This window comes from Nocardiopsis metallicus (genome assembly GCF_014201115.1).
Classification (GTDB): Bacteria; Actinomycetota; Actinomycetes; order Streptosporangiales; family Streptosporangiaceae; genus Nocardiopsis; species Nocardiopsis metallicus.
In genome coordinates this window covers 1-57671 of sequence record NZ_JACHDO010000001.1, presented here as the reverse complement: position 1 = coordinate 57671, position 57671 = coordinate 1, and the positions used below count along the sequence as shown (strand labels likewise).

Here is a 57671-nt window from a genome sequence, read left to right as displayed (position 1 = left end):
CCGCGCCCACCCATGGGCGGCGGCCCCGGCGGTCCCCCCGGTGGACCTGGCCGCCCCGGTGGACCTCCTCCCGGCGGTCCCGGCGGCCCGCGCCAGGGCCCCATGGGCGGCCCTCCCGGCGGCCCGGGTGGTCACGGTGGTCCGCCGCCCGGCGGCTCCCCCTGGGGTCCGCGCCCCGGTGGACCCCAGGGCGGTCCTCCCGGAGGCCCCCAGGGCGACCCGTTCGGCAGCCCGTACGGCCAGCCGCCCCAGCAGCCCCAGCCGCCCCAGCCGCCCGCGAAGAAGAAGCGCGGCTGCGGTTGCGGCTGCTTCGCCCTGATCGCGATCACCCTGGTCGTACTGGTGCTGGCCTACCTCCAGTTCTGGGACGTGTGGGACTGGCTGTACATCGTCTTCGACGTCGGCGAACCGCCGGGTGTCTCGGACCCCTTCGTCTGGGACTGACCCAGTGGTGACGGGGGCGGTGGGTCATGGACCCACCGCCCCTTCGCCATCTCCGCACTGCTCCGCAAAACCCCTAAGCTGACCGGTATGAACGACAGTTTGGTGTGGATCGACTGCGAGATGACAGGCCTCGACTTCGAGAACGACGCACTGATCGAGGTTGCCTGTCTGATCACCGACGGAGAACTGAACATCCTCGACGAGGGTGTGGACGTCGTGATCAAGCCCCCGCAGGAGGCCCTGGACCGGATGGGCGAATTCGTCCGGAACATGCACACCACCTCGGGGCTCCTGGAGGAGCTCGACAAGGGCATGACCCTTGAAGAAGCAGAGGACCGCGTCCTGGGGCACATCCGCCAGTACGTCACCGAGCCCCGCAAGGCGCCCCTGTGCGGCAACTCGATCGCCACGGACCGCACCTTCCTCGCCCGCGACATGCGGCGCATCGACGATTTCCTGCACTACCGGATGGTCGACGTCTCCTCCATCAAGGAGCTCCTGCGCCGCTGGCACCCGCGCGTGTACTACGCGAGCCCGGAGAAGAACGGCGGCCACCGCGCTCTCGCCGACATCACCGAGAGCATCCGTGAGCTGCGGTATTTCCGCGCCGCCGCCTTCCTCCCGGAACCCGGCCTGAGCTCGTCCACGGCCCGCGCCATCGCCGCCGAAGTGGTCGCCGACGGCACCGGCTTCGAGGCACGTGACGCGGCTCTCGCCAAGTCCGACCCGGAAAACTGATCGAAGCACTCCTCAGAGTCCGATAAGCTTTCATACGTACGCAGGGCCGAGAGGCCAGGCGGACGTGGTGGGTGTAGCTCAGCCGGTAGAGCACTTGGTTGTGGTCCAAGAAGTCGCGGGTTCAAGTCCCGTCACTCACCCCAGAGGCTCAAGCCCCTGACCAGCGGAAACGCAAAGTGGTCAGGGGCTTTTGCGTTGCCGGGGGTGCACCGGAGGGTGCACGGGGCCCACCATCCGGACTGGTGAGTGTGTACCGCCCATCCCGTCACTCACCGATGTGTCGGGGGTGCACGGCCGTGCACCCCGGCCCTGACCCGCCCCGAAGCCGCACAAACCCGCCGCATACGGGCATCGGTACATCCGTCGGGCACCCGTCCTGGCCTGCGCAAAGATCTTCGAGGACCTTCGCGGATTCCCTTCGCTTTCGCCCGCACCCAAGCGATGGTCCATCCATGGCAACCATCAACCAGCGCACCCTGACCGACGGACGCGCCCGCTACTGGGTCAAATGGCGGCTCGGCGGCACCCGTGGCGGGGCGCCCCAGTCCGAACCCTTCGACACCCGCGCCGACGCCCACACCTTCAAACTCCACGTCGAAGCGGCCGGACATCACTGGCCCGAGAACTGGATCCCCCGCCAGGGCTGGGCCGAGGGATGGGTCCCCGGCCACGGCTGGGTCAAGGTCGCCGAAGAGGACGAGCCCGAGGCCGAACCCGTCATCTTCGCCGACTTCGCCCGCGAGCTCATCGACTCCATGACCGGCATCGAGGAACGCACCCGTGCCGACTACCACCGCGAACTCGAACTCCACCTGATCCCGCACTTCGGACAGGTCAACCTGCGAGACGTCACCCAGCTCAAACCCAAGGACGTCCGCGCCTGGGTCAACCAGCTACGCACCGGCACCCCCGACCCCAAGGCCTCCTACCGCACCCCCAACCCCAGCCGGGGCCGCCAGAAGGAACCCGGGTGGCTGCGCAAACCCCTGGCGGCCAAGTTCATCCACAACCTGCACGGGCTGCTCTTCTCCATCTGCGAGGCCGCCGTGCGCGAGGACCCGCCCATCCGGCCCTCCAACCCCGCCGCCCGCACCCGGCTGCCCCGCGCCGACCACGAGGCCGACACCGAGATGTGCTTCTTGACCCGTGAGGAGTTCACCCTGCTCCGGGACTCGATGCACCCGGACGTGCGCGACATGGTCGAGGTGTTCGTACGCACCGGCATGCGCTACAGCGAACTGGTAGCCCTGCAGGTCCGCGACGTCAGCTTCACCCCGACCATCGACCACGACGGACAGCAGCAGGTACGCGGGCACCTGGACGTGCGCCGGGCCTGGAAGCGCGGACCGAACAACACCTTCCACCTCGGGGCGCCCAAGACCCGCAGCTCCCGGCGGCGCCTGCCGCTCTCACCCCGCACCATCGACCTGCTGCGCCCCAGGCTGGAAGGAAAGAAGCCCGAGGAGTTCGTCTTCACCACCGACCAGGGGTCCTGGTGGCGGCACTCCTCCTTCTACGGCCGCCGCTGGGCACCCGGCGTCAAGGAGGCCCAACGGCGCGGGCTGGGCAAGAAGCCGCGCATCCACGACCTGCGCCACACCCACGTGGCGTGGCTGATCGAGAAGGACGTGCACGTGTTCAAGATCCAGCGCCGACTGGGGCACACCTCGATCACCACGACCATGGACCGCTACGGGCACCTGGTCACCGACATCGACGACACCATGATCGAGGCCATCGACGGCCCGCCCACTCCCCCGAAGCCGCGCACCGACCCCGGCGGTGAGCAGCGCCTGCGCCTGATCTCCTAAAGCCCAAGGGGTAGGAACACACGGGGCCGATGGCGCGGGTCAGCACCCGCACCACCGGCCCCGTCGTCGGCCCCTCCCTACCCGGGTTGCCCCCACCGGTGGGCCATCCGCCTGGGGGTGAGAGCGTGCTGCGCCGCCCCGTCCACGATCGCCTCCAGGTCGCTCGCGCTGAAGCGCACGTGCTTGCCGAGCCTGCGGTGTGCGACCCTGCGCAACCGCACCCGTTCCCGCAGCCAGGACTCGGGCACCGCCAACACCCGCGCCGCCTCAGGGATCGTCAGCAACCGCTCCGGCTGGGCATCTTTGGTTTCCTCATCACGCCGCCCGACTTCGCTCACCCGTACCTCCTTCGCGCTCTCCCCGCACCGCGACCCGGTAGCGGCGGCGCTCCTCCTCCGAAGCACCGCCCCACACCCCGTACTGCTCGTCCCGACGCATCGCCTCGGCCAGACAGTTGAGCTGTACCGGGCACACCCGGCACACCCGTTTGGCCGCACGCACCGACCCGCCCTGGGCCGGGAACCACAGATCCGGGTCCCGTCCCCGACAGGCCGCGTACCCCCACCAGCCCCTGGCCTCCCCGCCATCGGGCGCTGTGAGGCCGTCAGCGCGCCGGTGGGCCCCTGACGGCCCGCCCGCGCCCGGTGGGCGCGGCGCCGGTTTCCGGGCCGCCACGTCGCGCACCGGGCCCGGACCGCCCGAGCGCGCCGCGCGAGGGCCATCCGCTCCGTGTGTGGGTTCGTCATCCATGGGCACCACCACTGGCGCCGCCCGGCTCGGGCATCGCTGACCTCGCTTCGCGCAGCCCGGCCGGCCTCATCACCGGCGCAGTCATGGTCGTCAGAGCAGAAGTGGAGCAAGGCTGATCTGATGACGCCTGGGTTGGCGGGGAGGGTTTCCGGCAGGCTGAGAGGCCTGCCGGGTGAGGGTGTGCGGGGGCGTTCACGCCCCCGCACACCCGGGCCGCCGCCCGCCCTACGTGATGGAAACCGCCTACTGGGATAGAAAGCCGGGGCGGCCGCTGGACCACCCCACAGCCCGTCTGACCTGCCGTGAGTCCAGACTCAGGGGTGGTCCACCCAAGGCGGGTCCCCCACCCGGCCCACCGGTCGGAGTAACGGCGGGACAACGGAGCGGACCTCCTATTGGCCCACTGGTTCACTGCCCGATCCGCGCCCATCACTCTTCCTCCTCCGCCTTGCGCCACGGGTGGAGAAGGGCGATGTCGAGCAGACTCAGCGGCCGCGGATCGGTGGCCGAACGCCACACCTTGCGCCCTGCTCCCAACGACGCCATCCGGTGGTGGGTGCTCAGGTACACCCCCACCTGCTTCGAACAGTGCTGGGCCAGCTTCTTCGCCGCGTTGGCCTCGCGCTCTTCCGAATGCACCAGGAACAGCACCACCGAGGGCAGCCTGCTCGTCTCGGCCAGACGCGCGTACCCGTACATCTTCGTTTGGAGCTGCGTCAGCGACTCCGAGCCGGTGTCGTACTCCACGAACGCCCACAGCTTCTTCCCGCTCTGGATCCACGACAGCAGCCCATCGGGACGGCAATGGTTGCTGTAGTCCCGTTCGCAGGTGCGCTCGCCCTGCCATTCGCCCACCTCGGCCCCCACCTGCCGAGCGCCCTCGAGAAACTCCACCCGCGTCTGGGCCAGCCCCAGGATGTGGTCCAACTTGGCGGAGAAGGCCACCGCCAGAGCCCGGTCGCCCCGGAAGTTGAGCGCGTCCGGCTCCTTGCCCTGATCCAACGCGACCAAGACCGCACCGGTCGGGGACAGGATCCAGTGGTCGGGAGCGTTGCGGTCGTGGGCGTGGCGGCGGAAGCGGTTGACCACCCCGTACCGGTACAGGCTCAGCATCCGGCTGCGGGTCCGCCGCGCACCCGCGTCGGGGAAGAAGATCTGGTGCAGGTGGTGGGTGGTCAGCACCCGGTGCTCCCACAACCCGTCGAGGATGCGCTTGTCCCGGTCGGTGATCCGGGGAAGCAGTCGCGCAAGGGTCTGTTCGTACTCGTTCACGGGCGCCCTCCAAGGTGACGGCTGTTTTTGCCCTTCACTGAGTAAGAAGCGCACCCCACCCCCGGATTCGACACCTCACACGGGAATTACCTGAACCGAACACACCCAGGCCCGGAGTTGAAGCCGGGCCCCGTGAACAGCTCGGCTCGCCTTCAGGCCCTGCTCAGAAGTGGCTCACGCCTGACTCACCCCCGACGTGGGCCGACCTCACAACCCCCGCCACGCAAAGCAAACGGGGCGGTACCGATCACGGCACCGCCCCGAGGCGAGAGTGTGCGCTCAGGTGGCCAGGCTCAACCAGGTGCGCACCGCGGCGGCCAGATCATCGAAGTCCCCCGACGCTTGCACGACCGAGGAGTGCTCCTTGCTGGGGCGAGACCGCTCCGCTTCGTGGAACAGGTACGGGCGCACCCCGCGCACCCCGTCGTCGTCCACACACCACCCCTGCTCCGAGGGGTGCGGCCGTCGGGGACGCGGCACCCGCACCGGCCCCGGCTCAGGCTCGGGTTCGCCCCCCCGGCTGGCGAGTTCGGCCACCGTCCTGCCCCGCGTCACAGCGGAGGAGGCAGCCAGGGCTTTGGGGGTCGCGCGGCGCTCCAGCACCAACCGGCCTCCGCCCCTGGGACGGTCGATGCTGCGGCGCGGTGCGACTTCGAGCGGGCTGCACAGCACGGCGGCCAGGACCGCGCCGAACAGCCACCGCACGCGCTGTCCCCAGCCCCGCACGGGTTTGCGGTGCCTACCAGTAGGCTTCTCCACGGATCTCCTCCTGCTTGCTTCAGGTGGGGATGTCAGCCCCGGCCCGGTGTTCGCCGCACCGCGTCGGGGCGCCTCCACTTCTGGGTGCTTCTTCGTTGCTCGGCATGGGCGGGTGTCTCTGGCCCCGAGGCCACACACGTCCCGGGGCTGCGCTTCCCGTCCATTCCACACAGGGCATACGGCCCTGGATCCCCCGCTGGACACGCCGTTCCCGCGAGGTGTGGTCGATGTTCGCTTGGGTGAGCGAGGTGCTTCCACCCCTGACGGCCACAACCCGGTCGCGGGTTTTCAGGCGGCCATCCTGGTTCGCCCGGATCGGTCGAAAGCGGCCCGAACCATCAACCCGCCGCCCGACTCCCGGGTGAAGTCCCAGTACAGGGCCATCGCGTCCACCAGGGCCAGGCCGTACCCGCCCTCGACGAGCAACCCGTCCTCGCCGCGCTCCCACGGCACCGGGCGCGCCTCGGGCACAGTCACCTCCTGTCCGGGGCGGGGTCCATCGTCAGTAACGCGGAGCAGGAACAGCCGCCGTCGCCGCTCGATCTCGATACGCACCCGGCCCCCGGGCAGCCCCGAAGCGCTGTGCTTCAACGCGTTGGTGTGCAGCTCGGAGAGCGAGACCAGCAGCGGATCCGCGCAGGCGGGGGTGGCGCGGGCCACGTGGGAGGCCCAGCTACGGGCGGCCTTGAGGTGCCAGAGCTGGTGCCCGCACTCCAGGGAGCCCTGTTCGGGGTCCGTGCAGCGGATCCGCCGTGGCAGGTCGAGGGGCGGCCGGGTGAAAGACATGGAATCCACCGGTTCCTTTCGTCGTCGCGCTGATGGCTGCGGGCCCGCGACAGCAAGGATGTGGCCTGGGGAAACCCACCGGCGAGGGTGTCCGGATAACCCGTGAATCTTCCAGGAGGCTCTGGAATTTACTGGAAAACTCCCACGGACTTCGGTCCGATGTGGTCCGATGGTCGGCATGACCCCCGATGAGCGCGCCTTGAAGGCGTTCGGACGCGAAGTACGCAGGCTACGAACCGAAGCCGAACTGACCCAGGAGACCGTCGCGCGCCGGATCAGCCAGCGCGGCACCGCGATCAGCAACTCCCATGTGTCCGACATAGAGAAGGGCAAGGCCGCCCCACGGCCGTGGTTGCGCCGGGCCTTCGACGAGATCCTGCAAGGCGGCGGACGACTGGAACGCCTCTGGGAGGAACTCACCGGATCCGGCCGCCGCGCCTGGCTGCACGAGATCGCCGAGCGCACCCACGGGGCCGACGCCCTGTACGAGTACCAGGCCCTGGTCTTCCCGGTCTATCTACAAACCGAGGCCTACTCACGCGCCGTGATCCGCTACGGTGCTCCTTGGCTGTCGAGCAACGAGCTCACCGAACGCGCGCAACAGAGGGCTCGGCGGGCCCAGCAGATGGCCAAGGCCCTGTCCCCCGTCATCTGGCTTGTGGTGGACCAGTCCCTGCTCATGCGCCGCTACGGATCCCCCGAGGTCCAACTGGAACAGCTCCGCTACGTGGCAGACCTGGTGGAGGAGGAACGGGTCAACCTCCTGGTGGTCCCCGTGGACGAGCCCCGCCACGCGGGCAACAACGGCCCCTTCAGGGTGATCACCTCGGCAGACCAGCCCGAAGTGGTCTACGTGGAATCGGCCCACCAGGGGCAGATCATCACCGCGACCAACGAGGTGGGGCGCTACCGCATGTGGTTCGCGGCCCTCCAAGGCGTGGCATGGGGACCGGATGAGACGCTGAAGGCCATCCGAGACGAGATGAAGAGGATCAACGGTGACTGACTGGCACAAGAGCAGCTACAGCGGCGGCAACAACGAATGTATCGAGACCCGGGAGCACCAGGCCGGAACCGATGTACGGGACACCCAGAACAGAGAGTTGGGCTATCTCTCCTTCACCCGCGCGGAGTGGAACGCCTTCGTCGAGACCACTCTCCACAGCCACCGGTAATCCTTACGCGACGACCTCGCCGCTCTCCAGATAGAGCGTGGTCCCCTCACGGCGTGCACGGTCCCCTTGAGCGATCCTTCGAGCGAGCCGGGGGATCGTTACCGTCCCAATCTCGGCCACCTCATGGAACCCGTACCCCGCCAACTCGTCCTGGTCGAGGACGATCCGGTCCAGCCAGTGCCGGTCGAGCACTCCCCCGTCGAAGACGAACAACTGCTTGTCACCCTCTGCCGGTGTGGGCGCCCAGTCCACGACCAGCAACCGCCCGATCGGCGGGGTGATCCCCAACTCTTCTTTCACCTCACGCGCCACGGCCTGAGTCGGGGTCTCCCCGCACTCGATGTACCCGCCGGGGATCTCCAAGTAGTCCTTGTAGGTCGGAACCACCATCATCACCCGCCCCCGTTCGTCGAAGAACAGGACACCGGCAGCCACCCGGGGCCGGGCGAAGGATTGCGTGGGATCAGAGGCCATGCCCCGACAGTAACCACTTCCCCCGGCCCGACAGGTGTCGGCACTAAGGCCAGGGCAGCGATCAACCCTCCTCAGGCATCAAAGCGCAGCTCCGCGATGCCGGACAGGTCGATGCCGTAGCGGGCGTAGACCTTGGTGGTGTTCTCACCCGTCAGAGACGACTCGTCGAATCCGAGCAGCGCGGCCACCCGCACCACCTCGGCGCGGCTGTCCGCTTCGATCTCCAGATACGCGGGGATCCGCGGCCAGGAGTCGATCTCCAACTGGGCCCCGTCCAGCGTGAAGCTGTGCCGCCGGTTCTCCTGGTAGGCCTTGGGCGTGTAACCGAGTTTGCCCAACAACGCGTTGGCGGTCTCGAAGTCACCGACCTCCGTCTCGGTCTCCCGGGTGCCGCCGATGGCGTCGGAGTCGATCTCCTTCACCGTGAGCGTGACCCGGCTCCTGGTGTCGCGCAGGCGCACCCACCGCGACACGTCCCCGGGCTCGATGTCGTACACGTAGCGCCGCTGAAGCACCTCACCCAGGTCAGCACCACCCTTGTCGAGAATGAGCCCGGCCACCTTTTCGGAGTCGATGTCCAAGACCTTGGCCTCGTATTCGATCACGCTCATGCTCACACTTTCCCCTTCCCCCTCGTCGTGGGAAACTCGCGATACTTCACAACTACCGCCGCTATAGCCTGATGAGGCCGATCCGCGACCGAACAGGATCGTTGAGTGCAGGCGCGATAATTTGCGCTTCGTTCCCCCGCAGACCTCGCCCGTTGGCCCTAACCTGGCGAAGTTCAGCTCAACGGCAACTCGTACACGGCGCGACTACGGCCCGGCCCTTTGAAATCGGTGACGACAGAGACTCCATTGATTTGGTGATCACCAGCAACGTTCACGAAGCCGAGGGCCGCCCAGGCAGCGTGTGCCGCTTCGTTGTCGGGTTCCGAGATGAGGTACAGGCGCCGACAGCCCCACAGCTTCGCCTGGGAGCGTACGCTCTGCAAGAGGACTCGCGTAATACCCCCGAAATAGGGGAACCATCGCCGTTTCTAGCGAGGCCACCTCATGGAACCCGTACCCGGTTGGCGGAACATCCCCAACGCCATCGTCCAGGGTCAGCTCTGGATCAGACGGCTGTCGAACCCTGACTCCACGAGGGAGTCGTAGGCACGGCACACCTCTCGGGGGACTTTCTGCTCGATGGCGAAGCCGAGCTTGGGGTACTCCATCACCCGCTGCAGGTCACCCACCATCATGTCGATGACGATCGCCGCGTCCCCGATCTCCTTGACGTAGTCGCCCAGGCTCAGCGGTGCGGAGGCGCATGCCACCTCGACCTCGGGCCACAGCTTCCGAGCGGTCGCGAAGGCGCGCCGTTCCATGTAGGGCATGCAGACCAGGAGCACGGTGGCGGGGGCGATGCCGTTCACTTCCAGGGCCCGACGGGAAAAGGTGATGTTCTGACCGGTGTTCGACGCCTCCGGCTCCACCAGGATCACGGTGTCGGGAACACCGAGTTCCAGGGCCCGCTCGCGGAAGTGCGCCGCCTCCCCTGCCGGGAACAACTCGGTGGTCGAAGGACTGTTCCCACCGGTGAACACCAGCACCGGGAAGAACCCGGCGTGGTACAGCTCAGCGGCGTGCACCGCCACACCGATGTCGTTGCAGCCCAGAGCGATCGCCACGTCACACGGCCGCACCTGATGGCGCATGCGGTGGTACTCCCAGATCAGTTCCGCGTGCCGCCACTGCTCCCGGGTGATGGTACGTGCGTCGTCCGCCATGCATTCTTCCTCTGGCCATGGGACCAGGTCTCCTGCTCGGACCTGATGCCCCCGATACTGCGAAGCTGGTGGTCGAGACCGCACCAGGCCCCTCCCTATGCGCTCACTGGCCAGCGCCGCCGGTCGCGTAAAGGTACAGGAGTGCGTTCATGGAGGTTCCGCTGACGAGTTCGCGCTTGCGCACCAGATCGGAGATCTGCTCGACCGGAATCCACTCCAACCGTTCAGCCTCCCAGTCCTCCTCAGGTTCGCCGATGTGCTCGGCGCCGTCGGCCACGAAGATGTGGTGTTCGCTGTCGGAGAGTCCTCTGGAGGGCTGGGTGTACAGCAGCGGGCGCAAGGGACCCGGCCGCCAGCCGGTCTCCTCCTCGACCTCACGTGCCGCGGCGTCCCTGGGCAGCTCGCCCTCCTTGATGCCTCCGATGGGGATCTCATAGCCCCAGGTATCGGTGATGAAGCGATGACGCCACATGAGCAGCACACGACCCTGACCATCAAGGACAACAGCCCCAGCGCCCGGCGCCGAGCGGATGACTCGGTGAGACAGATGCCTGCCTCCCGTGATCTCCACGTCCGCGAGGCGGATGTCGAGCCACTGGTCGGTGTAGAGGGGTTTCTCCGAGTGAACGGTCCAACGCATGCGTTGTCTCCCTGGGGGTCGCGCTCTGCAACCATCAGGCAATCACAGTTGCAATATGAGTTGTGCATCCGCCTGTTCGATGAAGTCCCGTATCTCTGGCTCCCCACTGCGACGTGCGAAAGCGTCCCGAACGGACCTCAACCGGCCGTTCAGCCTGACCGATTCCATACCGCCAGCACACCTGAGCATCTCCCAAGCTGCGGGGAACACCTCATCCACGACCAGCAACCGCCCGGTCGGCGGGGTAGTCCCCAGATTCCGGCACATCAATCGCTCAGCCCCTGGCCATGCGGCTCTACCGATCTCTAGCGCCCATCTTTGAGCCGGTCCAAGGCATCCGGCAGCGACAATCCGGAATCGTCCTTGTCCGGCTCCCACAGATCGAACACCGCAGCCGCTGCCTCAGCCATCTCTCCGGGCAGACCTGCCGCGGCCAGGGTTTCAGACACCTCACGCATCTCCGGTGCCCATCTCCAGGCCTTGGCCGCCACCCCGGTCAGGTAGTCAGGGGTGGCCAACGGGGACTTGGCCAGGCGCCGCGCCTCCTCCGTCAGGTGGGCTTCCACCCCGTGTGCGCGCCCCAGCGCCTGAGCCACGCCCGCCAGAGCGCAGGCAGCTTTCTGGTAGGACCCGTAGGCCATCTTCAGGGCCGAGGCGTCACCGACCGGGCCCTGCATCCGGATCGGGACGACTGCGGTGTCAGCGAACAAGTCCCCGACCGCCTCCACAACCTGCTGCTGCCCGGACAGGTAGAGATGGGTGTCCTCCGCGCCTCTGGGCGGAGGGCCGATGACACATCCGTCAACGGTACGGATTCCCTCTCCTGCCAGATCAGCGGCGATCCGCTTGGCTCGTTCGGGGCTGATGGCGTTGGCATCGACGAAGAGCCCCGCGAAACCGGCTTCCCGGACCGAAGCTGCGGTTGCCTCAGCGGCCGCTGGCGGGCACAGGGAGATGACCACGGATGCCTGCTCCAAGAGAGACCCAAGCTCGGATACAGCTTCGAGTCCGGCCCGTTCAGCGCGCCGTGCACTCGCCTCACTCCGCCCGGCGGAACACCACAGGACCCGAAGCCCCGCTGTGGTGAGTTCACGCCCGACGGCCGCGCCCATGCGGCCGGGGTGCAGCAAACCGACAGTGGGGGGAACGTTCATGAGGAGTGTCCTTCGGTGACGGCTGGGGGTGACGGGGCGCAGAACTCGATGATCTCATCACTCAATGAAGCCGCCAGGGGCGAGGTCTTGACCCGAGGCGCCTCGAGTTGGTCACGTACCTGTGTGAGTCTGCGTCTCACGCTGTCGGTTCGTCGGTTCGCTGCCTCCGCGAACACCGCACGCACCTGCTCGGCCGCACCATCGAGCTCACCCGACCCCAACCGGGCCGCAGCGAGATCGAGCCGGGCCAGACACATCTCCCCGACCCTTCTCTGACGTAGTGGGGCCTGCTCGAACATCGAGACCGCTCGGGAAGCGTCCTGAGCGGCTCGGCGCAGCCGTGCTTCACCTCCCAGCCACACCTGGCAGGTGCTCCCGTAGAAGAGCTGTTTCTCCACGGGAAAGGCCATCATCCCCGCGTATTCGTCTGGGTGGAGTGCGCTCTCGCGTGCGTTGGCAGCAGCTTCCAGGGCCGTTTCCACTCCTTCGGCATCCCCCAAGCGGGCACGGGCACGGGCTTCGATACTGGCCAACCGAACCGTGGCCGACCCCTGCGCTGCGGCGTGTCCCCGAACCGACGAGGCGAAGGCGACCGCTTCCTCGAAATGGTCGCCCCAGTAGGCGATCAAGCTCTGCATTCCGCGCACCCACGTCCGCAACCATTCACTGCCGGACAGTTCCGCGCACAGGTAGGCCGTCCGAGCCTGTGTGGCCGCCGCCTGCATGTGCCCCAGGTCGAAGGAAGCGTTCGACATGACACCGCAGGTGACGCCGGCGACGAGGTAAAGGTCCCGGCTCTGCGCCGGGTACTGTCGCCCTTCCAGCAACTCGAAGTCACTGTTGCGCAGTTCGACGAGTTCGAGGAAAGTCGGGTACACCGGACGCCCGGGGTATGCCTTGATGAGGTTCCTGAGGTCGGCGTCGAGTTGCTCCAGGGTGTGAGGCCCCACGTTCGTCCTTCCGGCGTATTGCGTGAAATGCGCGGATTCGCGTGCGGCCGCCGCGATGGCCTCCGCTGCGGTCATGCCCGAATTTCCAGGAGCCAGCATCGGAGATGGACGACCAGCCGCGAGACTTGGTCCCCCGAGTTGTACCGGGCCCCGCTGCCGGGGCACCAACACACCACGGCCTTCGGAGGACGGGCGAAACGTGTAATCGGAGGCGAATCCGAGATGCACGGGACCCGTGCGGAAAAGCCTGCACAGGAGGTCCTCGTAATCTCTGCTCGGCCTGTCTCCAGCTTCCCACTGCCGCCAGGATCGCTCTGTCAAGCCCCTTCGCTTGAGCCCCGCCCGGTCGCACATGCGGTGAAAGTGGGTGATCGCAGCGGCGACCGTCCACCCTTCAGCAAGCCGAAAGCACTTGAGGCCGAGGTGACCACAGCATTCACCAATGGCTTCGGCGATCCGATTCCGTAGTTCGTCCGGGCTGGTGCGCCACCCCTTCGCCCCGATGTCCGCTCTCATCGACTCCCGGACCCGCGAGGCACAGCTCAGATCGTGGCGCGTTGTCGTAGCGGTGGGCATGTCCTGCTTTCGTGAGTGCGAATCTCCACGCCACGCTAACCGGACCGGATGCACGATGTCATCGGCTGTCCCGGAAAGAGTGGCCTCCTCACCATGAGAGTTGCTCTCACCTTGACGGAGGAACTGTTTCTGACCTCGTTCGAAACCCGGAGGCACTCTCACTACCGGTGAGCTCTGAGTTGGCGAAGACTTCCACGTGTACCTGACGGTCGATGGAGGGCGAGGGCGCGGAACCCATGCGACGGAACCGAGATGTGGGCACCACCATGGAGCCCTCCACGGACGAGCACGTCGTCTCAGCGCACGGCAGCTCCAAGACCGTTGCCATGCCCTCCCCACCTTCCATCCCTATCGGCGTAGGTGAGGTCGCGGAGATCACGCAGGCCCAGGGACGGCCGTATCCCTGGCGAGTTCCGTTCGGGCCCTTCCGGCTCCAACACGAGAAGACTCACTCCCGGATGCTGAGGAGCGAGACTGGAGAAGTACTTCTGAAGGAGTACCGCGTCATCACACCTGAGGCTCGCCAGGAGCGTGAGGCACTCGCTATCGCGGGGGCCGAGAGGCTCGGGGTGAACGTGCCGAAGATCCTCGGAGCAGGGACCACCGAATCCACCGCGTGGACGCTGTTCCAACTCCTCCCGGGATCTCCTGGCTCACTCCGGCCGGGCCAGTCCCTGATCGACTTCGTCGACCAGGTCGTCGACCTGGGAACCGAACTCCACTCCCGGGCATTGGATGCTGCGCCGGGAACTGGTTGGTTCGTGTCGGAGAAAGAGGAGTGGACCCAACGGGAATTCCTCATGAGCCAGTTCTCCCCAAGCGCCAGTTCCCGACCCTGGTGGAGCGACCTGGATCGCGCCCTTGAGGCCACCGTTCTGGGGCCGGTGGTCTACCTGCACGGCGACCTCAAGGCCGAGCACTTCATCGTGGACCACAACCGGGTAGCAGTCGTCGACTGGGAAGCATGTGCTCGCGGCCCGGCCTGCCACGACCGCGCCGATGCGCTCTTTCACGCCCTCCGAGACCTCCTGTATCTCGGGTGGGGCCTGTACCAGCTCCCGCACGGTCTTCTCCAACGGTTCCAGGTCCCCGGTCCTGTCATGGCGCATCGCGTTCTCCTCTGGCTGGACCGGCGACCTCCCCACGGCATGGAGGCGGCGAGCAGACGGAACCTCGATCGTCTGATGCTGGCCGAGCCCGCAGAAGTCTCACGCTGTGCCGCAGATCTGCTCAGCGCGGCCATGCGGCAAGGCGTTCCCCGATAAGCACGGATTTCTCCAGGGCGCCCGCCTGCGTCGCGCAGGCGCCCACACGAACGAGATAGGAGCATGTATGGAGAGTTTGAAGTCCGGAGCCGCTTCGAACCGGCTGACCATCCGGACAGGGGTAGCGGTCGATGACACCCTGAGCGTCGTCGAACGCAAAGGGCTCGGTCATCCGGACACGATGGCCGACCACCTGGCCGAGTCGCTCTCCCGGTCCTACAGCGCTTACACGCTCGAGCGCTTCGGTGCGGTCCTGCACCACAACTTCGACAAGTTGGCTCTCCTGGGCGGAGCGAGCGAGGTCCGTTACGGGGGCGGGCGGATGACCTCGCCGGTCCGTGTCCTGGTCAACGGGCGGGCGACCCGCAGTTGCGGTGCCGAGGTGGTACCGGTGGATGCCCTGGTGAAGTCCGCTGTGCGGCAGTTCTTCCTCGAACGCCTGCCCGAGGTCGTCGAGCACCTGGACATCCGTCTCAACGTCACCGAGAACTCCAGCCCCGGGGCGGTGCTCATGGACGACGGAGTCCCCGAGCGGACCCGCTGGTTCTCACCTCGAAGCATCGAGGACTTGCGGGAACGCCGCACACTGCTGGCGAACGACACCTCGCTGGGAACCGGTTGGGCGCCCAGGGGTCCACTTGAGGAGCTGGTGCGCGAGCTCACCGACACCTACTCCGCTCCGGGGGTGTTCACTCGTAACAACCCCTGGTGCGGCACCGACGTCAAGGTGATGGGCTACTGGGACGGGCGGCAGCTCGACCTGGTGATGTGTGTGCCCCAGAAGTCATCGCACGTGCAAAGCCGCGAGGACTATCTGCGCAATACCGAGATCGTCCTGGCCGAGTGCCGGCGGCTCGTCGATCACCGTTTTCCCCAGGCGGACGTCAGCATCCGGCTCAACGCCAGGGACGTGCCCTCGCGCGACGAGCTCTACCTCACCTACACCGGCAGCTCGATCGAGTCAGGTGACGAAGGGGTCGTGGGGCGGGGCAACCGCGTCAACGGGCTCATCACACCGCTGCGGCCGATGAACCTGGAGGGTGCCAGCGGCAAGAACCCCGTGTACCACGTCGGAAAGCTCTACAACCTGGTGGCCGACCGCCTCGCTCACCAACTCCACGAGGCGACCGGAGGTTACGCGGAGGTGCACCTGGTCAGTGTCACCGGGCAACCGCTGGATCAGCCGGGGCGGGTCGTGCTCCGCCTCACCGCTGAAGAGGTTCAGCCGGACAAGCTCCAATCCCTCGTGGCGGACGCCCTGAGCTCCATCCCCGACCTGACCGACGAGATCGTACGGGAGGGCGTGTGCCTGAGCTGACGAAGGCAGCACTCCCCCTGCTGCCGGAGAGTTGCCGCGCCCGTCTGCTGAACCACTACGGTCCCGGGATATCAGGTTGGTTGGCCTCGATTCCAGCGGCAATGACGAACGCGGGCCACACATGGAAACTCACCCCCACTGATTACCACGATGCCGGACACGCATCCGTCCTGGTGATTGCCGAATCCGGTGGCGACAGGCGTGTCCTGCTCAAGGGGTGGCCCGACCCCGAGCGCTGTGTCCGGGAGGTCGCGGCACTGCGCCTGTGGAGTGACATACCTGCGGCTCGGGTGCTGGAGGTCGACGAGGAACAGTCCATCGCCGCCCTGTCACTCGTGGGCGGGAGACCCGGAGGCGGTCGGCGCGGTTCGGACGACATCCGGCAGGTCGCCGGGGTCATCCAGGCCGCACACGACCGAGGGCGTGCCCTTGAAGAACAACCGGGATTCCCAGAGCTGTCCGCCTACCTGGATGAAGAGGTCCGTCCCAGAGTCGCCCACCGGATGGATTCCCTGACGCCGGTCGCTACCGGTCCACTGCTCCGGGCCGGGTGGCGGGCGCTTGAATCCCTCACCCAGGCAGGGCATCGGCGGACGGTCCTGCACGGGGACCTCTACCGGGAGAACACCGCCTGCGATGGGCGCGGCCGCCCCCACCTCCTCGATCCGCTGCCGATGTACGGCGACGCGGCCTACGACTGGGCTTTCTGGACCGTGTACTACCACCTCGGGCAGGGGACGGAAGAGCGTCTGGCCCTGGCGTCCCGCATATCGGGCATAGGGCGCACAGAGCTGCGGTCCTGGTCTCTGGCGCTCTGCCTGCACGGCCTCCTCTACTACCGGGAAGTCGCCGACAGCAGGCACCCGACGATGGAGAGGGTCATGCGCTCCCTCATCCCAGCAGGGGAGGACGCCCCGTGAGCACCTGCTTCGTCCGACACGGTCGCACCCCTTACAGCGCCCGATACCTGGTCAACGGCGATCCGGGGGTTCCGGTGCTCCTGGACGACGAGGGCGCCCTGTGTGCCCGCAGGAGCCGCCCCCTGGTTCGTGAGATGGGCGTGCGCGCCTGCTGGACCAGTTCGTTTCCCAGGACACGGCAGACAGCGGACCTGCTCCTGGAGGAGATCAGTTGTCCCCGCTCCGTGGATGCGCGCTTGGACGAACCGGACTACGGAATGTTCGAAGGGCGCCCCTTCCTGGAGTACGCCTCCTGGTTGAGGGAACACGGCCCCACAGCGCGTCCGCCCGGTTCCCGTGAGTCCCAACACGAGGCCCTGCTGCGCATGCTCGAAGGATGTGCGGCTCTGCCCGCAGTCGCCGCGCCGCGCATAGTCGTGGCGCACGGCTTCCTGCTGTCAGCACTGGACTGGTGCCGTTCCCGGCGCCCCCAGGACGAGCTCCCGCTCTTCCTGCCCGAAGCTCCGTACTTGGAACCACTCGTCGTTTCGGACCGATGCCTCCTCGAATGGGTGGAGTTCCTGACCGGGGAAGTCCGCCGCGGTTCCGGTTCCAGCGAAGGCAGGGGCGCCCCGCCGATATCGTCAGAGGACCACCGCACTGTCCTTCGCCTACCCCGGCCAGTGCGCACACCTCTGGAGGAGAACGAGTTCGATGCATGACGCCCGCGCACTGATCGACCTGGGTACTGAAGCCGTCCGCACACTCGCCCGCCGCGGCTACTCCCTGGACCTGTCCTCTCTCGAGGAACTCCAGTCGCGACGCGTCCAGAGCATCCGTTCCGCCGAGGAGATGCGCGCCGAGGCCAAGCGGGTCGCCAAGGAGGTACAGCGCACCGCCAAGGAGGGCGGTGACATCAGCGACCTCAAGGAGCACGCCCGCAAGCTCAAGGAACAGATCCGCGAGGTCGAGGCCGATCAGGAAGTGATCCAGAAGGAACTGGACGAGTTCCTCCTGGGAATCCCGAACCTCCCCCTCGAAGAGACCCCCGACGGGAACTCCGAGGAGTTCGCCACCGAGATCCGCAAGGTCGGCACCCCGCAGGCGTTCTCGTTCACCCCGAAGGACCACGTGGACCTCGGCGAGGCCCTGGGGATCTTCGACTTCGCGCGCGCCACCAAGCTCTCCGGCCCGCGCTTCACCGTCACCCGGGGCGTCGGCGCCGAACTCGAGCGCGCCCTGGCCTCGCTCTTCCTGGCCATCCACACCCGCCGCCACGGCTACGTGGAGCACGGTGTCCCGTTCCTGGTCACCCCGGCCACCATGACCGGCACCGGCCAGCTGCCCAAGTTCGAGGAGGACCTGTTCAAGACCGGTGTGGCTGACCGGCCCCTGTACCTCATCCCCACGGCTGAGGTGCCCCTGACCAACCTGTATGCCGACGAGATCATCCCGGCCAAGGAACTCCCGCTCGCGTTGACGGCGCACACGCCCTGTTTCCGCTCCGAGGCCGGTTCCTACGGCCGCGACACCCGAGGCGTCCTGCGACAGCACCAGTTCGCCAAGGTCGAGATGGTACGCCTGTGCGCGGCAGAAGACTCCCAGAAGGAGCTGGACGCGATGGTCGGGCACGCCGAGGCGTGCCTGAAGGAACTCGGCCTGGCCTACCGCGTCATCCTGCTCCCCGCCGGCGACATGGGCTTCTCCGCCCAGATGACCTACGACATCGAGGTGTGGCTGCCCAGCCAGGACACCTACCGTGAGGTCTCCTCGGTCTCGGACTGCGGAACCTTCCAGGCCCGGCGGGCCAACATCCGCACCCGCGACGCCGACGGCAAGACCACCCCGGTGGCCACCCTCAACGGATCCGGCCTGCCCATCGGCCGCACCCTGGCCGCCCTGTTGGAACAGAACCAGCAGGAGGACGGCTCCATCGTGCTTCCCGAAGCACTGACCCCCTACCTCGGATACCGCCGTATCTCGGCGGACGGCACCCCCCAGGAGTAACTATTGCTCGTCGGCGTCTGCGACTTCCCCGGAACCTACGCCTTCCCACCCCACGGATACGGCGGAATCGAACGGTGGCTGTGGGCCACCGCACTCGGAGCCCGGGCCGCGGGCGCCGACGTCCATCTCCTCGGCCCAGCCTGGCGGGACGACCTCCAACCGGACTGGAAACGCCACCCGGTCCGGTTGGAAGACCTCAGCGCCGGGTCAACAGCCCTCAAGGCACTTCAGGACTCCCGTTACGATCTGCTCGTCGTGGGTCACGAGTACCCCTCGCTTCCAGCCTGGCGCGAGAGGGCCGACCTCCTCGGCAGCGACATCGCCACCTTCCAGCACTCACCGTTGTTTCGGCACAGCGATGAGGCCTTCGACGGTCTCAACCGCAGGCTCTACTGCTACTCCCAGCAGATGGTCGACCGCTACCGCGCGCACGAGCCGATCCAGGAACTGGCCGTGCACGCCGGGTTGGGTGAACTGGAACCGGAATCCGCGCGTGGGGACGGGCTGGTCTGGGTGGGCCGGGTGGACGAGCAGAAGAGCCCGCACATCGCGATCAGGGCCGCTCAACTTCTCGGCAGGCGTATCCGCGTGGTCGGTCCGGTCTTCGACCGCGAGTACACCGACCGGCACCGGCGGCTGTTCTCCGCCGACCACATCGAGTGGGCGGGCGAACTCGGCGGCTCAGCGAAGACCCATGCCTTCAGAGATGCCGAGACCTTCGTCTACACCTACTCCCGTGACTACGTGGAGGCCGGAGCCGCTGTCTTCGGGGAGTCACTGCGCGCGGGCACGCCCATCGCGGCACTGGCCTGGAGCCACGGCACCTGTGTGGAGGCGGCGCTCTGCGAACAGACCGGCAGCCAGACGGTGCTTGATCCGTCCGTGGACGACGAGACCGCCGCCCAGAGTCTGGCTGAGGCGATCGAGAAAGCGTCCGAACTGCCGCACCGGCGGGTTCAGGAGGTCGGTCTCAACCGTTTCGACGCCAGGCGGCACTTCAAGGCCCTCGCGGGGACACCGTGACCGAAGGCCCGGACCCCCGGCTCATCCCCCGGCACCTCCGCCGCGCGCTGGGACCCAACTGGGAGGTCGAGACCGAGGGAACGCGGCTGCTGGTTCGGCATAGTCACAGGCACTCCCCCTTCGTTCCCGCACGCAGGTCCCTGCTGTGGGAGGTGCTCCTTGCGAAGATCGAGAACGCTTACGCGGCGCAGGGGGTCGAGCGCGCGGGATGTCTACCGTTGCGGTGGGGCCGGGACACGGATCTGGTCGTCTCCGCTGTGCAGGCTCTCGACCCGCTGCTCAAGGACGGGATCGGCCTCACCCACCGCCGAGGCTTCCTTCCGCAGCCGGTCGTACGTTTCACCGGCCGCAGAGACGCCCGTGGACGACTGCTCGACGGTTTCCTGACCTCCTTCGTCAACGTCTCCCATGTGCGCCCGATCAACGACGTCACTGAGTACGCCGAGGCCTTCGACGGCTGGCTGTCTGTGCTCTCGCGAGTGGGCTTGCATGCCCGGCACGTCACGTTGAGCGGGGACCTGAAGGTGTGGCATCGCCGAGAGGTCGCGGGCATCACGCTCCGATTCCACCACGCGGGCCTCGGGCTTGGGGACATCGTCTTGTTGTGGAATAGGGACGATCCCCGGTGCATGGCTATCGATCTCGGATCCGGGTTGGAGAGACTGGCCTGGGCCCGGACACGCCAGCCCTGGTCGGAACTGGTCCACGGCCGGTTCAGCCGTCATGCGGACTCGGGGACACTGGATGCGGTGCGCTCGGCGACGCTGCTCCTCGGACACGGGATCGCCCCGTCCTCGCAAGGTGCCGGGGCTGCAGTGCGGCGCCTCACCCAGTCCATTCCACCAGCCACGGCGCCGTTCGGGCTGAGCTCGCTCTGCCGCGCCTACCACCGGTATTGGGAGACCTTCGCCCCGATGAAGCTCGGCTGGCCCCAGGTGACCACACTGCTGGAGCGCGAAGTGTCCCGGGGACACGTTGCTGTTCCGCGGCCGAGAGTCGAGACCCGTCGAGGAGCGGACGCCGAGCGACAAGACCCAGAGCTGTCCCCGGTCCAAGACTGAGTCCAAGTCTGACGCACAGAACCTCACGCCTTCGGAAGCGAGCCCTACCGTGTACGACACCCCCTACATCCCGCGCACGTTCCCCGTCTCGGTCAAGGGCGTCGTCATCCTCGACGACAGGGTGCTGCTATTGCGCAATGAGCGCGATGAGTGGGAGCTGCCCGGCGGCAAGATCGAGATCGGGGAAACTCCCGAGGAGTGTCTGGCCCGGGAGATTGAGGAGGAGACGGGCTGGCCCGTGCAGGTAGCTGGCATCCTCGACTCGTGGATTTACCACATCACCCAGGTCGACCGGCACGTCTTCATCGTCACTTACGGGTGCCGCGTCGACTCCCGGGCCCCGGTCGTGGTCTCCAGCGAACACAAGGAGGCCGGGCTGTTCACCGAAGCCGAGGTGCCCGGCCTGCCGATGCCGCAGGGTTACAAACGTTCGATCGAATCATGGTTCACACAACAGCGCGCGCATACCTGAAAAGGACCTCCGCGCTCTCAAAAAGCGGCGTCTGGGGCAAAGCTACGGTGTGGTCTGCCTGCGGTGGCCACTCGGCCACCGCAGGCACTCTCTGGAACGACTAATTCTTGAGAATCTCCAGCTCGGGCAGCCCTTCCACGATGTCCACCGTCTCCAGGCTCACCGTAACGATCCGGCCCAGGAGATCGATGATGTAACGAGGGTCGTCCGACCAGTCGTTGGGGTCGTTGACGATGCCGCTGTCCTTGTTGGTCTTGACCTGGTAGCGATCGATGATCCACTCGATCGCCGAACGAGCACCCAACTGGTACCGGTAGGCCCGCTCCGGGATCCCGGAGATAGTCACCCGGCTGTTATAGATGATCGCGGACCGATCCTCTTTGCTCTGGAACTTCATTTTCTGGACCCGATACAGCTCAGCCGGAGGTGTGGGAGTGGGACCGGTGACCTTCTCCTCCAACACGTACGGCTGGACGCTCTCGTACCGTAAGCATTCAGTTGCTGGGTTCGCCTGACAGGGCGACACTGGACCAGGCACGATGTCCACCATGCCGTCGGGACTGGAGACCGCCTCGCGTGAGGACCTGCTCGCGCTGATCGGTGTGCTCCACGAACAAAACACCGCCCTGCGCCAGCACCTGGCCCAGCAGACCGAAGAGATCACCCGCCTCAAGGCCGAGAACGAACAGCTCCGAGCCGACAACGCGCGTCTGACCACCCGGGTCGCGCAGCTCGAACGCCGCCTGGGACGCAACTCCGGCAACTCCTCCCTGCCACCCTCCTCGGACCTGTTCGACAAGCCCGAACGCGCACCCGCCAAGAAGAGCGCCCGCAAACGCGGACGCCAACCAGGCGCTGAAGGCTTCGGACTGCCTATGGTCGAAAACCCCGACCAGGTCCACGACCATCTGCCCGCCACCTGCACCGGGTGCCACGCCGAGCTGGACCCGGCCTCCTCCATTGGCTACCAGCGCCGTCAGGTCCGCGACATCCCCCTGGTCACGGTGCAGGTGAGTGAGCACCGCGCCCACACCTGCGCGTGCCAGTGCGGAAGCATCACCCAAGCAGCGATGCCCCAGGAACTGGCCGCCTCCCCTTCCTCCTACGGCCCCCACCTGCGCACCCTGGCCGTCTACCTGCTCGTGTTCCAGCACATCCCGGTGGAGCGCACCGCACAGCTCATCAACGACCTGACCGGCGCGAAGGTCTCCACCGGATGGGTGTCGCATCTACTGGGCGAGGCCCATGCTCTGGTCAGCGACAGCCTCAACCTGATCCGGGCGTTGCTCACCCTGGCCCACGTGCTGCACGCCGATGAGACCACCACCCGCATCAAGGACCAACGGTGCTGGTTGCATGTGGCCTGCAACGAGCACCTGACCCTGCTGGGTCTAGCTCCGCGTTCACGAGCCGGGGCGAACACGTTGGGGGTACTGCCGGGCTTTACCGGCACCCTGGTGCACGACTCCTTGGCCTTGTACTCGGGTTACACGTGCGCCCACCAGCTGTGCGGGGCGCACCTGATCCGCGAGCTCACCGCTGCCGAACAGGACCACCCCGGCCAGCACTGGCACCGTCAGATCCGGTCCGCGCTGGCCACCTTGGCCCGCGAGGCGGGGCGTGTGCGCTGCGGCCAGGCCGAGCACATCCCCGCCGGGGTGCTCCTGGCCCAAGGGGAGTTGTTCCACCACGGCATCGCGGTCGGGCTGTCCTGCCATCCCCGGGCCCAAGGAAGGAAGCAATCACCGGCCCGCAACCTGCTCGAGCGTCTGCGGGAGCGGGCCGAGCAGGTGTTGGGCTTCTCCGACCGGCCCCACCTGGTGCCCTTCACCAACAACCTCGCCGAAAGAGCGCTCAGACCCCTCAAGACCCAGGTGAAGATCTCCGGTTGCCACCAGTCCCGTCAGGGGGCGGCGGCCTGGCTCGGGGTGCGTTCCTACATCGACTCGGCCCGCAAGCACGGGGTGAGCGCGTTCGAAGCGCTGCGCCGGGCGTTCACCGGACAGTTGTGGATGCCGCCCATCCCCGCCTCCGCCTGACCAGCTAAGGCCATCTACCCTCCGCAGTCCCCAACGCCTTCTGAATGCTTACCTCGTACCCGATGTGGATCTTGGAGAGCTTGCGCCCGGCCTCGGCGAATTCGTGGAAGCCCGCGACCTTGGGAATTCTGGGAAGGGACTTCTTCAGGTCCGCCGCGAACTGCGCTCGGTAGTCCGGGGAGTGGAGAAGGCCATAGACGTAGAAGAAGATGTCGCCCTTGGTGACCTCAGGCCCGTAGGTCTGGCGGTAGTCCGCGAGAGCCTTGTCGGTGATGTTGTCGACCCGTTCCCAGCCGGGCTCCTCACCGCCGCTGAAGAGGTCGTCCCCGTTTCCGGTCTCCCGATAGGTGTAGCGAGCAAAGAACTGGCCACCACTACCAGCGCCCGTGACGTGCAGATCAGGTAGGGCGTCCGTCATGAGAACAGAGAAGGGGACCGCTGAGCCACTACCCACGTTGTAGAACCCGAAGTTCTCCAGCTCGGGCTCAGGGAACATCGGCGGAAGCTGATAAGTGCGCTCGTTCAGCTTGCGGTTGAAGTAGACCAGCTGCTTGTTGAATGGACGGTAGGTCCCAGTGGTGATCGAGTCAGGTTCGAGTACGTATTTCTCGCCCTTGAGAAGTCGGCTCTTGTCAGCGGTATTCCAGCTGATCCGCTCGGAATCATAGCTAATGAACGACGTGACGTCCTGTACTGAGCGCGCTGAAGAGTCCAGAGTCTTCGTGTGCTTCTTGAAGGAATCGACCTGCGAGTTATAGAAGTCGACCATGCGACTCACGTTCTGGCGCAGGCTGGCGTCGTCGTAGTTGTAGACCCAGGCGTCACGGTTGGTCTTCAAACCATTGCTGTACAGGGAGAAGACCCCCCGGTCGCTATCCCGATCGCCGATCGCCCGGAACGTCGGGAACCTCGGGTCCCGCTGATTAATCCAGTCACCCTCGGCGCTTGGGGTGATCACCTGCCAGGCGATCGTGTCCAGGCCGCTCGCGTCCACGATTTTGAGCTTCTGCTCACGGGTCAGACAGTCACCGATGTCCCGGTACAGCAACTCACAACCGTCCGACTTGCTGCCGTCCTTCACCAGGATCAGAATGGCCACCGTACTCCGGCTTCCCGAGCCGAAGACGTTGCCTGATTCCTGTTGGCGTTGAATCCCAGAAGTGCGGGCATTGCCGCGCAGGTTGAAGCAGTAGATGGTGTCGAATTCCTCGGCCAGGCTCTTGCGCAGACCATCGGCAGTGTTCCCGTCGATGTATCCGCCGTTGGAGACGTAGGCGATGACCCCGGTGTCATTGATCCGATCAGAAGCCCAACGAATCGCCCGAATGTAGGAGTCGTACAGTGAGTTCTTGTTCTGGGCACTGGAACGCGCCGCATAGGTGTCCGTGATACGACCATCCAGCACCCTGTACTTCTGGTTCTGGTTGTTGTCGTTCTGACTCGTCTGCCCCGACGAGTACGGCGGGTTACCAATCACCACCCGCAGATCCTGACCCTGCTGCCGCTCAGCCCGCTCGCTGTTCTCACCCAGCATGCTGCTCTTGACCGCCGCACCCCGGTCCTCTGCCAGCTGGAAGGTGTCCGTCAGCACGATCCCCTCGAACGGGGTGTAATCACCCTCGTACCGCTCGTGGAAAGCAGCCTCGATGTTGACCGCCGCGATGTAGTACGCCAACAGCACGATTTCATTCGCGTGCAGTTCCTGGGTGTACTTGCGGAGCAGGTCCTCCTGCTTGATCAGCCCCGACTGCAACAGCCGCACCACGAACGTGCCCGTCCCCGTGAACGGGTCGATGACGTGCACGCCCTCCCCGGACAGCGTCTGATTGAAGTGCTTGTACAGCGCCTGGTTGGTCGCCCGCAGGATGAAATCGACCACCTCCACCGGGGTGTACACGATCCCGAAGGCCTCGGCGGTCTTGGGCAGAGCCGTCTTGAAGAACTTCTCGTACAGCTCCGTGATGATTCGCTGGCGGCCCTCGTGGTTGTCGATGCCCTCCGCGCGCGTGCGCACCGAGGCGTAGAAGCCCTCCAGGGTCTGCGCCTCACTGCCGATCGACTCGTCCTCCAGCACCTGGAGGATTCCGTCCATGGCCACCGACACCGGGTTCTGCTTGGAGAACGCGTAGTCGCCGAACAGCGCGTCGAACACCGGCTTGGTGATCATGTGCTGGGCGAGCATGTCGATCGCGGACCCGTGCGTCACGCCCGGGTTCAGGTTGGCGCGCAGCTCGACGACGAACCGGGCGAAGGCCTTCCCCTTGTCCGAGGCCGGATCGGCGATCGCCACCTTGATCCGGGAGACGTGCCGTTCGGCGATCTGCGCGATGTCCTTCGCCCAGTCCTCCCAGTAGTGGCGCTCTCCGACCTTCTCCACGATCCGGGTGTAGACGGCCTCCTGGAGCTCTTCCACATCCCAGGAGAGCATGGTCTGCTGGAACTGCCCCGCGGTGTCACTCTCCGCCTGACCCTCGACGCCCTCACGGGTACCGTCGAAGTCCTCGGCACCGACCGCGCCCACCATGATGTTGCCGGGCTTCTTTTTGTTGAAGTCGATCTGGTTGACGGTGGCGTTGAACCGGTCGTCGTGAGCACGCAGTGCCTGGAGCACCTGCCAGACCACCTTGTAGCGCTGGTTGTCCCTCAGCGCTTCCTCCGGCTTCTGGTTGCTGGGGATGCCCACCGGAAGGATGATGTAGCCGAAGTCCTTGCCGTCAGCCTTGCGCATCACTCGACCCACGGACTGGACCACGTCCACCACCGAGTTACGCGGGTTCAGGAACAGCACGGCGTCCAGGTCGGGGACGTCCACGCCCTCGGACAGGCAGCGGGCGTTCGACAGGATCCGGCAGTTGCCCTCGCCCGGGTCGGCCTTCAGCCAGTCAAGCAGCCGGTTGCGTTCCATCGCGTTAAAACCGCCGTCGACATGCTCGACCTCGCAACGCAGTCGGGGTTCCTTCCGGTCGTCCCGGTCCTTGTTGACAGCGTCCACGACCGTGGTGAAACGGCTCTTGATGCTCTTGGAGTCGGCGATGTTACGTGCGAAGGCCACCGCGCGCTGCATGGGAGCCTCACCGGGCTCGAAACCCTGCCCCTCCGGTGTCTTGCCTGCCCGCTTGGCCAAGCCGTTCCAGCAACCGATGATGCGCGCGGCGTCATCGATGTTGAGCTCGCCGTCGTGGGCCATCTGCTCCTGGAGGGAGACGGACAGGAAGTCTTCGTCGATGTTGAGGATCAGGACCTTGTAGTCGGTGAGGAGGCCCTTCTCCACGGCCTCGCCGAAGCCCAGTCGGTGGAATTCGGGGCCGTAGAGGTCCTCGTTGTCCATGGAGCACAGGACGGCGTCCTTGGCTTTGGCCGCGGACTGGGTGTCCTCGTTGAACAGGCGCGGGGTGGCGGTCATGTACAGGCGCAGGTCGGCCCGCAGGTAGTTGTTGTCGTGCACCTTGACGAAGTGTGACTCGTTTGCCCCGGCCAGGGTCACCCCGGTGGTGCGGTGCGCCTCATCGCAGACGACCAGGTCGAAGTCGGCCAGACCGGCCTTCTGCGCTTCGTGGATGGTCTGGATGGACTGGTAGGTGGAGAAGACCACCTGGAGGGCACCATTCGCCGGGGCCCGGGTGGTAACTCCCGCGACGGATTCGACCTGCTCCACCAGCTTGGTCGCGTTCGTGGTGGCGGGCAGGATCAAGTCCTGGGAGCCCAGGTCCTGGAAGTCGTCCGCCTGGTTCTTCTTGCTGACCTTGGTGTCCGAGCAGACGGCGAAGCTGCGCAGCGGCACCTGGCACTGGGCCGACCACTCGCGCAGGGTCTGGGACAGCAGGGAGATCGAGGGCACCAGGAACAGCACCCGGGTGGGCTCCCCGTCCTTCTCCGCAGCCTGTTCCCCGGCGAGCCGTTCGGCGATCTTCAGCGAGGTGAAGGTCTTGCCGGTACCGCAGGCCATGATGAGCTTGCCGCGGCTGTGCGCGGTGAACCCGTCGAAGACCGCGTCGATCGCCGTGACCTGGTGCGGGCGAGGTTCCTTGGGCGGGGTGCGGTGCAGGTCCCAGGAACCCTCGACCTCGGCGGCGGCCAGCGGGAGGGCGAAGGACCAGTCGATGGGGCTCGCATCGATCTCGCTAAGGCCGACCACGCTGACCGGGATCTGCTGCTGGTTGCCGACGTCCTTGGCGTTCACCCCCCACTTGTCCGTGGTGGAGATGATGAGCCGCTCGGTGAAGGGGGATTTGCCGGAGGCGCTGAAGAAAGAGTCGATGTCGGGCTTCTGCACGGTGTGCTGCGGCTCGTAGAACTTGCACTGGATGGCGCAGTAGCCGCCGTCGACGGTCTTGGCGACCAGGTCGATCCCGACGTCCTTCTTGTTGTCCGCGGTCCCCGGCCACTCGCCCCAGGACCACACCTGTGTGAAGTGCTGCGCGTACAGCGGGTCCTGGGTCAGGTAGGCGACCATCAGCTTTTCGAAGCGAATGCCGCGCTCGTGGTTCGTGGTCGAGTGCTGGCGGATGGAGTCGATGATGTCATGCACTGAAGTCGCCACTGCGCCTGATGTCCCACTTCCGTCGGCAGCGCTTGGTGCGCCGCGTCTTCTGCCCGCTGGAGCCTGCTGTCTGAACTCGGGGATCAGCCTAACCGGGACTCTGGAACCCGGACCCCGGAATCCGGGTTTGCAACGGTCTCTGGTAGCCCCGGACAGCCCCGAGGATTACCAGGGAAACCGGCGTGGAGGGAGTGATTCCTGTGCAAACCTGGAACTCACTCCCCGAGAAGGCGAGGTTCCATGAAACTCCTCCACGCCGCCGATCTGCACATCGACAGCCCTCTACGCGGACTGGATCGCTACCCGGGCGCCCCCGCCGAGCAGCTGAGAAACGCCACCCGCAATGCTGTAGACAACCTCGTCACCCTGGCCCTGGAAGAGGAGGTCACCGCGGTCCTGCTGGCCGGGGACGTCTATGACGGCTCCTGGGACAACTACCGGACCGGCCTCTACTTCACGGAGCAGATGCACCGGCTGCGGGAGGCGGACATCCCGGTCTTCATGATCTCGGGCAACCACGACGCCGAGAACAAGATGACCAGGAAGCTGACGCTGCCCGACAACGTGTACCGCTTCTCACCGGACGGGCCGGAGAGGGAGATCCGCGAAGACCTGGGACTTGCCGTGCACGGGCAGAGCTTCGCCCAGAGGGACGTGCGTGACAACCTGGCCGCGGGGTACAAGGATGCGGCGCCCGGACTGTTCAATATCGGTCTGCTGCACACTGCTCTGGACGGCCGCCCCGGTCACAGCCGCTACGCGCCGTGCGACCTCAATCAGCTCGTCAACCACGGCTACGACTACTGGGCGCTGGGCCACATCCACAAGCGCGACGTCATGCACGAGAACGGCGTGCACGTGGTCTTTCCCGGCAACACCCAGGGACGGCACCCGGGTGAGACCGGTGACAAGGGCTGCACCCTGGTCACGGTCGACGGTTCGGGGAAAGTCGAACATCTGGAGCATCGCACCCTGGACAGTGCCGCCCGCTGGTATGAGGTGCGGGTGGACATGACCGGCGCCTACGACCGGGACGACGCCTACCGCCGGGTCGACGAGAAGCTTCGGAAGCAGGTCGGGGACCACTTCGTGGACGGCCGGGTGGACGCGGTGCGGGTGGTCGCCTTCGGTGCCTGTGAGGCGCACTCGGCCCTGCTGACTGGGCATGAGGAGTTCACCGCCGAGGTGCAGCAGATCAGTCAACAGCACTCGTCCGTATGGATCGAGAAGGTCCGGGTCAGGACCACTCGCCTCCGAGACGAGGTCGCCTCCGAGCAGCTGACCGAGCTCGTCGCCGATATCCGGGAGGAGACTGAGCGGCTGCACGCGACGCCCGAACAGGTCAGGGCGGTACTCACCAGCACTGGGCTTCAGAGCAAGCTCCCCGCCCAGGTCCGGAAGTCGTTCCAGGAGGAGGGCTGGACCGACCGGATCACCAACGAGGCCGCTGACCTGCTGATGGCGATGCTGGAGGAGAGCCGATGAGGTTCGAGCGCTTGGACCTGACCGCCTTCGGACCGTTCACCGATCTGGTCCTGGATCTGGGCGAACCCGGGGTCCACCTGGTCTACGGTCCCAACGAGGCCGGAAAGACGTCCGCGCTGGAGGCCACTCGGTCACTGTTGTACAACATCCCGCACCGGACCCCCTTCGGCTTCCTGCACGGCATGCCCAACCTCAGGTTGGGCGCGGTGTTGAGCGACGACGGCGGCGACACGCTGGAGTTGATCCGGCACAAACGGAACAAGAACCCCCTGACCAGGCCGGACGGATCGACTCTCCAAGAGGGGGTGCTCCAGAGCTTCCTCAACGGTGTTCCCGAGGAGGTCTTTGCTTCCGTTTTCACACTCACCCGCGAAGAGCTCTACAAAGGCGGCCAGAACCTGATCCGCGGTGAGGGTGACGTGGGGCAGGCCCTGTACTCGGCTCGGTCCGGACAGGACATGAACGCCGTCCTGGAACGCTTGGAAGAGCGCCAGAAAGCGCTATACCTGCGCAAGGGCTCCCTTCCGCAGCTGAACTCCGCCCTGGCCGAGCTGAAGGAGACCAGCGCCGCACGCGAATCCGCGTCGACGCTGACAGAAGATTTCATGCGTCTCAAGGCGAACGCACGGGAGGCTGACAAGCGGTTCAAAGAACTGGATGACCTGCTCAAGAATGCCGAGTCTGCTTCCCGGCACTGGGAGGCCCTGGCGACGGCCCTGCCCTCCCTACGGCTCCGCCGCCAGGCCTTGGCCGCCCTGCGGGAGATCGACAGCCAGGGACCGCTCGCTGGTTCGGACGCCGAGAAACGGCTGAACGCCCTGGAGAAGACCCTCGACCTGGGTGACCAGCAACAGCATCGACTGGAGAACACCCTTACCTCGCACAATGCCAAGCTGGCAGAGCTCCACGTCGATGACCGGCTGTTGGAGATCCGCGAGGAAGTCGAGGCCCTCGTTCGTTCGGTGGAGTCGATCGGCGAGGCCGCCCTGTCCCTGGACGCGCACACTCACGACAGGCGAGAGCACCGTGCCCGCGCGAAAAGTCTTCTGCGGCAGGTCAGGCCCGGGGACGAGCTCGGGGACACCGGGGTCTCACGGGTACCCGGACCGACCGCCGAGCGCCTGGTCGAGCTGGCCAAGCAGTATCCCGATCTGCGGATCCGGGCCGCGGACGCCCGCCGTCAGGTTGAGGAGAAGGACCGGGAACTGAGCCGTGGCAGCGAGGCCCTCGCACGGCTTTCCGAGGGTGAGGGCGAGGACGGAGAGGGGGACGCCCTCGGAGCCGCCGTCTCCGAGTATCCGGCCACTCTCGTCGCGGACCTCGGCAAGGCATACGAGGAGGCGGCGAAGCAGGCAGCGCGGTTCGACGCTTTGGCGGCCGAGCCCGGTTGGGGTTCCGATATCGAGGTGGCGGACCTCCTCTCGATTGCAGTCCCCGGCAGGGAGGAGGTCGCCGCGATGCAAGGCCGCTTCACCGAGCACCGCGCCGACCTGAAGAACCACCGGTCAGCCCGGACCAAGGCGGAACAGGCTCTGCGCCGTTCCCAGAACGAGCTGAACGCGCTGCGTACACAGGAAGACCCTCCCACGCTCGGCGAACTCCAGTCGGCCAGACAGGAACGGGACGCCCTGTGGGTACGGGTTCGGGAAGGGGGCGCGGACGCTGAACTCCTCCTGGATTTCCAGTCCTCCCTGGCGAAGGCCGACGGACTCGCTGACCGGTTGCGCGAATCCGCCGAGGCGGTCGCCAACCGTCTCACTCTGGAGAACCAGGTCCAGGAGCGGGAACAGAACCTGCGCGACCAGGAGGAGGACCTGGATGCACTCACGTCACTAGAAGCGGAGCTGGACCGGGAATGGGCCGCGCTGTGGCCCGCTGACGGGCCCGCCGCCCCGGCGCTGGAATCGGCTGGAGCGGCTTTGGACCGTCTCGAAAAGCTCCGTGCCCTGCACGACGGGCTCGGTGAACGACAGCGGACCCTGACCGCTTCGGAGGAAGCCGCCCTCGCTCTGAACGCTCAGCTCGTCGATCTGCTCATCGCCGCTGGTGTCGCGGTGGACGCCATGGACGCGGTGGACGTACAGCCGCGGACCGGCGCTACCGCGATCGTGGTCCTTCCCCAGCTCAAAGCGCTGGCCGAGGCGGAACTCGACCGACGCCGGCGGGCCGCCCAAGAGAAGACATCCGCGCAAGCCCTGGTCGACGCCGCGGTCAAGGACCTGGAGAAGCTACAGGTTGAGCAGGAAAGGGCAGAGGGGGAGAAAACCTCCTGGCAGCTGGAATGGGACCGGGTCACCACCGCAGCGGGCTTCGAATCAGGCTCGGACCCTGAGGAGGTACGAAGCGGTCTGGCTCTCCTGGAAGACGCCGCTGACGCGTGGGACAAGGCCCGCGCGGCCAAGGAAGCGGTCGACCGGGAGGAACAGCGAATCGCGGAGTTCGACCAACGTCTGACCGTGGTCTTCGACAGGTCCGGTCGCCCGCTGCCGCAGGAGCGCGCCGAACGCGCTCGCGCTCTGGAGGACCTGCACAAGGACACCGAGAAGAACCACGCAGCCGCTACGAAGCGTGACGATCTGGAGCAGACCATGGAGTCAGCCCGCTCCGAGCTCGAAGAAACGCTCGCCGAGCGGGATAGCGCGGACAAGAAGTTGGCTGCCCTTCTCAGCGAGACAGCGGTCTCCAGCACCACCGAATTGCGGAAGGCGATCGACCGAGCCCGCGATGCGGAGCAGGAACGCGAGCGTATCCGACAGGCGGAGAAACAGCTGGCCAAAATCGGTGAGATCGATGATCTCGAGGAACAGGTAAGGAACCTCAGCGACACCGAGATCGATGAGCACGCGGAGCAAGCCCGCGGAGAATTCGACGAGGTGAAACAGAAGCGGGACCAGGCGCATATCGCCCTCACCGAAGCCAACGGGAAGCTGGAACGGATCGACAGCACCGCCGAAGCCGCACGACTGGCCGAGCGGGAGGTCGCCCTCACGGAGCAGATCACCGACCAGTCCGAGGAGTACGTGCGGGTGACGCTGGCCAAGAAGATTCTGCTGGAGCGGATGGAAGAGTACCGCAAACGCCACCAGGGTCCGGTCCTGCGCAGAGCCGAGGACCTGTTCGCGTTCCTGACCCTCGGCGAGTTCACGCAGCTTTACCCGGACTTGGACGACAAGGGCGGCAACGTCCTGCGGGTGGTGCGCCGCGGCGGGCAGGTCGTGGAGATCACCGAGTTGAGCGAGGGTACCGCCGACCAGCTGTATCTGGCCCTGCGGTTGGCCTCGCTGGAACACTACGACGAGATCGGGCAGCCCATGCCGCTGGTGCTGGACGACGTGTTCATGACCTTCGACGACCAGCGTAGCGAGGCCGCGTTGAGGGTCCTGGACGAGATGTCCGACCGCTTTCAGATCGTGCTCTTTACCCACCACGCCCACCTCGGGAGACTGGCGGAGCGCGCCCTGCCGTCAGGCCGAGCCCACGTACACAACCTGCCCCGGTACACCCCACCGGTGCTTGGCAGCGCAGAGGACACCCTTCCAGACACGTCCACGAATGATGCGCCCAGGCGACACGATGCCGCGGAGCGGGGGGAAAGGATCTGTAAGAGCTGCGGAGAACAGTTCGCTCACACCGGGCGCGGACGCCCTCCCGTCCGCTGTCCGAAGTGCCGAGAGTGAGTGCACGCCGTTCCCCGGGGCGGCGCACCAAGTTCCCCGTGGTCCTTCGGACGGGAGATCATGAAAGGCCCATGTGGCCGAGGTTTCCTATCTGGTGCACCCGGAGGGTGCACACTGCCCGGTGGAACGCGGGACAACCCGGCACAACCGAGCACCCACCTCCCCCACTACCTGCGACTTCTCTTATCACCGCAGGTCAACCCACTCCCCCACCAGCGTTGATGTCCCGTCACTCACGCCCAGAAAAGTAAGCTTCTAACCAGCACGAACACGCAACCGCCAGGGGCTTTCATGTGTTCGGAGGGCCGTCAGGGAGTGTTCAAACGAACTCTGGCCCCGCTCTCGCCTACGCACTCGTGGAGTCGACCCGAAGCGTAGACCCGCAGGTCACAGAACCGAACCACATAGATCACTTGGAAACCATCAGGAACATGTGCCTCACAAGCTAATTACCGGCGCACCAGACAAAGTGCGACCACATGCACCAATTTCCAGGAATGCCTTTTTGTTGAACTGACAAGAAGCTAGGCTCGCCCCATGCCGAACCAGACCTGGCAACCACCTCCCGTACTGCTCACCGTCGACCTGGTGATCCTGACGCTGCGGTCATCGGCCCTGCACGTCCTGGTGATCGAAAGGGGCATCGAGCCCTACAAAGGTCACTGGGCGCTCCCCGGAGGCTTCATCGCCGACGCCGATGAGGACATCGTCGACGCGGCCCGAAGGGAACTCCGCGAAGAGGCGGACCTCGACGCGGCATCGCTGCACCTGGAGCAGTTGGGCACCTACGGACGCCCCGGCAGGGACCCGCGCGGACGCATCGTCTCCGTCGCCCACCTCGCTATCGCGCCAGGGCTACCGGAACCGGAACCGGGCACCGACGCATCGGCGGCCTCCTGGTGCCCCGTCGAGGAGTTCACCTCGGGTCGACGAGCTCTCGCCTTCGACCACCGACAGATCCTGGACGAAGGGCTGGAACGCGCCCGCACCAAGATCGAACACACTTCGCTGGCCACGGCTTTCTGCGACGAGACCTTCACCATCACCGAACTGCAACGCGTGTACGAAGCGGTGTGGGGATTCGAACTGGACCCGCGCAACTTCTACCGCAAGGTCCAAGCGGTACCCGGCTTCCTCACCCCTCTGGGCCCGGACCGCCGCGCCACCAGGGGGCGCCCTGCCCGACTGTTTCGAGCCGGACCTGAGCACCTACTGCGCCCACCGATGATGCGCCCCTTCCCCCCGACCCGGATCGAGACGGAATGACAAGCGGCAACCTCGTGGTGGTCCTGACCGCCCTGAACTTGGAATACGAGGCCGTACGCGAGCGCCTCACCTCCCCCGAGCTGTACCGGCACGCGCGGGGCACCCGGTTCGAGATCGGAACTCTGCCCGGCGGACGGGGGCGAGTGGTACTCGGACTCACCGGCAAGGGAAACCAGCCATCCGCGGTGCTGGCCGAGCGGGCCATCCAGGAGTTTTCCCCCGCCGCGCTGCTCTTCGTCGGTGTGGCCGGGGCCCTGTGGGACACACCCCCGCTGGGTGACGTGGTGGTGGCCACCCACGTGTACGCCTATCACGGTGGAACCGCCGAGGACGACGGGCTCAAGGCCCGCCCCCGGGTCTGGGAAGCAGCGCACGAGATCGGCCAGGTCGCAGCCCACCTGGCCAGGACCGGAACCTGGGCACCCCCCGATTCGGACCCGGATCACCCCCGCCCCCGGGCCCACCTGGGGGCCATCGCCGCCGGTGAGGTCGTGCAGAACTCCCGTGTCTCCCGCGAGGCCGAGTGGATCCGCCAGACCTACAACGACGCGGTGGCCATCGAGATGGAGGGCGCCGGCGTAGCCCAGGCCGGGCACCTGAGCGGCTCACCGGTGGCGATCGTGCGCGGGATTAGTGACCGGGCCGACGGCACCAAGGCCACCGAGTCGGACCGAAAGTGGCAACCGATCGCCGCGGCGAACGCCGCCGCCTTCGCCCTCGAACTCGCCACCGAACTCATCGAAGCGGAGCCCCCCACCATGCGTAGCGACAACGCGGCCCACGAGGGCGGCAGCAGTGGCAACGTCACCAACACAGCCCACGGCACCGTCGGTGTCCAGGCCGGACACGTCAGCGGCGGCACCTTCCACGTCTCGCTCGCCTCGTCCGAACCCGCCCCCGTCGATATCCCGGCCCGGCTTGCGGACCTGCGGGAGGAACTGGCCCGGGAACGTTCCAGTGGGCGTATCGACGAGGAGACCCACGAAGCGGCCTCGAACGAACTCGACATCGCAAGCAAGGGAATCGAGGAGGCCACGCCCCAAAGCAGGAAGACCTCGTTGCTGGCCCTGAAGCGGCTCACGGGGCTCCTAAGCGACCTGGCGTCGTTGGCCACCAAGGTAGCGTCACTGGTCACCGCGGTGAGGGGACTCTCATGAACGGACCCGAGACCGTCAACACCGCTGGCCCTCACTCCTTCGTGGGGGCGCAGGTCGGGCATATGCACAACTCCACAATCTATGTGGTGGGACCCGACGACCCGCCCGAGACGATCTACGAAGTGGGCTTGCGCTACCTCGACTCCGGGGTTCCGGGCAAGGCGCGTGAACATCTCGACCACGCCTACGCACGAGGCTTGGACAGCCCCGAGCTGCACCTCAACCGGGCCCTGGCCATCCTCAGCAAACGCTCCTACCGGGACCTGAACAAAAGGGACCGCGTCATCCTGAAAGAGCTGGAGCTGAGAACGGAGTCGATGAGCCGCGGTGAACACGAGCAGGATCTGGGCGTGGTCTTCGCGCTGCTCTCCTGTGTGGACGGCTCCGGCGGGGACTCCGAGACAGCTACGGGCCTCCTGCGAGCTCTCCCCCATGCGCGGCGCGCTCTGATCCTGCGTCATCTCGGCCTGGTCCTCACCGGTGGCATGAAGCAGAGCCTGTGGAACCAGATCCGAGGCAACGCCCACAAGGAACGCTTCGCCCATGACCGGCGCGAGCGCGTCTGGTCCTATTTCGCGCCCGATCCGGCCCCGGCCAGAGCCAGACATCCCAAGTCCGTGTCCATCAGCGGTTGGGAGGTCTTCGCAGGGATCATCCTTGCCGCGGTGACCCTGCCGCTCATCGCGCTCATCATGGGGAACGCCCTGGCCCACGGCGACTTCTCGTCCTTGATCTCCCTGCTCGCGATGCTGGTCCTGGGACCGGCCGCAGCGTGGGACCTTTGCTCGTGGCACCACCAACACCGTCGCAGGGTCGCCTTGGAACGCGACTACGGCTACCTGCGCTCCCCTTCTCCTCCACCCGAGGGTGGGTTCACCGATCGGGTGGATGAGGCGTTCGACCACTACTTCTTCACCTATGCCCCCGATCCGGCGCGCAGGGCAGCATGGTTGGAGGGGACCAAGGGCGTGCGCCGGTACCTCCGTGATGAGGTCGCTCGCACCTACCGGGAAACCGGAGTCAAGGCCGACCAGGTGCACTGGCTGATCCAATGCCGTTTAGTTAAGGGACAGGCTGAGCTGTCAACCCCGAACTCGCCCACCGTGGCGCCAGGGTGTAACGGCCTCGAGCGATCCGTTGCAGGAACCCTTCCTGGACCCACACGCCCATCTGCGTGGCCAGACTCCGGTAATGGGGATAACCCAAAGCCCGAGCCACCTCGATCGGGCTCCAACCTCGGTCTGGACCAGAACCCAACAGGCGCATCGTGCGCTCCTTGGACCCACCAGGGCGGATTCCAGGTGCCAGCGGTTGAGCTGCGGACTGTTTGGGGCCCACCACGGCCCCAGGCGCAGGGGCCAAGATCTCCAACTCCACTTTCTGCACCTGGTGGGTGGCGAGCGGCCGCTCGGGATCGGCGTAGCCGTAACGCAACTGAGGACACTTGACCTTGCGCGCGCTGATCCGAGCACGGCGGGCCGGGAGCAGGTTGTCCAACACCGCCTGAACGATGCTTCCGCCCCGGCCGGGATCGTCATCGTCGGGCAGCACCTGCTGGGCAGTGATGACCTGACATCGGGCGGTGTTCAGGGCAGTGGTGAACCCAGCCCGATCGGCGTGGGTGCCCGGCCGGGACTCCACCGCCTCGACCATGGCCATGCGCAGCGCTTGGTAGAGCGCCAACAGGGCCCACACCTCCTGCTCCAGGCCGACCGGGTCCTGGGAGCGCAACACGCGACGGTGCAGCAGGGTATGGCGCAGGGAGTAGAAGGCCGATTCGATCTCCCAGCGTTCGTGGTAGAGGGCCAGCAGCTGTGGGGCGGGGTCGGTGCGGTGGTCGAGCAGGGTGGTGGCCAGCCGGTACACGCCCCTGGCCTGCTGCCCGTCCTGGGTGGTGGCGGTGATGCGGGCTTCGATGACGCGGAGTTTGAGCCCGTCCAGGTGGGTGAGGTAGGAGCCGTCCGGTAGCAGGGTTTCCACCCGGGGGCGGCGGCGTGGGTGCAAACGGATCAGGAGTTGGGCTCCGGTGGTGGCGAGCTCGCCCAGGAAGGTGTTGCCTTGGTAGGCCTGGTCGGCCAGGACCAGCATCTGGGGGGTGAGCAGGCCCAGCAGGGGGCGGGCCTGGTCGGGTTCGCCGCTGGGGGCTCGGGTCAGGGTGGCTCCCAGCAGGGAGCGGGTGCCGGTCTCGCACAGGGTGGTGATCTGCAGGCGGGGGTAGCCTTCCACGCCTTGCTGGTAGTGGATTTTGCGGAGCCAGGTGAGGTTGCGTTCGCTGTCAGGGGCTTTGATCGAGTGGCAGGCGTCAAAGGCCACGGTGCGCCAGTGCCGGTAGCGGGTGCCGGGGGTCGCGGGTTGGGCCAAAGGAACCGCGAGGGTCTCGAAGAGGGTTTTGAACGGGCCGGCTCCCAAACGTCGGCGTAGGTGGCTGAGGGCGGATTGGCTGGGGCGGGGCACGGGTAGGCCGTGCAGGCCTGCGACGAGGGTGTCCCAGACGCGGGCGTATCCCAGGTGGGGGAACAGGGTGAGGGCGAGCACGAAGTAGACGCCGACCCGTGAGGGCAGGCGGCGTAGTCGTTGTTGCTGGGTGCGGGTGTGTTCCAGGGCGGCGTCGATGAGGTCGAAGGGGAGGTAGCGGGTGAGCTCGCCCAGGTGGCCGGGGGCGTAGATTCCAGCGGCCACGGTGATCGTGCGGGTGGCAGAGGTTGTGGTGGTGGCATACTGGTCGGGCAACGGGGCCTCCGGGCGCAGGTGGATCTTGGTCGATTTCCTGCTTCTATCGGAGGTCCCGTTCTTTGTGCTGGGTGGTTGCGGGTGGTGTTACAGGCTTGACATCTGGCCTGAAGCGCTAACTAAACGGCATTGCTGGCTGATCCGATTCATGGTCCGTGACGTGCGATCGCACTGGAACGAGGGTGCCCCGCTCGAACCACGAGAGATTCACAGGGCGACCACGGCGGTCAAGGTCCGCTGTGTCTCCCTCTTCCTGTTCCTGGGGGTGGCGACCTCGGTGACCCTGGCAGCGGCGTTCCACCAGGCCCCGGTGACCACGGTGGCCTGCGCCCTCCTGGCGGCGGTCACCACCAGGTTCACGATCCCCCTGTGGCTGAACATCCACAGTGAACGCCGACGCTTGCGCGAACAAACACGCGAGCGACAGGAGATCATCGAGGCCCGCGAAACCGAGTACGAAAGGTGGAGGGGCAAGCTCGACATGCTCCGCCCATCGGAGGAGGAGATGGAAGGCTGGCTGGACGCGGACAAGACTCTGATTCTCGACGAGGTGTTGAGGCACTACGGGCTGGCCTGGCACGAAGTCATCGCCCATGCCTTCCTGCCGACACCGAAACGGCCCTGCAAGGCCGCCCACGTACGCCGTGGCCCATGGCGCTATTCCAGCTACGAGATCAGGATCTTCCTGGTCACCGAAGAGGGGGTACGCGAAGCCACCGCCGACCTCGACTTCGAGCGCGGTCACTGGCACCGCAGCGAACGGGACAACTACCGCTTCGAAGCGCTCTCCTCCGTCCAGGTGGAGATCGAGAGCGCGCACCGCTACACGCTGAACATCACGCTGACCAACGGGCCGACCAAAGAGATCCCGGTGTCCGACACCCCAACACTCGATACGGTGGAGGGGGCGCCGCAGAACGAGAGTTCGGAAATCAATCTCGACGCCGCCGGATTCTCCCACACGCTCCGCATCCTCGAAGGCTTGGCCGCTGAGGGGAAGCCGTGGTTCGAACGCGCGACGGACCCTCCACCCGCTTGCGCGTCCGAACACCCGGAGACCGATACTTCTTCGGATGCGAGTGCCACCTCACCGACACGGAACGGCACGGCCCGGCACGAGCGATCAGCCGACCCGCTTCCGGGCCAAGTGGCTCCGGTGCCGTAAGTCTGCGGTGCACCCGCGAGGGTGCACCAAACGGGCCGAAGGTGTGCACCCGGAGGGTGCACCCCACCCGGTGGAACGCGGGGCAACCCCCTCTGTGTCAGGCTCAAGTGGGACACCAAGGGATAACCTTCACTAACTGGCACAAGCAGGGCGAGAACAGGCAACCACCACCGTGACGATGACCAACCACGACCTCCACACCAACGATGAAGGGCCTCGAGCCACCCGGCCCAAGCGCCGGACCTTCACCCACGCCTACAAGCTGCGGGTCCTGGAGGAATACGACACCGCACCCGCCGGCGAGAAAGGCGCCCTGCTGCGCAGGGAAGGACTCTACGACTCCAGCATCCAGCTCTGGCGCAAACAGAGAGATGGCGGCGAACTGAGCACCTCACCGGCCGGGGCGACTTCCAGAAAGAAGACACCTGAACAGGTCGAACTGGAACAGCTGCGCCGGGAGAAAGCCAAACTTGAGCGTGACAACGCCCGGATGTCCAAGAAGCTGACCCAGACCGAGGCAGCCATGGAAATCCTGGGAAAAGCACACGCGCTCTTGGAGATCGTGTCCGAGAGCGCGGACTCGGAGAACTCGTAACCGAGGTTCGCGAGAACACACGAATCCAACTCGAACCGCATACCGGCGTCAAAGAGTCCTGTCGCCTGTCGGGCATCAACCGCTCGACCCACTACCGCAACCGGGACCGAAACCCCTCCGCCCCGACCGAACCCGCCAGGACGCCTCCCCCGAACCGGCTGGAGAGCGAAGAACGCGAACACATCATCGCAGTCCTCAACAGCACGAGGTTTCGGGACAAAGCTCCCCGGCAGGTGTGGGCGGCCCTGCTGGACGAGGGCACCTACCTGTGCTCGGTGGCCACGATGTACCGGCTGCTGCGCGAACGCGGCCAGAGCCGGGAGCGGCGGGCCCAGGCCACCCACCCGCCCAAGACCAAACCCGAGCTGGTGGCCCACGCCCCGAACCAGGTGTGGAGCTATGACATAACGAAACTGCGTGGACCCGGCCCGGGCAGGTTCTTCGATCTGTACGTCATGATCGACATCTACTCCCGGTGCGTGGTGCACTGGGAAATCCACACCAGAGAATCAGGCGAGATCGCCGAAGGGTTCATCGCCAACTCCATCGCGGCCAACGGCCAGATCGCCGCCGAAGTGATCCATTCCGACCGCGGTACCGCGATGACATCGCAGCCCGTTTCCGAGCTGCTGTCCATGCTCGGCATCACCAAATCGCACTCCAGGCCGAAGACGAGCAACGACAACCCCTACAGCGAAGCGCATTTCAAGACGCTGAAGTACTGCCCGGCGTTTCCTGACCGGTTCGGGTCCATTCAGGGAGCCCGGCGGTTCTGCCGCAGATTCTTCCAGTACTACAACCACGAGCACTACCACTCCGGGATCGGGCTGCACACTCCTTTCACGGTGCATATCGGCACCGCGCACGCGATTCAGGACAAGCGAGCGCAAGCCATTGAGGCCTTTCGCGCGGCCAATCCGCAGCGGTTCACCCGCAGGCCTGTGCTTCCTGCTCTTCCCGAGGCCGCGTGGATCAACGAGCCGGACATCGTGCCTACCGCACAGCACAGCGCTGACCTGCGTGAAGCGGCCTGACGATCACCTGCCCCTGTCCGATTCGACTTGACACACTCCGACCCGGCACAACCGAGCACCCACATCCCCCACTACCTGTGGCTTCTCGCATCACCGCAGGTCACACCACTCCCCCACCAACATTCAAGTCCCGTCACTCACCCCAGAGGCTCAAGCCCCTGACCAGCGCGAAAGCGCAACGGTCAGGGGCTTTTGCGTTGCCGGGGGCGCACCAGAGGGTGCACGGGCACGGTGACGTCACCGTGATCGCTCATGGAAGCGGACCACCGCTTCCCACAGGCGGTGCTCCGGGAACGGAACGGGCCCGGGACGGACCTCGTCCATGCGCCGTTGGAGCCCGCTCTTGCGGCGGTGCCGTTCACGTAGTTCCCGCAGCGGTCGTGTGAAGGCTGCCCGTTCCCCTTCACGATCGGCGAGGGCGTGCAGATCCGCCAGGAGTGACACGGCCCGGTCGTACTCCCCGGGAAGCTTGGTGGCGATACGGTCCTCGACCTCCTGCCACGCGGAATCGCGCCGTTCGGCCAGGCCGTCGAGGCGTGCTTCCCGGGCAGCGGCCTCCTCCCGAGCCCTGCGGGCCCGCAGCTCCCCAGCAGCTCCCCCGCTGCGGCCCACAGCTCCCGCACGGTCCGGGCTCCCTCCGCCGCCGGGGCCTCGCGCCCGTTCCCCTGGTAGGTCTGGAGCATCCGGGCCCGAGCCCGGGCGGCCTTTCCCTCGAGCACCAGTCCCAGGAGGCGGTTCTTCTCCTGGGCTGGTAGGTCCTCAATCCACCTCGGCATCGCCTCTCCCCTGGCGCCTACGGTCGGCAGAGGGGAGGAGACACGCGCGGCCACCGTGATCAGGTCCGGGTCGATGCGCAGGAACTCCGCGACCACGCGCAGGAATGCGCTCAGGTCACCCAACCCCGCGGGGACCGGGGGTTCCATCTCTTCGTCGTCGAGTTCGTCGTCGGCCTGTACCGACAACAGCCACGCGAGATACAGCAGACGCCGATCACCGCCCAGCAACTCGGCACGGACCGGAGCGATCACCGCCAGGCCCGCCGGGAAATCGACGAAATCGGTCTCCTCGTCCTGGGCGGTCAAGGACACGACGGTCCGGCCGCCGCCCCTGGTGAAGCGGGCGTCCTAGGTCAACAGGTAGGGCTCGATGTCGGAGGGCCTCAGGATCGTGCTCGGGGCGGAGATCATGATCCACCGCGTGCCCCGCTCGGCGAAGTAGGCGAACACGTCGAAGTGGGTGCGTATCAGCCGAGCCGGGTCACCGCGGAAGTCTCCCCGGTGCTACTCGTTGGTGAACGAGGGCGCGGTGATACTCGCCCGGCTGGCCAGGGCCCTCAGTTCGGCACGCTGGCCCCCGTCCAAGGGCCGGTCCAGGGCGAGGAAGTCGTAGTGCTGGTAGGGGCTCACCGCAGGGCGGTCCTTTCGTCCGGCCGGTAGCCGTGGTCGGCGAGCCACTGGCGGGCACGTCCCAGGCCACGTTCCTCGCTGAAGATCGTCCACGAGGACAGGGTGTCCCCGCCCTCTCCGTGGACCGTGTTCTTGAACCGCCTGAACGCCCCGCGCCCGTCGAGCCGCTGCCGCAGGCGCCCGCGCAGGTCGACGTCGGCGACCGTCTCGGTGAAGTCCGCCATGTCCCGGTAGGCGTCCGTGCTGTCGGACTCGACCGTGATCAGGCGGTCCCAGTCGAGTTCGTCACCGTCCTGGAGGGCATCGAATTCCAGGAAGGCTGCGGGCAGGACCTCACCCGTCACGGGGTCGAGGGCACCCTCCCCCTCGGCGGGGCCGGAGCCCGCAGCATCGGCCAAGTCCTCCAGGTCGACGGGGACGGGCGCGAGCTCCGTGTCGGCGGCCTCGTCCTCCAGGGCCCGGTCCAACGCGTCGGCGAGCAGGCCGTCTCCCGGCCAATCCCTCTCGCGCAGTTCCCGGACGCACCTGCGGGCCGTGTCGGCTGCCTCCGGCTGCCCCGCCCGCAGCGCCGCGAGCACGGCGGTGCCGGCCCGGTGCGCGACCACCCCAACGGGCTTCCCGGAGAGCACCGTGTCAAGCCCGGTGGCGCCCGGACGGAGCCCTCGGTACTCCTGGACCGCCCATGGGAAGGGCGGGGCGGACACCGTGTTGCTGGAAGCGGTTGGCGAGCCCAGCAGCGTGCTCAGGTCGGGGTGGGACAGACCCGGATCAGCGGAGAGGATCTCATAGGCGCAGAGCCCGTGGCGGAAGAGGGGGTCCTGCCCCGCCACGGCTTCGATCTCGTCTCGCTCTCCGCGTGCCAGGATGACTTCTCCGGACTCGGCGGGGAGGGTCCGGCCGGACAACAAGAACAAGCCGCGGGAATGGTGCTTGTCCAGGTAGCCGATGTGATCGGGCAGGTGGGAGGCCACCGCTTCCGCGTCGGCGGTGTAGCGCAGGATCAGGACGTGGAGCATGCGGCCATTCTGCCTCCCCGGCTTCCCCGGGAGAACCGAATCGATCGGCCGGATACCCGGCCCGGTGGCGCAGCCCGGCGGACGAACCAGAGGAACGGCGATCAGGCACCCCTCCCCACACCTGCCCAACGCTTCGTCAACTCCCCGAACACGGCTCCCTGCGGAACGTCATCACCGTGAGGCATACTCCTGAACGTCGGTTCCCCCGTGGTTCCTCCTGTGCTGACGATGCCGAAAGGGTCCAGTGACTTCCCCGAGCACACTCCCCGAACCCGCTGACCACTTCCTCACCGCCCTCTCCCACGAGATCACGGCCCAGCTGGCCGACGATGCCAGGACCAAGGAGAAGGTCTCCCTCAAGGAAGGCGAACGCGTCCGGGTCGGCGATGCCGAGCACCCCCACGAGTACCTGTTCTCCTGCAACCGTTGGAAGGAGTCCTTCGACTCCGAGCAGCTCCTGGTGCGCTTCTCCCGTTCCGGCGGTCCCTGGCAGTACGCCGCGGCCACGGCCCACCCCGACGGGAAGATCCTCGTCACGACGGAGGCCGATCTCGGTCACCGTCCGAAAAACGTTCAGCTCCGTGAGGACGAGACCCGATCGCTGGCCGCGCTCGCCGACCGGATCCGCGACTGCGGCCGCAACCCCGGCCCCGTGAACGTGACCACAGCCGCCTGGGTCATCGGCGAAGGAGACCCGGCGGTCGGGACTCTAGCCGCCCCGGACCGGTACATCAGCGGGTACCGGGACATGATGCTCAACGAAGGCCAGCGCCGCGCCGTGGAGCAGGCCCTGGGCAGCGGCGTCACCTTCATCTGGGGCCCACCCGGCACCGGCAAGACCGAGGTGGTCTCGCTCATCGTCGAGGGCGCCCACCGGCTCGGTGAACGCATCCTGTTCCTGGCCCCCACCCGCGTTGCCGTCGACCAGGCACTGGAGCGGGTCTGTGAAAGGTTCGAGGGCGAGGACGGCTTCGACAGCGGCCTGGTGCAGCGGGCCGGGGAGATCGAGGTGGCCTCACTCCGGGAGCGGTTCGGTTCGGTGATCGATCCGGAGATGATCGCCGAACGGTTGGGCGCTGACCTGTCCGCCCGGGCCGAGGAGCTGGAGGAGATCCTCGAAGTCGCCGCCGCCCAGCGCGACGCTCACGAACGCCTCGCCCGGGCCGAGGAGGAGCTGGGGAGCGGGGAGGACCTCGCCGAGGAGATCACCCGCGAGATCTCCCGCCACCGAACCCAGGCCGCCCACTTCCAGCGAGAACTCGACCAGGTGGCCGCGAGCGTCGAGGCGATCGGCGCCCCCTCCGGGATGTTCGCCAAGCGCAAGGCCGAGCGGCTGGCCCGGCTCGTCGACGAGCGCAGTCGCCTGCGCACCACGCTGACCAACGTAGAGCAGCGGATCGACGCCGCCACCGATCGCCTGGAGGACATCAACACGGCGATCACCGAACGCGTGCGGGAACGGGACTCCGCGTTCGAAGCCACTGTCGGCCTGCCCTCCGTTGAGGAGGTGGAGGAGCTGATCGGCTGGGCCGAGCCCGAGCTCACCGAGGTCCGCGATGAGCTCGACGGGCTGATGGAAGCGGTCCGCTCCCGGTGCCGGATCATGGGTACGACTCTGTCCAAGGCGCTGCAGAGCCGCCGCCTCATGGACGAGGTGGACACCGTGGTCATCGACGAGGCCGGGATGGTGGACCTCCCCTCCGCCTGGTGCGCGGCCGGGCTGGCCGGCAAGCGCGTCGTCGTCGCCGGGGACTTCCGGCAGCTGCCCGCCATCACCCAGGCTTCGGGCTCCAGGAAGCTCCAACCCGAGGAACGGGAGCATGCCCGGCAGTGGATGGACCGGGACGTCTTCCACGCCGCGGGGCTGGTCTCCCCCTCCGGGCGGGTCAACGACGATCCCCGCCTGGTCGCTCTGGACACGCAGTACCGGATGCGCCCCGACATCTGTGCCGTGGTCAACCGGGTCGCCTACCGCGACGCTCCGCTGGTCACCGGACGCAAGGACCGTTCCCGGCTCCCGCACTCGCCGCTGATGGAGCTGCCGGTGGTCCTCGTGGACACCTCGGGCAGCCGTGTCCGAGTCGACGGTACGGGCCGCCACAAGTCGAACCAGGTGCACGAGGCCGTCATTCACGAGCTGGTCCGCGGTCTGCAGTACGACGGAGTCCTGCCCGGGCGCAAACACGACGCGCCGGTACCGCCCGTCGAGCGCATGGCGGTTATCGCCCCTTACCGCGACCAGGTCAAGCATCTGCGCAGCAGTTTGAAGTACCGCTTCGGCGAGGACTACGAGGGCCTGGCCGACACCGTGCACCGCTTCCAGGGCAGTCAGCGCCCCCTGGTCATCATGGACACCGTCGCCGGGGCCGGGGACAAGCCAGGCTTCTTCTACAGCGGTACGGGGATGTCCTCCTCCACCGCCCGACTGCTCAACGTGGCGCTGAGCCGCGCCCAGGACCACCTCGTGGTGGTCGCCGACGTCGATCACCTGCGCGAACACCTCAAGCCGGGCAGCGAGACCGTGATCATGCTCGACACCCTGGAGGAGATCGCCCAGCGGATCCCGGCCGAGGAACTGGTCCCCGTCCGCACTGCGGGCGACCTCGTCGGCCTCAGCGAGGAGGAACTGCGCCGCCCCGCCTTCTTCCCCGCCGACGAGGTGACCAAGGCACTGGAATGGGACCTGGCCCGGACCACCGAGAGCATCGAGATCTACTGCGCCTTCCTCAACAAGAGGCCGGTCGAACGCTGGCTCAAGCACCTGACCCCCCTTATCGCCCAGGGTGTGCGGGTCACCGTGTTCACCCGCCCGGTCAGCGACTACCAGGACCAACAGGCCGAACGGCACCGGGCCCAGATCCAGCGCCTCCAGGAAGAGGGCTGCGAGGTGCGGCCCCGCGAGCGCATGCACGAGAAGGTCGTGGTCCTGGACGGCACAGTGCTCTGGCACGGTTCCCTGAACCTGCTCTCCAGCAACGGACCGACCGACCTCATGATGCGCCTGACCGACCCGGATGCCTGCGAACGAGTCCGCCGCATCGTGGATCAGGCCCGCCGTGACCAGCCCCTGCGGCACACCCACCATGCCCGTAACGAACAGACGCCGCCAACGGGCGCCCCCACTATCGGCGAGGTAGTGGACGGCCGCCTGTACCTCCAGGTCCCCTTCGGGGAGAAGGACAGGGCCAAACGCGAGGTCAGGGCCCGCTGGGACAAGCAGGCACGCCTGTGGTGGGTCCGCCCGGACACCCCACGGGAGAAAATCACCCGCTGGCTGTGACAGCTGCGCCCGCCGCCCGCCCACGCAAGGGGTGCGGGCGGCCGGCGCTCCGCCCTTGCCGCGGCTGAGGCCCCGGTGGGGCAGCGCCGGCACCCCTGCGAACTGGGAAAATAAGGGATACGGTTTCACTCTCGGTACCGGATTCACGGTGAGAGCACGCAGAGGAGGAAGCCGTGGGCTACTGGAAGAAGCACCCCCGACCGGACGGCCAGGTCACCCTCGAGAAGCTGAACGCCCTGGGCTGGCAGATCGAGGACCCGCCGGAGCACTACACGCTCAAGTGCCCCTGCGGATCACACATGTCCCAGCTCCAGCTCGCACCGTCCGACCCCAAACACTTCGAAGAACGCCTGGGCTGGGCCCGCCGCCTCAACTGCAAACACGAAAAGGACTGACGGCGCCTCAGCCGGCAGTGGCACGGGACGTGGAACCAGGGCCCCACCAGCGGTAGTCCACGAGTGGGCCTGCTGCTTACCCGCGTCGACTTGCCACCGCTGTCGGAACCAACGGAATACCGATCCCGGTCACGGAGTCCCGGTCTCCTCTGGCGCCTTTTCGCCCTGGTTCAGCAGCGCGGGAAGGCCGTGGATGTTCGCCTGAGCGAACTCTGCGAGCGAAGGCGGCAAGAGACGGATGCCCGCAATAGCCTCACGGGTGGCAGGAACGGTGGCCACCTCGTAGGTGCCGCGGCCGGGCTCGGTGAATTCGGCACCCGTACGTCGGCTCAGGTCCATGGAGACCAGACGGGCGAGGAAGATGTGCTGGAGGCTCACGCCTTCGAGGAAGTCGTCAGTGATGAGGAGGACCTGGCGAACCCCGTCGATCTTTCCGCCCAGTTCCTCGCAGACCTCGCGGTGCAACGCGGCTTCGGCATCAGCGTCCTCCGTTTCCAGACCTCCGCCCACCGAGACCCAGTACGGCTCCTGGCCCGGTTCGGTGCGCTTGATGAACACCAGTCGTCGGTCCCTGTCGAACAGGAGTGCACGGGCGCTCTGCTTGACGATCTCCTTCACGTCCATCCGCTTCCAGTCGTGCGTTCGAGGCCAGCGAGAAGCCGGGGAAACCCAACAGACCGACGGCCCAGTGAACGAAGGAGGCGTCCACCCAGGCCCGGCAGAGCAGGGCCGGGCCCGCCACGGATGGGGCAGAAGGGGTCGCGGGTCCCGAGCCCGTGCTGGTGTCGGCATGCCCTTCATCCTGTCCGGAGGGCTTATCGGTAGCGGTCAGCCTGGGCCCGGAACCAATCGATGGCGAAGCGTTGGGTGGCCAGGCCGTAGTCGAGGGTGGCGCGCTGGTAGGCGATGACGTCCTGGTGCCCCTCGGGAACCTCCCGGCCCTCGATCTGTTCGTTGAGCGCCGTGAGCCGGGACAGGTCGGACTCGTAGCTCTCGATGATCCGCTCCAGTACCGGGCCGCGCTCCTGCGGGGCGAGCAGGCCCAGGAAGTACAGCCGGGACAGGGCCGCGACCTCGGTGTCCGTGCCCATGAGGTCTCCCGTCATCCAGGTCCGGAACTCCTCGCGGCCGGTCTCGGTGACCCGGTACACCTTGCGACCGCGTGCTCCTGGGTCGACGCTGGCCACCTCGATCAGCCCCCGGGACAGCAGGCCGTCCAAGGCGCGTTTGATGCTTCCGGCACTGGCGCTGTAGAAGAGCGAGACCGTGTGCCCGAACGTCTTGATGAGGTCGTAGAGGGACTGCTGGGAAATGAGGAGCATCCCGAGGATCACGTGGGCCATGGGACGAGTCTAGTTCGGCGACTCTCTTAGACATGTTCCTGAGGTATATGGAGTGTCCGTGGCGCGTTCTAGATTCAGGGCATGGGAAAGCGACACACGATCTGCTACTTCGACACGTTCATCACGGTCTCCCCGGACTCGGCGGCGCCGGGCGCGATCGAGCCCCCGGAGACCACGAAGCCGACGGTGGCCGCCATGACCTTCGAGATGATCTCCGAGGCCCCGTACGCCTACACCTCGGACGATGTTCTGTTCACGGTGTGGGCCGACCGGAAGGAAATCCCGGTGGCGGAGCGCGAACAGGCGCGCGAGGAGTTCTTCGCCAAGCCCAGGGCCTGCTTCCGCACCAGCGACCTGGGCAAGCGGTACGGGTGGGGGATCCACTCCGACGAGAAGGGGCGCGTGGCCCTGTACGCCATGGGTTCTGCGGAGTACAAGGCCTTCGCGTCGGGCACCTCGCCGTTCACCGGCGAACCCGTCAACGTCAAGGCCGCCTTACGCGCTACCCGCCGCTGAGTCTTCCTGGGGTTTTCCGGGTCCCCGGCGGTGTTCCTCGACCGCGGAGGCCACCGCCGTGGCCAGGCCCGGGTAGTCGGTCTGGGCGGGGCCCAGTTTCAGGAGGCTGGAGAGTGCGATCCTCTGCTGTTGGGGGCGCTGTTCGTCCAGGACCCGGGTGGGCAGTACGTAGAAGGTCCACTGGCCGAGGTCGAGCGGGTCCAGAGTCGGTTTGTCCTGGTGGTGCAGGACGCAGAAGACGTAGGCGTCCGCGTGGCGGCGTTTCTCGGTGCTCTGCTTGTTGCCCTCTGCATCCCAGCCCATGCTGGGCGCGATGGAAAACGAGATTCTCCACAGTTTGTCCTGGCCCCAGGTCTGTAGATAGGCCGAGGACTTGACCTCCACCCACCATTTCTCCGGCGTCCTGACATCGACGGAGTCCCACCCCCGACGGGTACCGTCGGTGGCATTCAAGGCTGTGGCCACCAGGTACTCGGCGAAAACCCCTCGGGTGGTGTTGTCGGCCAGGTCGGAGTAGGCCCAGCTCCAGAAGCCTTGTAGCGGGCCCGCCGCCTCGCCGCCGACCATGAGCGGCTCGTCGCCGCTGCACCGGTTGACCACCAGTCGGCCAAGATGAGAACTCATGTGCTTCCTCGGGGGAGAGAGGTCAGTAGAGACTGTCGGAGCAGGGCCGGAAAAAGTCATTCTGAAGCACTTACCCGGGTTTGAAAAGCGCCTCGGGTGAGAAACGAATACCCGGTTTTCGGCGTCGAACAGGTGGCAGTGCCGGCAAGCACAGAACCAAGCCGGATCCCGTAGCGTCAGAGGGGGTCGAGTACCCGCGAACATCTCCGCGGCGGCGGTCCCGGCAAGGTTGTAGATTGCTGCGCGTGACTGACGAACACCCTGACCCGGGATCCGACGGTGGCCTCACCGTCGCCCGGATGGCCGAGCGCACCGGGGTCTCGGCCCACACGCTGCGGTACTACGAACGGGCGGGCCTGATCCGCCCGGTCCGGCGCTCGACCGGCAACCACCGCAGGTACCAGCCCGAGGACGTCGAGTGGCTGCGGTTCCTGCTGCGGCTGCGGGAGACCGGTATGCCGATCTCCCGCATGCGCCGCTACGCCGAACTCCGCGCAGAGGGCGCGAGCACCCTGCGTGCCCGGATGGACATGCTCGCCGACCACCACGAGCACCTCCGCGCCCGGATCGCCGCACTGACTGACCATGAGAGGGCCTTGAAGACCAAGGTCGCCGCCTATGAGGAGCTGATCAGGGCCCACGAGGGGTACCGAAAGGCCGAATGAGTCAGGCCTGGCCGGGTCGGGTGGCGGTGACCGGCCTGGTCACCCAGTGCTCCACCACCTCGGTGAGGCCGCGGGCCACGTAGGAGCGGGTGTGCTCGTGGTCGAAGTGCTCTCGGAAGGCCGCCTCATCGGCGAAGACCTCCCACAACAGGAACTCCCCAGGCGCCTCGGCCTCCTCATGGGCGGAGAACTCCAGGCAGCCCGGTTCGGTGCGGGTCTTTCGGACGAGGACGTCCAGGGCGGTGCGCGTCTCGGTGGCGCGTGCGGGGTCGGTGCAGCGGATGCGGGCGGTGACCTCGTACGGCGAGGCGGATTCTGAACTCATGCCGGGAACGTTAGGACTTCGAGCGCGCTCGAAGTCAACACCTCTTCCGAAACACCGCTTCCGGCGGGCGGGTGCACTCCGCTCGACCGCCGGTTGCCTGGCAGGTGAACATCCACCTCCCGGCTCCCCCGTGCACTGGACACCGGAGCCGCGGCCCCAGCAGGATCAGGTTCCTGCCGGGTAACAAACCCCCACGAGCCCGGCACGCCAAGAGAATCCGGGTTCCGGGAGGGTCGCGGTGCACCGACAGTCCGATGGTCAGGGAGTTCCCCCGCGGCGGCGGTGGCGCCCGCTCCGCACGGGACTGATCGGCACCCTGGCGACCCTGATCGGGTTGGGGACCGCCCTGCAGGGCTTCCCGGAGCTGGTGCCCGGGGGAGGCGGGCCGCTGCTCGCCGCGGTCGGCCTGCTGGGCACCGCCACCGCCGTCACGGCGCAGGTGATCCTGGACCGGCTGAGCCGGGATCAGGCCGCCGGGCTCAAGGGGGACCGCAAGGCCAGACGACGCAGCATTCCGGCCCCGGTGGACCACTTCATCGGACATGAGCCGCTCATGGCGGAGCTGCTGGCGCGGTTCGAACGCTTTCCCCGGCCCGGCCCGCGCGGTCTGCTGCCTCGCCTCTTGGGCCGGGATCCGGGGCGGCGCCTGCGCAGCCCCCTGATCATCGCGATCAACGGGGAGGGCGGAACCGGTAAGAGCCAGTTGGCCGCCCAGGTCGTGGACCGGGTCGCGAACCGCTTCCCCGACGGAAAAGTGGAGTTCGTGCTCTACGGCGAGGGAGGTGCGCAACCCTCCGGGCAACGGGAACCGGCCGCCCCCGAGACAGTGCTCAGGATGATGATCTCCGTGCTCGGGGAGAACCCCGCCGAAGGAGCCGGCGCCGCCGAGCTGTCCGAGCGGTGGAAGACCATCACCGAGGACCGCAGGCTGCTGGTCGTCCTCGACAACGCCAAGGACTACGCGCAGGTGGAACCGCTGCTGCCGAGCGGCCGGGGGTGCGCGGTGCTGATCACCAGCCGCACCGAGTTCGACGACACCCCGTTGCCCATGGTGCAAGCCGCTCTTCCCGGGAGAGGGCCTGGAGCTGATCGAACGCCTGGTCCGGGATGCGGGGCGCGAGCTGAGTGACGAGGACCGCGAGTACCTGCCCGAGCTGGTCCGGGCCTGCCACGGGCTTCCGCTGGCCCTCTGTCTGGCCGGCACCCAGCTCACGCTGAGCGACCAGCTCGGCGTCAGGAAGCTGCTGGAACGCATGGCGAAGGATCCGGAGGTTCCCGGAGCCAAAGCCGTGGCCCAGTCGCTCGCGTTCAGCCTCCAGCAGTGCGCACCCGACGAACGACTGCTCCTGTACCGGCTGGCCAGGGCCGGACTGACCAAGTTCTCCCCCTGGTCCGCCGCCGCTCTGCTGGACACCGGTACGGCCGAAGCCGGGCGGATGTTGGAACGGATGAGCCACCGTTTCCTGGTGACCTACCTGCACGAGGCGAGCGGGTTCGACCGGTACCAGATCCACGATCGGGTCCGGGACACGCTGCTGCGGGCACAGCCGGAGAGCCTGGGGGTACCGGAGACGGAGCGCCCCCGGTGGTCCGAGGACGAAATCGGGACGGCGGTGGACCGGCTGCTCGGCGCGTTCGCACGCATGGCCGAGACCGCCGCCCGCGACGCCGCCCCGCACGAAGGGGGCTTCGACTCGCCCCTCCCCCTGAGCGGAGAGGGCAACGGGGGTGGCGCCGGCGACGAGGACCTCACGGGCGGAACGGCCCCCGGGACCGCACCGGACGATCCGTTCAGCTGGTTGGAATCCGAGCACCGCGGGTTCGAGGTCTGCTTCCGGTGGACCGATCCGCGCGAGGAGGACCGGCGCTCGCCCGCCCACGGTTGGCGGCTGCGGCGGGCCTTCACCGTGCTGTCCCGGACCGGCCGCACCCGTTGGGGGGCCGTGCACGAGACCACCAGGCAGGCCAGCGAACTGGCCTTGGAGATAGCGAACCCGTTCGCCTACGGGGTGGCCATGCTCGACCGGGCCGAGGCGGCTGGCGGCCAGGGCGACCACGACTCCGGCTACGAGAGGGCGCTGACCGCGCTGCACGTCCTGGAACAGCTGGATCCGCCGGTGGACCCGCGCTGGCTGGCACGGGCGCACCGCGCGGTGGGGGTGAACCTGTACCGCCGGGGCGACCTGGACGACGGTCGGGCCGAGATCGAACGGGCCGAGCGGATCTTCGCGACCGACGACGACCCCTGGTGGCACGTGCGGACGCTGGGCAACCTGGCCGAGGTCGACCGGTTCCAGGGGCATCTGGAACGGGCCCACACCTGGCTCTCCCGGGCTGAGCTGAGGTTGGGCGACTCCCCGGGCTCGGCCGAGCAGCGGGCCAGGGTCCAGCTCCAGCGAGGTGAGGTGCTGCGGCTGCGCGGGTACACGCTGAACGCCTGGTTCGTGCTGTCCGACGGGCTGGACCAGCTGACCCGGACCCCGAAGGAGAACTGGTACCGGGCCCGCTACCTGCGTTCGCTGGGCCAACTGTCCGTCAGCGAACTCAACAGCGAGGCCGGGGTGTGTGAGCTCCTGCTCGACCCTCAGCGCGCACGGGAACGCCGCCAGCTGAGCGAACGCGACCCGATGTGGCCCAGGTGGCAGCGTTCCAGGGTGGAGGGGTTGTTCATCGACCTCTCCCGGAGCGGGGGAGAGCAGCGGGGAGGGCCCGGAGCGAACCCCGCGGGGCGCCCCGGGGAGCACTACGGGGACCCTCTGGTGTACGCGCGCCGGTGTGTCGAACCCGGACCCCCTCGCGGGTCGCTGCTCGGACTGCTGAACCGGCGGAGCCTGATCCGGGACGAGTGGCGGCCGGACCGGCAGATCGAGCGGCTGCGGGAGGCGGAGCGGGTGTTCGAGGAGATCGGTGACGACTGGGGCCGCTGGCGCACCTGCCTGGTGCTGGGGCAGGCCCTGATGGCGCGCAGCAGCCATCAGGGAAAGGAGGAGTTCCTGCGGGCCGCGGAGGGTTTCCGGGAGCTGGGTGACAAGTGGTGGCACGCCCGGGCCCACCGGATGGCCGCCGACTCGCTTCAGCGGGCGGATCGGTTGGTCGAGGCGGAGGAACTGGCCCTGGTGGCGGTCGAGGGGTACCGGGGGCTCCAGCACCGCTCGGGGCATCTGCGGGCGAAGCTGCTGCACGCGGAGATCGTGACCCGACGCGACTGGCTGGAGGCCATGCGCACCCTCCTCGAAGCCGAGGACCTGGCCCAGGAGGGTGTCCGTCTGGGGGTGGTCCCGGGGTCGCTGCTGGTGAAGGTCCAGGACATGCTGCGCGTCGTCGAACACGGCTCCGGCTCCGCCACGCACCACGTCCCGCCCCGAAGGTCTGGTGGGGCGGCACAGGATTCAGGCGGGTCGGCAACGGAGTCGGGGACGACCGCTCCCAGATGAGCGGGCAGGCGTCCGGCGCCGTCCAGGCCCGTGACGTCAGCGGGGGCATCCGCTTCCGCCACGTCACCGGAAGGCTCCCGTGGCGGAGCCCCGGCACTGCGGTGGGGCCCGGACCGGTCGGTTCAGGGCCGGGCCACGGGGGCACGGGAGGTCGAAGAGTCGCGGGAAGGCCCCACCCCTGACTTTCGACAGGGGACGCGGCCGGGGCCGGCCGGTTAGGTTCCCAGGTATGCGCCCGTTCCCCACCCCGCCTCGCCCCGCCCTGGCGGGGCACCTGGCCCTGGCCTCCGTTCTCCTGCTGCTCCTCCTCGCAGTGCGCTGGCCGCTGGCGATCGCCGCGGTGCCCCTGCCTTCCGTCCTCACCGGTCGGCTGTCCCCGGACCTTCGCGCGGCGGGTGCCCTCTTCGCCGCAACCCTCCTGGCCGGGGCGGGTTGCCTGCTGATCAGCGGCCAGCCCCTTGGCGTATGGATCACCTGCCTCTTCCTGGCCGTGTTCGCTCTGGTACTGCCGGGGTTGCTCGGCCTGTACCTGCGCAGCACCTCCGATCTCGCGCAGGCGGGCTGGGAACGGGCCCGGACCCTGAACCGGGAGGCGGAGCTGAGGGCCGAACGGGCTCGGCTGCGGGAGAGTTCGCGGATCGCCCGGGACCTGCACGACGCCGTCGGGCACGAACTCAGCCTGCTCAGCCTGGGCGCGGGCAGTCTGGAGATGGCCGCGGACCTGCCCGAGGAGCGCCGCCGCCAAGCCGGGCAGCTGCGGGAGACCGCCGGACGGGCCGCCGAACAGCTGATGGCGGCGGTCGGGGTCCTGCGCGCGGACACCGAGTCCGCACCGCTGGCCGCGGCCGGTGACAGCATCTCCGAACTGGTGCGGAATTCGCGCGAGGCGGGCCTGGACGTGTCCCTGGAGTGGGACGACGCTCCGCGCGAGCTCCCCGTGATGGCGGACCGCGCGCTCTACCGGGTGGTCCAGGAATCGCTGACCAACGCCGCCAAACACGCCCCGGGAGCGGCCCCCCGCGTACTGCTGTGGAGCACTCCGGAGGGTGTCCGGGTACGGGTGACCAACCCCGTGCCCGGACAGGGGCGAGGACCCCGCCAGGTCCCCGGGGCGGGCAGCGGCCTGCTGGGCCTGCGGGAACGGATCCGGCTGGCCGGGGGCGACCTGAAAGCGGGGCGATCGGGACGGGACTGGGTGGTGACGGCCCTCGTTCCCGTGGCTGAGCCGACCCTGCCGCCGTCCCCCGGGGGAGAGCCGTCGCGGACCGCCTCGCGAGTCCGGGCGGCCGGTGGAAAGCCGGCCTCCGAGGGCGACGACCGGTTCGGGGGCCACGGTGCGTCCGCCCTGCACGATGTGCTCTGGGAGGGCCGGGAGGTACACATCCACCAGCAGGTGCACCGCCGCACCCTGTGGGCGATCGGCACCATCCTGATGATCCCGATCCTGATGGGGCTGGTGGGATACACGCTGCTGCTGTTGAGCAGCTACCAGCAGGCGGCCGACGCCACGCTCACCCCGGAGGAGTTCGAACAGCTGCGGCTGGGACAGGACCGGGGTTCGGTGGAGGCCGTGCTCCCCGTGGGGGAGCTCTACCGGGGCACCTTGGCGGAGTCCTCCCAACCGCCGGATCCGGAGGGCCTGGTGTGCCGCTACTACCGGAGTTCGAGGGAGCTCACCACCGACTACGACAGGTACCGCCTGTGCTTCGACTCGGTAAGACTGGTGTCGGCCGAGGTCCTGACGTGGGGACGGGGAAGGCCGTGGTGATGCGGGAGGTCGTGGGGTGATCGGGGTCCTGCTGGTGGACGACGAGGCGATGGTCCGTGCCGGGGTGCGGTCGATCCTCGGCAACGATCCGGAGATCGAGGTGGTTGCCGAGGCTTCCGACGGCCGTGAGGGTGTGGATCTGGCCTGGTCGCACCGGCCGGACGTGGCGCTCATCGACATCCGCATGCCGGGAATGAACGGTCTGGAGGCCGCGGCCGAGATCCGCCGGGCCGTACCCGGGACCGGGGTGGCCATCCTCACCACCTTCGGGGAGGAGGAGTACGTGGTGCGGGCCCTGGACGGGGGCGCGGACGGCTTCCTGCTCAAGACCGGTGACCCCAGAGAACTCCTGCTGGGGGTGCGCGCGGTGGCGGAGGGCGGGGCTTTCCTCTCCCCCAAGGTGGCCCGCCGGGTGCTCAACGGCCTGAACCACGAACGTTCCACGGACCGGCTGCGGGCCAGGGAACGGCTGGCCCAGCTGACCGCCCGGGAACGGGAGGTCCTGGCCCTGCTCGGCGCGGGGTTGTCCAACGGCGAGATCGGCAGGCGGCTCTTCATGGTGGAAGGCACGGTGAAGGGCCATGTCAGCACCATCTTCCGCCGCCTGGACGCCCGCAACCGAGTGGAGGCCGCCGTCCTCGCCCACGAGGCCGGCCTGGTCTCGCCCGCCTCGGACAACCCCCGGTAACCCGCGGTCCCGGGCCTGCGTGTTCCGGCTTCCCAGCAGGCACGACTCTCGCCGTACACCCGGGTCGCTGATCCGCGCTGCGCTCCCCCATGCCGACCCTTCAGACTTTCAGTCGGCGCTCAGGCCCTGAGCGGGGGCGATACGGGCGGCCCGGCGGGCCGGGATCAAAGGCGCGAGGGCACCGATCACCAGGGCGGCGAGCAAGGTCAGAGCCAGCTGCCCCCAGGGCAGGGACACCACCAGCGGTGCCGTCCCTCCAACGATCGCGCCCACCCCGACCACCCCGTAGGGCACCCCGATGAGCAGGCCCGCGAGGGCGCCGAGCAGGGAGATCACCGTGGCCTCGACCACGAGTGTGCCGCGCAGCCCGCCCCGGGTGAGGCCCAGGGCTCTCAGCAGCGCCGACTCCCGGGTTCTCTCCAGCACGGACAGGCCCAGCGTGTTGGTCACCCCGATGCTGGAGATGACCACGGTGACCAGCAGCATCACCAGGGCCAGGGCGACCAGGAGGTCGAGGACCTCGGTGAGGTCGCCCCGTTCACCGAGTGCTCCGCTGAGCATGATGTCCGGGTCGGCCCCGGCGACCAGGTTCATCTGGGTGGCGAGCGCGTCCCGGTCTGCCCCGGGGGCGGCCACACCCCACACCATGCCCTGCTCACGGCCATCCGTCATGGCGTCCAGGACGTCCGCGCGCACCACCGGGGCTGCCGTACCGGAGGCGGTGGCCAGGTTGGACGGGTGCACGGTGAAGGTCCGCCCGGTACCGTCCACCGTGAGCTCGACCCTCTCCCCCGGCTCGGCCCCGAGTGTTCTCAACTGCTCCCCGGAGAGCAACATGACGGGATCAGCACCGGGGCCGGCTCCGAGGAGCGCCGTGGTGCCCGTGGCCTCGGCCAGCTGCGGGGAGACCCCCACCAGGGTGACCTCGTCCAGACCGGCCAGGGCGACCCGCTCGGTACGGGGCGCCTCCACCAGTTCCAGGCCCTCGATCCGCCGGACTAGGTCCACGGTGTCCGGGGACACCGACCCCTCACTCACCCGGGCGCTGACGTCCACCGGGTAACGGGCGTTCAGGTCGCCGTCGATGGTGGCCCGCCCGGTGGCGGCGGCCGTGGTGAGCGCGGTGATCAGGCCGAGCCCCAGCAGCAGGGTGATCGTGGCCGTGGCGGCCCGGC

52 protein-coding genes and 1 tRNA gene (1 of these 53 running past the window's edge) are annotated in these 57671 nt (G+C 67.4%); 30 read left to right on the top strand and 23 right to left on the bottom strand.

Going from position 1 to position 57671, the window contains the following annotated elements:
- The 4 genes from HNR07_RS35370 to HNR07_RS00235 form a co-directional block, all read left to right on the top strand.
- A protein-coding gene (locus tag HNR07_RS35370; RefSeq protein WP_184360306.1) for a DUF2510 domain-containing protein crosses the window boundary here: on the top strand, nt 1-444 show its 3' end. 1668 nt of this gene lie to the left of the window's left edge; 444 of the gene's 2112 nt are visible here — the last part of the coding sequence; the start codon falls outside the window, past its left edge; its stop codon occupies nt 442-444.
- 87 nt (nt 445-531) lie between these two features.
- Nucleotides 532-1182, top strand: a complete 651-nt coding sequence (gene orn / locus HNR07_RS00245) for an oligoribonuclease (protein WP_184360303.1) — start codon at nt 532-534, stop codon at nt 1180-1182.
- 67 nt (nt 1183-1249) lie between these two features.
- A tRNA-His gene (locus HNR07_RS00240) sits at nt 1250-1325 on the top strand.
- A 309-nt stretch (nt 1326-1634) separates the two neighbouring features.
- Nucleotides 1635-2993 (top strand): tyrosine-type recombinase/integrase, encoded by a 1359-nt coding sequence (locus tag HNR07_RS00235; RefSeq protein WP_184360301.1) that lies wholly within the window; start codon nt 1635-1637, stop codon nt 2991-2993.
- Between the two features lie 77 nt (nt 2994-3070).
- Here HNR07_RS00235 and HNR07_RS00230 read toward each other — a convergent pair whose 3' ends face one another.
- The 5 genes from HNR07_RS00230 to HNR07_RS00210 all read right to left on the bottom strand — a co-directional run bounded on the left by HNR07_RS00230 (nt 3071) and on the right by HNR07_RS00210 (nt 6560).
- Nucleotides 3071-3331, bottom strand: a complete 261-nt coding sequence (locus HNR07_RS00230) for a helix-turn-helix domain-containing protein (RefSeq protein WP_184360298.1) — start codon at nt 3329-3331, stop codon at nt 3071-3073.
- Nucleotides 3309-3743 carry a WhiB family transcriptional regulator gene (locus HNR07_RS00225; RefSeq protein ID WP_184360295.1) on the bottom strand — a complete coding sequence of 145 codons (435 nt, stop codon included), beginning with the start codon at nt 3741-3743 and terminating at the stop codon, nt 3309-3311. The genes HNR07_RS00230 and HNR07_RS00225 overlap by 23 nt, the downstream gene beginning before the upstream one ends.
- 429 nt (nt 3744-4172) lie before the next feature.
- Nucleotides 4173-5015, bottom strand: coding sequence for a replication-relaxation family protein (locus HNR07_RS00220; RefSeq protein ID WP_184360292.1), 843 nt, complete (start codon nt 5013-5015; stop codon nt 4173-4175).
- A 279-nt stretch (nt 5016-5294) separates the two neighbouring features.
- Nucleotides 5295-5774, bottom strand: coding sequence for a hypothetical protein (locus HNR07_RS00215; RefSeq protein ID WP_184373083.1), 480 nt, complete (start codon nt 5772-5774; stop codon nt 5295-5297).
- A 288-nt stretch (nt 5775-6062) separates the two neighbouring features.
- Nucleotides 6063-6560 (bottom strand): ATP-binding protein, encoded by a 498-nt coding sequence (locus HNR07_RS00210; protein WP_184360289.1) that lies wholly within the window; start codon nt 6558-6560, stop codon nt 6063-6065.
- Nucleotides 6561-6738: 178 nt separating this feature from the next.
- Between HNR07_RS00210 and HNR07_RS00205 the strand changes: the two genes are divergently transcribed.
- Nucleotides 6739-7566 carry a helix-turn-helix domain-containing protein gene (locus HNR07_RS00205; protein ID WP_184360286.1) on the top strand — a complete coding sequence of 276 codons (828 nt, stop codon included), beginning with the start codon at nt 6739-6741 and terminating at the stop codon, nt 7564-7566.
- A complete protein-coding gene (locus tag HNR07_RS00200; protein WP_184360282.1) occupies nt 7559-7735 on the top strand; it encodes a DUF397 domain-containing protein in 177 nt (58 codons plus the stop codon). The genes HNR07_RS00205 and HNR07_RS00200 overlap by 8 nt, the downstream gene beginning before the upstream one ends.
- A 3-nt stretch (nt 7736-7738) precedes the next feature.
- Here the strand turns inward: HNR07_RS00200 and HNR07_RS00195 are convergent, their stop codons facing one another.
- The 7 genes from HNR07_RS00195 to HNR07_RS00170 all read right to left on the bottom strand — a co-directional run bounded on the left by HNR07_RS00195 (nt 7739) and on the right by HNR07_RS00170 (nt 13243).
- Entirely contained in the window at nt 7739-8209 is a 471-nt protein-coding gene (locus tag HNR07_RS00195; RefSeq protein ID WP_184360279.1) for an NUDIX domain-containing protein, read from the bottom strand.
- Nucleotides 8210-8280: 71 nt separating this feature from the next.
- Entirely contained in the window at nt 8281-8820 is a 540-nt protein-coding gene (locus HNR07_RS00190; protein ID WP_184360276.1) for a class IV adenylate cyclase, read from the bottom strand.
- Between the two features lie 173 nt (nt 8821-8993).
- A complete protein-coding gene (locus HNR07_RS35995; protein WP_344074858.1) occupies nt 8994-9218 on the bottom strand; it encodes a GNAT family N-acetyltransferase in 225 nt (74 codons plus the stop codon).
- 96 nt (nt 9219-9314) lie between these two features.
- Nucleotides 9315-9983, bottom strand: coding sequence for a YdcF family protein (locus HNR07_RS00185; RefSeq protein ID WP_184360273.1), 669 nt, complete (start codon nt 9981-9983; stop codon nt 9315-9317).
- A gap of 103 nt (nt 9984-10086) precedes the next feature.
- Complete coding sequence (locus HNR07_RS00180) at nt 10087-10623, bottom strand: NUDIX hydrolase (RefSeq protein WP_184360270.1); 537 nt, start codon at nt 10621-10623, stop codon at nt 10087-10089.
- Nucleotides 10624-10928: 305 nt separating this feature from the next.
- On the bottom strand, nt 10929-11777 hold the full coding sequence (locus HNR07_RS00175; protein WP_184360267.1) for an NAD(P)-dependent oxidoreductase: 849 nt from the start codon (nt 11775-11777) through the stop codon (nt 10929-10931).
- Nucleotides 11774-13243, bottom strand: coding sequence for a hypothetical protein (locus HNR07_RS00170; RefSeq protein ID WP_221318655.1), 1470 nt, complete (start codon nt 13241-13243; stop codon nt 11774-11776). The genes HNR07_RS00175 and HNR07_RS00170 overlap by 4 nt, the downstream gene beginning before the upstream one ends.
- Nucleotides 13244-13557: 314 nt before the next feature.
- On the opposite strand from HNR07_RS00170, the gene HNR07_RS00165 reads away from it, so the two are divergent.
- The 8 genes from HNR07_RS00165 (at nt 13558) to HNR07_RS35365 (ending at nt 21348) form a co-directional block, all read left to right on the top strand.
- Nucleotides 13558-14568, top strand: coding sequence for an aminoglycoside phosphotransferase family protein (locus HNR07_RS00165; protein ID WP_184360261.1), 1011 nt, complete (start codon nt 13558-13560; stop codon nt 14566-14568).
- Nucleotides 14569-14635: 67 nt separating this feature from the next.
- Nucleotides 14636-15886: a methionine adenosyltransferase gene (locus HNR07_RS00160; protein ID WP_184360257.1), complete on the top strand. Its 1251-nt coding sequence runs from the start codon at nt 14636-14638 to the stop codon at nt 15884-15886.
- A 101-nt stretch (nt 15887-15987) separates the two neighbouring features.
- Nucleotides 15988-16806 (top strand): phosphotransferase, encoded by an 819-nt coding sequence (locus HNR07_RS00155; protein ID WP_184360254.1) that lies wholly within the window; start codon nt 15988-15990, stop codon nt 16804-16806.
- Nucleotides 16803-17507: a histidine phosphatase family protein gene (locus HNR07_RS00150; protein WP_184360251.1), complete on the top strand. Its 705-nt coding sequence runs from the start codon at nt 16803-16805 to the stop codon at nt 17505-17507. Before HNR07_RS00155 ends, HNR07_RS00150 begins: the two co-directional genes overlap by 4 nt.
- Nucleotides 17500-18792, top strand: coding sequence for a serine--tRNA ligase (serS, locus tag HNR07_RS00145; protein ID WP_184360248.1), 1293 nt, complete (start codon nt 17500-17502; stop codon nt 18790-18792). The genes HNR07_RS00150 and serS overlap by 8 nt, the downstream gene beginning before the upstream one ends.
- A 3-nt stretch (nt 18793-18795) precedes the next feature.
- The gene (locus tag HNR07_RS00140) at nt 18796-19815 is read left to right on the top strand and encodes a glycosyltransferase (protein ID WP_184360245.1); all 1020 of its coding nucleotides are present in this window, start codon (nt 18796-18798) and stop codon (nt 19813-19815) included.
- On the top strand, nt 19812-20876 hold the full coding sequence (locus tag HNR07_RS00135) for a hypothetical protein (RefSeq protein ID WP_184360241.1): 1065 nt from the start codon (nt 19812-19814) through the stop codon (nt 20874-20876). The genes HNR07_RS00140 and HNR07_RS00135 overlap by 4 nt, the downstream gene beginning before the upstream one ends.
- 49 nt (nt 20877-20925) lie before the next feature.
- Nucleotides 20926-21348 (top strand): NUDIX hydrolase, encoded by a 423-nt coding sequence (locus HNR07_RS35365; RefSeq protein WP_184360237.1) that lies wholly within the window; start codon nt 20926-20928, stop codon nt 21346-21348.
- A 100-nt stretch (nt 21349-21448) separates the two neighbouring features.
- Here the strand turns inward: HNR07_RS35365 and HNR07_RS34225 are convergent, their stop codons facing one another.
- On the bottom strand, nt 21449-21898 hold the full coding sequence (locus HNR07_RS34225; protein WP_246420009.1) for a type ISP restriction/modification enzyme: 450 nt from the start codon (nt 21896-21898) through the stop codon (nt 21449-21451).
- On the opposite strand from HNR07_RS34225, the gene tnpC reads away from it, so the two are divergent.
- Nucleotides 21888-23387, top strand: a complete 1500-nt coding sequence (gene tnpC, locus HNR07_RS00120) for an IS66 family transposase (protein WP_221318653.1) — start codon at nt 21888-21890, stop codon at nt 23385-23387. The genes HNR07_RS34225 and tnpC overlap by 11 nt on opposite strands.
- Nucleotides 23388-23391: 4 nt before the next feature.
- On the opposite strand, the gene HNR07_RS00115 is transcribed toward tnpC, so the two are convergent.
- Nucleotides 23392-27915 (bottom strand): DEAD/DEAH box helicase, encoded by a 4524-nt coding sequence (locus tag HNR07_RS00115; RefSeq protein WP_312893490.1) that lies wholly within the window; start codon nt 27913-27915, stop codon nt 23392-23394.
- A gap of 252 nt (nt 27916-28167) precedes the next feature.
- On the opposite strand from HNR07_RS00115, the gene HNR07_RS00110 reads away from it, so the two are divergent.
- The 4 genes from HNR07_RS00110 to HNR07_RS00095 all read left to right on the top strand — a co-directional run bounded on the left by HNR07_RS00110 (nt 28168) and on the right by HNR07_RS00095 (nt 35512).
- On the top strand, nt 28168-29412 hold the full coding sequence (locus tag HNR07_RS00110) for a metallophosphoesterase family protein (protein ID WP_184360228.1): 1245 nt from the start codon (nt 28168-28170) through the stop codon (nt 29410-29412).
- Nucleotides 29409-33089, top strand: coding sequence for an ATP-binding protein (locus HNR07_RS00105; RefSeq protein WP_184360225.1), 3681 nt, complete (start codon nt 29409-29411; stop codon nt 33087-33089). Before HNR07_RS00110 ends, HNR07_RS00105 begins: the two co-directional genes overlap by 4 nt.
- Before the next feature lie 537 nt (nt 33090-33626).
- A complete protein-coding gene (locus HNR07_RS00100) occupies nt 33627-34355 on the top strand; it encodes an NUDIX hydrolase (RefSeq protein WP_184360222.1) in 729 nt (242 codons plus the stop codon).
- Nucleotides 34352-35512, top strand: coding sequence for a 5'-methylthioadenosine/S-adenosylhomocysteine nucleosidase family protein (locus tag HNR07_RS00095; RefSeq protein WP_184360219.1), 1161 nt, complete (start codon nt 34352-34354; stop codon nt 35510-35512). Before HNR07_RS00100 ends, HNR07_RS00095 begins: the two co-directional genes overlap by 4 nt.
- 1062 nt (nt 35513-36574) lie before the next feature.
- On the opposite strand, the gene HNR07_RS00090 is transcribed toward HNR07_RS00095, so the two are convergent.
- Nucleotides 36575-38242 carry an IS4 family transposase gene (locus HNR07_RS00090; protein ID WP_184360216.1) on the bottom strand — a complete coding sequence of 556 codons (1668 nt, stop codon included), beginning with the start codon at nt 38240-38242 and terminating at the stop codon, nt 36575-36577.
- A gap of 25 nt (nt 38243-38267) precedes the next feature.
- Between HNR07_RS00090 and HNR07_RS00085 the strand changes: the two genes are divergently transcribed.
- The 3 genes from HNR07_RS00085 to HNR07_RS00075 all read left to right on the top strand — a co-directional run bounded on the left by HNR07_RS00085 (nt 38268) and on the right by HNR07_RS00075 (nt 41036).
- The gene (locus HNR07_RS00085; protein ID WP_184360213.1) at nt 38268-39407 is read left to right on the top strand and encodes a hypothetical protein; all 1140 of its coding nucleotides are present in this window, start codon (nt 38268-38270) and stop codon (nt 39405-39407) included.
- A 178-nt stretch (nt 39408-39585) separates the two neighbouring features.
- A complete protein-coding gene (locus HNR07_RS34220; protein ID WP_221318652.1) occupies nt 39586-40002 on the top strand; it encodes a hypothetical protein in 417 nt (138 codons plus the stop codon).
- A 23-nt stretch (nt 40003-40025) separates the two neighbouring features.
- The gene (locus HNR07_RS00075) at nt 40026-41036 is read left to right on the top strand and encodes an IS3 family transposase (protein ID WP_184371167.1); all 1011 of its coding nucleotides are present in this window, start codon (nt 40026-40028) and stop codon (nt 41034-41036) included.
- Between the two features lie 182 nt (nt 41037-41218).
- Here the strand turns inward: HNR07_RS00075 and HNR07_RS00070 are convergent, their stop codons facing one another.
- The 3 genes from HNR07_RS00070 to HNR07_RS00065 form a co-directional block, all read right to left on the bottom strand.
- Complete coding sequence (locus tag HNR07_RS00070) at nt 41219-42118, bottom strand: hypothetical protein (RefSeq protein ID WP_246420006.1); 900 nt, start codon at nt 42116-42118, stop codon at nt 41219-41221.
- Nucleotides 42119-42316: 198 nt separating this feature from the next.
- Nucleotides 42317-42442: a hypothetical protein gene (locus HNR07_RS35360; protein ID WP_281386342.1), complete on the bottom strand. Its 126-nt coding sequence runs from the start codon at nt 42440-42442 to the stop codon at nt 42317-42319.
- On the bottom strand, nt 42439-43458 hold the full coding sequence (locus tag HNR07_RS00065) for a UPF0158 family protein (protein WP_184360210.1): 1020 nt from the start codon (nt 43456-43458) through the stop codon (nt 42439-42441). The genes HNR07_RS35360 and HNR07_RS00065 overlap by 4 nt, the downstream gene beginning before the upstream one ends.
- Nucleotides 43459-43702: 244 nt before the next feature.
- On the opposite strand from HNR07_RS00065, the gene HNR07_RS00060 reads away from it, so the two are divergent.
- On the top strand, nt 43703-46738 hold the full coding sequence (locus HNR07_RS00060; RefSeq protein WP_184360207.1) for an AAA domain-containing protein: 3036 nt from the start codon (nt 43703-43705) through the stop codon (nt 46736-46738).
- A 173-nt stretch (nt 46739-46911) separates the two neighbouring features.
- Nucleotides 46912-47133 carry a hypothetical protein gene (locus HNR07_RS00055; protein WP_184360204.1) on the top strand — a complete coding sequence of 74 codons (222 nt, stop codon included), beginning with the start codon at nt 46912-46914 and terminating at the stop codon, nt 47131-47133.
- A 129-nt stretch (nt 47134-47262) separates the two neighbouring features.
- Here the strand turns inward: HNR07_RS00055 and HNR07_RS00050 are convergent, their stop codons facing one another.
- Nucleotides 47263-47757: an NUDIX domain-containing protein gene (locus HNR07_RS00050; RefSeq protein ID WP_221318651.1), complete on the bottom strand. Its 495-nt coding sequence runs from the start codon at nt 47755-47757 to the stop codon at nt 47263-47265.
- A 191-nt stretch (nt 47758-47948) separates the two neighbouring features.
- Nucleotides 47949-48476, bottom strand: a complete 528-nt coding sequence (locus tag HNR07_RS00045; protein WP_184360201.1) for a PadR family transcriptional regulator — start codon at nt 48474-48476, stop codon at nt 47949-47951.
- Between the two features lie 81 nt (nt 48477-48557).
- On the opposite strand from HNR07_RS00045, the gene HNR07_RS00040 reads away from it, so the two are divergent.
- The gene (locus HNR07_RS00040; RefSeq protein ID WP_184360197.1) at nt 48558-48992 is read left to right on the top strand and encodes a DUF6157 family protein; all 435 of its coding nucleotides are present in this window, start codon (nt 48558-48560) and stop codon (nt 48990-48992) included.
- Here the strand turns inward: HNR07_RS00040 and HNR07_RS00035 are convergent.
- Nucleotides 48972-49616 carry a hypothetical protein gene (locus tag HNR07_RS00035; protein ID WP_184360194.1) on the bottom strand — a complete coding sequence of 215 codons (645 nt, stop codon included), beginning with the start codon at nt 49614-49616 and terminating at the stop codon, nt 48972-48974. The two genes, HNR07_RS00040 and HNR07_RS00035, sit on opposite strands and share 21 nt — an antisense overlap.
- 245 nt (nt 49617-49861) lie before the next feature.
- Between HNR07_RS00035 and HNR07_RS00030 the strand changes: the two genes are divergently transcribed.
- The gene (locus tag HNR07_RS00030) at nt 49862-50281 is read left to right on the top strand and encodes a MerR family transcriptional regulator (RefSeq protein ID WP_312893486.1); all 420 of its coding nucleotides are present in this window, start codon (nt 49862-49864) and stop codon (nt 50279-50281) included.
- Nucleotide 50282: 1 nt separating this feature from the next.
- Here the strand turns inward: HNR07_RS00030 and HNR07_RS00025 are convergent, their stop codons facing one another.
- Entirely contained in the window at nt 50283-50606 is a 324-nt protein-coding gene (locus HNR07_RS00025) for a putative quinol monooxygenase (protein ID WP_184360190.1), read from the bottom strand.
- Nucleotides 50607-50844: 238 nt separating this feature from the next.
- On the opposite strand from HNR07_RS00025, the gene HNR07_RS35780 reads away from it, so the two are divergent.
- From HNR07_RS35780 to HNR07_RS00010, 4 genes are all read left to right on the top strand, one after another.
- Nucleotides 50845-51735: an NB-ARC domain-containing protein gene (locus HNR07_RS35780; RefSeq protein ID WP_312893485.1), complete on the top strand. Its 891-nt coding sequence runs from the start codon at nt 50845-50847 to the stop codon at nt 51733-51735.
- A gap of 124 nt (nt 51736-51859) precedes the next feature.
- A complete protein-coding gene (locus HNR07_RS00020) occupies nt 51860-54040 on the top strand; it encodes a hypothetical protein (RefSeq protein WP_246420004.1) in 2181 nt (726 codons plus the stop codon).
- Between the two features lie 229 nt (nt 54041-54269).
- Entirely contained in the window at nt 54270-55808 is a 1539-nt protein-coding gene (locus tag HNR07_RS00015; RefSeq protein WP_184360187.1) for a sensor histidine kinase, read from the top strand.
- 16 nt (nt 55809-55824) lie between these two features.
- The gene (locus HNR07_RS00010) at nt 55825-56496 is read left to right on the top strand and encodes a response regulator (RefSeq protein WP_184360184.1); all 672 of its coding nucleotides are present in this window, start codon (nt 55825-55827) and stop codon (nt 56494-56496) included.
- 108 nt (nt 56497-56604) lie between these two features.
- Here HNR07_RS00010 and HNR07_RS34215 read toward each other — a convergent pair.
- A partial coding sequence (locus HNR07_RS34215; protein WP_221318650.1) for an FtsX-like permease family protein occupies nt 56605-57671 on the bottom strand: 1067 nt, incomplete at its 5' end.

Bases quoted from the DNA above. Each gene is read 5' to 3' on its own strand.
- HNR07_RS00170 (WP_221318655.1), bottom strand. From the start codon at position 13,243: ATGAGAGCGGACATCGGGGCGAAGGGGTGGCGCACCAGCCCGGACGAA.
- HNR07_RS00035 (WP_184360194.1), bottom strand. From the start codon at position 49,616: ATGAGTTCTCATCTTGGCCGACTGGTGGTCAACCGGTGCAGCGGCGAC.
- HNR07_RS00040 (WP_184360197.1), top strand. From the start codon at position 48,558: ATGGGAAAGCGACACACGATCTGCTACTTCGACACGTTCATCACGGTC.
- HNR07_RS00025 (WP_184360190.1), bottom strand. From the start codon at position 50,606: ATGAGTTCAGAATCCGCCTCGCCGTACGAGGTCACCGCCCGCATCCGC.
- HNR07_RS00020 (WP_246420004.1), top strand. From the start codon at position 51,860: ATGGCGAAGGATCCGGAGGTTCCCGGAGCCAAAGCCGTGGCCCAGTCG.
- orn (WP_184360303.1), top strand. From the start codon at position 532: ATGAACGACAGTTTGGTGTGGATCGACTGCGAGATGACAGGCCTCGAC.
- HNR07_RS00180 (WP_184360270.1), bottom strand. From the start codon at position 10,623: ATGCGTTGGACCGTTCACTCGGAGAAACCCCTCTACACCGACCAGTGG.
- HNR07_RS34220 (WP_221318652.1), top strand. From the start codon at position 39,586: ATGACCAACCACGACCTCCACACCAACGATGAAGGGCCTCGAGCCACC.
- HNR07_RS00110 (WP_184360228.1), top strand. From the start codon at position 28,168: ATGAAACTCCTCCACGCCGCCGATCTGCACATCGACAGCCCTCTACGC.
- HNR07_RS00235 (WP_184360301.1), top strand. From the start codon at position 1,635: ATGGCAACCATCAACCAGCGCACCCTGACCGACGGACGCGCCCGCTAC.
- HNR07_RS00045 (WP_184360201.1), bottom strand. From the start codon at position 48,476: ATGGCCCACGTGATCCTCGGGATGCTCCTCATTTCCCAGCAGTCCCTC.
- HNR07_RS00065 (WP_184360210.1), bottom strand. From the start codon at position 43,458: ATGCTCCACGTCCTGATCCTGCGCTACACCGCCGACGCGGAAGCGGTG.
- HNR07_RS00160 (WP_184360257.1), top strand. From the start codon at position 14,636: ATGGAGAGTTTGAAGTCCGGAGCCGCTTCGAACCGGCTGACCATCCGG.
- HNR07_RS00185 (WP_184360273.1), bottom strand. From the start codon at position 9,983: ATGGCGGACGACGCACGTACCATCACCCGGGAGCAGTGGCGGCACGCG.
- HNR07_RS00205 (WP_184360286.1), top strand. From the start codon at position 6,739: ATGACCCCCGATGAGCGCGCCTTGAAGGCGTTCGGACGCGAAGTACGC.
- HNR07_RS34225 (WP_246420009.1), bottom strand. From the start codon at position 21,898: ATGGTGGACATCGTGCCTGGTCCAGTGTCGCCCTGTCAGGCGAACCCA.
- serS (WP_184360248.1), top strand. From the start codon at position 17,500: ATGCATGACGCCCGCGCACTGATCGACCTGGGTACTGAAGCCGTCCGC.
- HNR07_RS00100 (WP_184360222.1), top strand. From the start codon at position 33,627: ATGCCGAACCAGACCTGGCAACCACCTCCCGTACTGCTCACCGTCGAC.
- HNR07_RS00195 (WP_184360279.1), bottom strand. From the start codon at position 8,209: ATGGCCTCTGATCCCACGCAATCCTTCGCCCGGCCCCGGGTGGCTGCC.
- HNR07_RS00175 (WP_184360267.1), bottom strand. From the start codon at position 11,777: ATGAACGTTCCCCCCACTGTCGGTTTGCTGCACCCCGGCCGCATGGGC.
- HNR07_RS00105 (WP_184360225.1), top strand. From the start codon at position 29,409: ATGAGGTTCGAGCGCTTGGACCTGACCGCCTTCGGACCGTTCACCGAT.
- HNR07_RS00190 (WP_184360276.1), bottom strand. From the start codon at position 8,820: ATGAGCGTGATCGAATACGAGGCCAAGGTCTTGGACATCGACTCCGAA.
- HNR07_RS00015 (WP_184360187.1), top strand. From the start codon at position 54,270: ATGCGCCCGTTCCCCACCCCGCCTCGCCCCGCCCTGGCGGGGCACCTG.
- tnpC (WP_221318653.1), top strand. From the start codon at position 21,888: ATGTCCACCATGCCGTCGGGACTGGAGACCGCCTCGCGTGAGGACCTG.
- HNR07_RS00225 (WP_184360295.1), bottom strand. From the start codon at position 3,743: ATGGATGACGAACCCACACACGGAGCGGATGGCCCTCGCGCGGCGCGC.
- HNR07_RS00050 (WP_221318651.1), bottom strand. From the start codon at position 47,757: ATGGACGTGAAGGAGATCGTCAAGCAGAGCGCCCGTGCACTCCTGTTC.
- HNR07_RS00210 (WP_184360289.1), bottom strand. From the start codon at position 6,560: ATGTCTTTCACCCGGCCGCCCCTCGACCTGCCACGGCGGATCCGCTGC.
- HNR07_RS00095 (WP_184360219.1), top strand. From the start codon at position 34,352: ATGACAAGCGGCAACCTCGTGGTGGTCCTGACCGCCCTGAACTTGGAA.
- HNR07_RS00155 (WP_184360254.1), top strand. From the start codon at position 15,988: ATGACGAACGCGGGCCACACATGGAAACTCACCCCCACTGATTACCAC.